The sequence below is a fragment of the Jiangella aurantiaca genome, from assembly GCF_004349105.1.
GTDB classification, from domain to species: Bacteria; Actinomycetota; Actinomycetes; order Jiangellales; family Jiangellaceae; genus Jiangella; species Jiangella aurantiaca.
The window spans coordinates 1-56,959 of record NZ_SMLB01000035.1; the positions used below are offsets into that span (position 1 = coordinate 1).

Here is a 56,959-nt window from a genome sequence, read left to right on the forward strand (position 1 = left end):
GAACCCACCCTCGGCCTGCGCCGGCGAATCCGCCTGCACGTTGTCGGTGATGACGTTCCCGACGACGAGGTTGTCGCGCTGCGGGACGAACGCCTCCTGGTAGTCCGACGTCAGCGTGAGCCCGACCCGGTTCCCGGCGAACCGGTTGCCGGTGATCAGCACCCCGCCGGAGGCGTTGGCGTTCTCGAACCCGACGGCGTTCCGCTCGGCCACGTTGCCCGTGACGACGGCGTCGCAGTCCTCGCACTGGCCCAGGTAGAGGCCCGAGTCCGCGCCACCGGACGCGTAGCTGTCCACGATCGCGCCATGCTGGGAATGGAACGCGTAGATGCCGTACAGGCCGTTGTTCGTCGCGGTGACGTTGCGGACCTCGTACCGCTGCAGCAGCTCCTCCTCCGGCGCCTCGCTCGAGTAGCCGTCGCCGGGGACGTTGCCGGACGCGTCGTGCACGCCCGAGATCAGGACGCCGGCCAGCGTGTGGCGGGTCGCGGTGAGGTTCTGCACGCGGACGCCGTCGGCGATGCCGAGGATCCCGATCGCCCGCTCCCCCTCGCCGTCGACGACGACGGCGTTGCGGTCGGCGCCGCGGATGGTGACGTCCGGCTTGTCGACGACGACGGCCTCCGGGTAGGTGCCCGCGTCGACCAGCACCATGCCGCCGTCGGCCACGGCCTCGACGGCCGCGGAGATCGTCGCCGCGTCCGCCGGCACCCGCACCAGCTCCGCGCCGCCGCCGCTCGACGGGCTCGCGTCAGACGAGTCGCCGTCGTTGGAGTCGCCGGAACACCCCGCCACGACGAGGGCGAGGACGAGCAGGGCCGAGTACCGGAATCGTGGTCTCACGGCCGCACCGTAACCAGGCCGTCACGCCGCCCGCCGCGGGTTCGGCCGAAATGTGATCAGTACGCCAGCCGGCGGGTTGTCGTATCGGGCCACCCGCCGTTCGTCTCGTGGGTAGAACGGCCGACAGATCGCAGGAAGGATGACGACATGACCGCGCTACCGATTCCCGACACCTACCGCCGGATCACCCCCTGCCTCGTCGTGCGCGGAGCGGCGCAGGCACTGGAGTTCTACGCCGACGTGTTCGGCGCGACCGAGCGCATGCGCTTCCCCGGGCCGGACGGCACCGTCGCGCACGCCGAGATCGTGATCGGCGACTCGGTGCTCATCGTCGAGGACGCGTCGCCGATGCTGGGCACCGAGCCGCCGCCGGAGGGCGGGCTGCCCGGGTCGCCGGCGTTCCTGTTCCTCTACGTCGAGGACGTCGACGCCGTCGTGGCCCACGCCGTCGAGCGGGGCGCGACGCTGAAGCGGGCGCCGGAGGACCAGTTCTACGGCGACCGCGACGGCTACGTCATCGACCCGTTCGGGCACGGCTGGACCATCGCGACGCACGTCGAGGACGTCTCGCCGGACGAGCTGGGCCGCCGGCTGGCCGCGATGCAGGGATCCTGAGCAGATGAAGTACGTGCTGCTGTTCGTCGACACCGAGCAGTTCTCCGCCGACCTCGAGGCGATGACGCCTGACGACCGCGCTCGCGCGTTCGCCCGGGTGGACGAGTGGATGGCCGAGCACCGTCACCTCATCCGCGGCGGCAGCAAGCTGCAGGACGCCCACACCGCCACCACCGTACGCCTCGACGCCCCGGAACCGATCGTCACCGACGGCCCCTTCGTCGAGGGCAAGGAGGTGGTCAGCGGCTACCTGGAGGTCGACGTCGCCGATCTGGACGAGGCGCTGCGGATGGTGCGAACCTGGCCTGGCTGCCCGGTCGTGGAGATCCGGCCGCTGGAGTCATGACGACCGACCCGGCACACGACCAGCTGGCCCGCGTGGTGCGCGAGCACGCGGGCCGGCTCGCGGCCGCGCTCGTCCGGCTGATCGGCGACTTCTCGGCCGCCGAGGACCTCGTGCAGGACGCCGTCGTCGCGGCGCTGCGGTCCTGGCCGGTCGACGGCATCCCGGACCGGCCGGACGCGTGGCTGTTCACCGTCGCCCGGCGCCGCGGCCTGGACGTGCTACGCCGCGAGACCCGGTACCGCGAGAAGCTGGCCCAGGTGCAGTGGCCGGTTCCGCCGGAGCCGGACGAGCGGCTGCGGCTGATCTTCACCTGCTGCCACCCCGCGCTCCTCCGGTCCGCGCAGGTCGCGCTGACGCTGCGAGTGGTGTGCGGGCTGACGACGGCGCAGATCGGGCGGGCGTTCCTGGTGCCGGAGACAACGGTGGCGCAGCGGATCACCCGGGCGAAGCGGAAGATCGCCGACGCCGGCATCCCGTACCGGATACCGGCCGGCGAGGATCTGCACGGCCGCGTCGGCGAGGTGCTCACCGTCGTGTACCTCATGCTCAACGAGGGCTACCTGTCGACGGCGGACGCGGTGCACTCGCAGCGGCTGGTCGAGGATGCGGAGTGGCTGGCGGCGCTGCTGCACGAGCTGCTGCCCGACGAGCCGGAGGTGGCCGGGCTGCTGGCGCTGATCAGGCTGCACCGGGCCCGCTCGGGCGGCCGGTTCGACGCCGACGGCGGCCTGGTGCTGCTGGCCGATCAGGACCGGTCCCGCTGGGACCACGCGGCCATCGCCGACGCCGTCGCGCTGCTCACCCGCGCCGCGCGGCGGCATCAGCCAGGCCCGTACCAGCTGCAGGCCGCCATCGTCGCCTGTCACGCCGAGGCGGCGCGCTGGGAGGACACCGACTGGGAACAGATCGTGCTGCTCTACGACATGCTGCTGCACCTCGCGCCGTCGCCGGTCACCCGGCTGCACCGGGCCGTCGCGCTGCGCTACACCGCCGGTCCCGCGGCGGCCTTGCGCGAGCTGGACGACCTGGCCGATCGGCTCGACGGCTACCACCTCTTCCACGCGACGCGGGCCGGCCTGCTGCGCGACCTCGGCCGGCCCGATGAAGCCCGCTCCGCCGACCAGCGAGCGCTGCGGCTCACCCGCAACCCCGCCGAGCAGGCGATCCTCCACGAGCGGCTCCAGTGGACGTGAGACTCAGGCCCGGTAGAACTCCGCCAGTCGCGGCGCCAGCAGCGCGGGGTCGGCGACGTGCCCGGCGACCTCCATCACGAGCCGCTGGGCGTGCGGCAGGCTGGCCGCGGCGGCGTCAGCGGCGGCGCCGAAGAAGTCGACCGGCAGCCCGGCCGAGTGCGGGTCGACCGTCGAGCCGGTCGACAGCAGTACCGGCTGCGCGATCATCGCCAGCCGGTCCGCGGGCGGCGGGCCGTCGCCCAGGCAGGCGGCGTCGTAGCGCAGGGTCGGCGCGAGTTCGAGCAGCGCCGGCCAGACCGGCGCCGCCGCCGCACCGGCGATGTCCTCGTCCGACGAGCCGGCCAGCCGCATGAACAGCCGCAGCGCCTGGTCGCGGTCGCCGGCGTCCAGCGCGGCGGTGACGTCGGCGACGTACTGCTGCCACGACCGGACCATCGGGTCGCCGACGAGGTACGGCACCTCGTGGACGGCGATCCGGTCGATCGGCAGCCCGGCAGCGGCGGCCTCCAGCGCCAGCGCACCGCCGGACGACGCGCCGAACAGGTGCGCTCGTCCGCCGGCCGCCTCGATGACGGCGGCGAGGTCCTCGATCTCGCGCTCGACGGCGTACGGCGCGGTATCGCCGCTGTCACCCCGGCCGCGGCGCCGGTAGTTGACGACGGCGAACTCGGTGGCGGCGAGCTTCTCCCCCAGCGGCACACTCTCGCTGCCGTCGTCGAGCCCGCCCCCGACGAGCACCAGGGCCGGGCCGGCGTCGCTCAGGCGGCGCCGCCCGCCTTGTTGATCTTGGAGAAACCGGGGAATCAAACGGACAAATCACCCGGCAATTGCCCACTCTCTCCAAGATCAACTTGGGAGGGGCGGGCGGTCAGCGGGTCAGCAGCCGACGGGTGGTCGCGAGGCCCCAGTCGTCCAGGCCGAGGAGGCGGTCGCTGCTGACGACCGCGCCGCCGACCTGTTCGACGTGGGTGGCCCAGGCCTCGCGGTTCTCGACCTTGGCGCCGACGATGAGGCAGTCGGGGTCGTTGGCGAAGAACACGCCGTTCATGAACTGCCGGCCGTGGGCGCTGAGCATCGCCGCCGCCTGGCTGGGCGAGCACATGTCGCCGTCCTCGGGGGCGAAGCTGTGGCCGGTGTCGGCGCTGACTCGGATGGAGTCGACCAGGCCGACGGACGGGAGCACCGGGGCGCCGCAGCCGAGGATGTGCGCCGACGGCCCGACGGCGTCGCGGATGAGCCGCAGGCCGTCGCGGTAGGCCGTCACCGGATCGGCCCCGGACGCCCGCGAGCCCGGGATCGCCCCCGCCGCGATGAAGTCGATCTTGAAGTAGTCGATGCCCCACTCGGCGAAGGTCGAGAAGACGGTCCGGATCCACTCCGCGGCCGCGGGGTGCGACAGGTCGACGGAGTAGAGGTCCTGGTTCCAGTTGTGCCCGGCGTGCAGCGGCCCGCCGTGCGGGTGCCGGAGCAGCCAGTCGGGGTGCTCGGCGGCCAGCCGGGACCGCGCGCCGGCGAAGAACGGGGCCAGCCAGATGCCGGCCCGGCGGCCCTCGCCGCGGATCGTCTCGACCAGGCCGCGCAGGTCGGCGAAGCCGTCCGACGGGATCAGCCAGTCGCCGATCTCGGCGGAGTAGCCGTCGTCGATCTGGACGACGTCGACCGGCAGGTCCAGCGTCCGCATCGCCTCGAGGTTCTCGACGATGTCCTCGCGGCGCACGTCGCCCCAGTACTCGTACCAGGAGCACCACGCCGTCGGCGCCGGCTTCGGGGCCGCCAGCCCGGCCCCCGAGGCGGCGGACACCGCCCACGACCGCAGCGCTGCCTGCACGTCGTCACCGGGAACGACGGTGACCCGCACCGGCCCGTCCGCGCCGATCACCACCGACGACCCGGACACCGCCGCCTGCACCCGGACCCCCGTCGTGAACGGGTCCGCCGCCGCCACGACATGCACCGAGCCCGCGCCGTCGGCCACGGAGAGGACCCCCTCGCTGAAGTACCCGTCGGGGCCGGGCTGCGAGGACTGCCGGTAGTTGAGCATCCGGTTCCGCTCCGACGTCGGCCGGTGCGGCCGCGTCCCCAGCGGGTAGACGGACGTCGGGCTGAACGACTGCCAGCCGTGCTCGAAGACCTGAGCTCCGTCGGAGGAGACGGTCAGCTCGTGCACGACGTCGAATCCGGGCGAGAGTGTCATGGATCGGAGAGTCTTTCGTCGTAGGGCGGCCGTCAGGCCTTGAGTCCGGACATCGCGATGCCGCGGATGAACTGTTTCTGCAGCAGGACGAAGACCAGCACCATCGGCAGGATCGTCAGCAGCGAGCCCGCCATCAGGACGGGGTAGTCGGTGCCCTGGGCGCCCTGCAGCGTCGCGAGGCCGACGGGCAGCGTCATCCGGTCCGGGATGGTGTTGACGATCAGCGGCCACAGCAGGTCGTTCCAGGAGAACAGGGACGTGAGGATGGTCAGCGCGGCCAGCGCCGGCCGGCACAGCGGCAGGACGATCCGCAGGTAGATCTGCCACGGGTTGGCGCCGTCCATGCGCGCGGCCTCGTCCAGCTCCGGCGGCAGCGTCCGCATGAACTGGTACAGGACGAAGACGCCGAACGCGCTGAACGCGCCGGGCAGCGCCAGGGCCTGGATCGAGTTCAGCCAGCCCATCGTCCGGATCACCTCGTACTGCGGGATCACGAACAGCTGCGGCGGCACCATCAGCACGACGAGGAAGCCGGCCAGCAGCGGCCCGCGGAACCGGAACCGCAGCCGGGCGAACACGTACGCCGCCAGCGACGCCACCAGCAGCTGCCCGACGACCCGCAGCACCAGCGCGAGGACGCTGTTCACCGCCATCGAGCCGACCGGGACGACGTCGAAGAAGGCCGAGTAGTTCGACCACTGCGCCGACTCCGGGAGCACCGTCGGCGGCACCCGGGTCGACTCCCCCAGCGTCTTCAGCGACGTGAGGAACTGCCAGATGAACGGCGACACCATGAGCAGCGCGCCGGCCATGAGCACGACGTGCGTCACCAGGTGCCGCGACGCACGCACCCGCGTCTTACGCATAGGTCACCCACCGTCGCTGCAGGCGGAACTGCACGGCCGTCACCGCGAGCGTCACCACCAGGGTGACCAGCGCGATCACCGCACCGAGCGGCCGGTCGTTGCGCACGAACGCCTCCTCGTAGAACAGGTAGACGATCGTCTTGGAGTCGGCCAGCGCCGGGTTCGTCCGGCCGAGCATGATGAACAGCAGGTCGAACATCTGCAGCGACCCGATCACCGACAGCACCGACACCAGGAAGATCGACGGGGTCAGCAGCGGCACCGTGACGGAGAAGAAGCGGCGCACCGGCCCGGCGCCGTCGAGCATCGCCGCCTCCTCCAGGGTCTGCGGCACCGCCTCGAGCCCGGCGGCCAGGATGATGAGGTTGGTGCCCAGCGCCATCCAGATCCCGACGACGGCGACGGCGTACAGCGCGGTGTCCGGGTCGGCCACCCACGCCCGGGTCGGCCCGCCGACGGCGTCGAGCACCTCGTTGAGCAGCCCGAAGTCGCCGTTGTAGATGTAGCGCCAGACCATCGCGACGGCCACCGGCATGGTCACGACGGGGATGAAGTACAGCGTGCGGTAGAACGACCGGCCGCGCAGCCCACGCTGGTGCAGGAGGGCCGCGACCACCATCGCGATCGGCACGCCGAGCAGCACGATCGCCGCGTACACCAGCGTGTTGACCAGCGCCCGCCAGATGTCGTCGCCGTCGAAGAGCCGCTGCCAGTTCCCGAACCCGGTGATCGTGTACCCGGTGAACGCGGTGCCCTCGGAGAAGCTGAGCAGGACGGTGCGCAGCAGCGGCCACAGGTAGAAGATCACCAGGCCGGCGAACGGCACCGCGAGCAGGACCGCCGCCCACGCGTTGTCCGGGTACCGGTTCGGCCTCATTCCTGCGCCAGCGCCTCGTTCATGGCGTTGGCCAGGTTCCCGGCCGCCTCCTCGACGGTCTGCTCACCGGTCCACGCCGGCGTGAGGAACTCGCCCTCACGGCTGGCCCACGCGTCGGTGTTGCGCGACACCGGCAGCACGACGCCGTTCTCCGCCTGGTCGAGGAAGGCCTGCAGGTTGAACTGCGGGAACGCGTCGACGAACGCCTCCTGCGTGCCCTCGTAGGACCCGATGACGGTGCCGGTCTCGCTGGAGATCCGCGACGCCTCCTCACCGCTGAGGAAGACGGCCAGCCGGGCGGCCTCCTCCGGGTGCTCGGTCGAGGCGAGCGCGACGTTGCCGATGCCGTTGATGATGGTCGCCTCCTGGGCGCCGCCCGGCAGCTCGGTGACGTCGAAGTTCTGCGACGAGTACTCGTCGTTGGCGAACCGGATCGCGTAGAAGGAGCCGGTGGTCAGCATGGCCAGCCGGCCGGACATGAACTGGGCGACGGACTCGGTGTCGGCGAACGACTCCAGCGTCGGCGACACGTGGTGGACGTTGATCATGTCGGTCCAGAACGTGATGCCCTCGATCGCCTCCGGGCTGTCATAGCCCGACGTCGTGCCGTCCTCGGAGATCACCTCACCGCCGGCCTGGTAGATCGTGTTGTAGTACGTGGCCTGCGGGTCCATCGGCGCCCCGATGCCGTACACGCTGCCGTCGGGCTTGGTCAGCGCCTTCGCGGCGGTGATGACGTCGTCCCAGGTCCAGTCCGGGGTCGGGTAGGCCACGCCGGCCTCGTCGAACAGCGCCTTGTTGTACCAGAGCCCGATGGTGTCGAAGTCCTTCGGCAGCGCGTACGTGGTGCCGTCGTCGACGAACAGGTCGACCAGCTGCTCCGGGTACTTCTCGATGTCCAGGCCGGACTCTTCGAACGCGTCGTCCAGCGGCAGCAGCACGCCGCCGTCGATGTACTGGCCGATCTTCGCGCCGAGCATCCAGGCGACGTCCGGGCCGGTGCCGCCGGCGGTCGACGTCTGCAGCGTGCTCCAGTAGTCGGTCCACGGGATGATCTGGATGTCCACCGTGACGCCGGGATTCTCCTCCTCGAACACGTCGAGGATCTGCCGGATGGCCGGCTCCTGGTCGGGGGAGAACGTCGCGAAGGTCAGGTTCACCTCCTCGCCGTCACCGCCGCCGTCCGAGCCGCCGGCCGAGGCGCCGTTGTCGCCGCACGCGGCCAGCGTCAGGACCGCCGCCGCGGCCGCCAGGCCGATCAGGGTCTTCGTCGACTTCATCGTGTACCTCTCTCTACGTTCATCGGGGAGAGCGTGATCCAGGGGTCGATCCAGTCCACGTGCGCGGGCTCGGCACCGGCGGCCGCATCCTGGACGACCAGTCGCAGCCGGGTGACGCCGGTGAGATCCACGTCGAGCTCGTGCGCGGGTTCTCCGGCGGCGACCTCGACGGTGGTCAGGACGCGCCCGTCGCCGACGACGGCGCAGGTCGCCGTCGTGCCGGCCGGGCTCTCGTCGTCGACGCCGACGGACGCGGTGAGCCGCGCCTCGGCGCCGTCGAGCACCCAGGTGACCTCCGACGGGGCACAGACCCCGAGTCCCTTGGGGTGGTGCACACCGGCCACGGACATCGGCCGGCCGTCGGCGGGGTTGCCCTCGCCGTTGGACATGTCCCGCTCGACCGGGCCGCTGCCGTTGGCGGCGGCGACGGGGGTGAGCGCGACGAGCGACGCGGGCTGGGCGCCGAGGGGGCTGACGACGCGCACATGCGCGAGGGTGGAGCGCCGGGCGCCGAGCGGGTCCCCGGCGTGGACGGCCAGGACGGCGACGTGGCCGGGCTCGGTGTCCGCCGGGACGGTGACCGACCAGGCCACGGACCCGTCGGCGGCCCGCGGCCGGGCGAGCCGGGGCGCGTCCCAGCCGGGCGGCACGACGAGGTGCGGCTCGGCGCCGGTCACGACGGCGGCGATCTCGACCGGCTCGCCCGGCCCGCCGCGCAGGATCGCGTCGGCGACGGTGACCGCCGGCTGCGGCGGACGGGGCGGGCGGGTGTATCCGGACGGCACGAGCAGGACGACCGCCCCGCCGTTCGGCCGCAGCGTGAGGTCGACGGTGTCGGCGGCGGTGACCGCTCGGGTCTCCTGAGTGAGCCGGTCGTTGTCGTCGTCGGTGATGACGGTCGCGGCGTACGCGGCGCCGGCGTCCAGGCCGAGCGTGCTGAGGTCGACGCTCACCGTCTTCGGCTCGCCGAGCGCGGAGAGAGCGCCCGCGAACCACTCCGCGCCGGAGCGACGGGCCAGCACGACGTACTCCCCCGGCCGCCCGGCGAGCAGGCGGGTCTCGTCCCAGGCCGCCTGGATCCGCTCGATCGCCGCCTCGGCGATCGGCCGCTTCGCGTACTCGTCGACGTCATCGGCGAAGTTCAGGAGCCCCGACTCCAGCACGACGGCCAGCGCCAGCTCGTGCGCCTCGGTCGTCAGCCGGGCGGCGGCCGAGAACGTCACCGGCGTGTAGTCGGCCGAGCCGACGACGTTGCGGGTGAACGGGACGATCGTGTTGTGCTCCGGCGTCAGCGGCTCGCTGTAGAAGACGTAGTACTCGGCGCCGCGGACCGCCTCGTAGCTCATGACGTGCGGATACGTGCGAGCCCAGCCACGCGGGATGACCGAGCCGTGGAAGTTGATCATCAGGCCGACCCGGGCGCACTCGGCGATGACCTCGTCGTACCAGCGGTACCGCTCCTGCGCCTCGGACTCCATGAAGTCGACCTTGACGCCGGCGATGCCCCACGACGCCCACTCGGCCAGCTTGCGCCGCTGCTCCGGCGTCGCGAGGTGATCCCAGACCACCCAGACGAACACGCCGACGCCGCGCTCGCTGGCCGCGGCGACCAGCTCCGGCATCCAGACGCCGTCCCAGCCGCAGTCGACCAGCACGTACTCCCAGCCGCGGGCGGCGGCGTAGTCGAGCATCCGCAGCTGCTTGGACAGCTGCGCGCCGCTGTAGAAGTCCGACCACCACGACCACGCCGCGCGGCCCGGCCGCGCCCACGCCGGGACGACGCCGCCCTCGACCGGCGGCGCGAGGTCGTCGACCAGATGCGACGCGACGACGGTCGCGAGGTCGCCGAGGATCACCACCCGCCACGGCGTCGCCACGCTCTCACCCGACAGGACGACGTCGCCGGCCAGTGTGACGGCGACGGCGCCGCCACCGGCGTACCGGGCGAACGACCCGCCGTACCGGCCGTCCAAGTCCGCCTCGGTGACCAGCGCGAACGTGTCGTCCGCCAGCTCGACGAGGAACGGGAAGCCGTAGTCGCCGGGCTCCAGCGCGTCCAGCGTGCTGGTGAACCGGGTGGTCTCGTACCAGGGCGTGTAGGTGAGCGGCCAGACCGCAGCCGTCGCCGGCAACCGCAGGTCCACGTCGCCGCCGGTGACGGTGGCGCCGTCGAGGCCGCTGAGCGCGAACCGCAAGGCGACGCCGTCGGGCGCGGCCCGCAGCACGACCGCGACCTCGCCGCCGCCCGCGCAGGCGAACCGGACGGTGCGTTCCCGGTGGTCGACGGTGTGCCGGCCGACGCGCTTGCCGACGACGAGGTCGTACACCTCGGCGACCTCGCGGGTGTCGTCGGACAGGTACGTCGCGCCGGACAGCAGGTCGCGGCCGTCGGCCGTGCGCAGGTGCAGCGGCGCCGGCGGCGTGACCTGCACGCCGCCGGACAGCACCGTCCAGGTGAGCCGGCCGCGGAACCAGGTCAGCGCGACGGTGTTCCGGCCGTGCCGCACGGACCAGGTGGTGGACTCAGACACGACGAACTCCTGGACGACGGCGCACGTCGGCGGCGACGCGCTGGCGGGACGGGAAGACCAACTCCTGGATGGCGACCGCGGCGGCACCGCGGGCCCACTCCTCGAACGGCAGGTCGCGCACGTGGATGGGCACCTGGTGGGCGGCGCCGAACGCCTGCTCCGCGAACGCCTCGCGGATCGCGGTCTCGAACAGGTCGTAACTGGACACGCCCTCGCCGGCGACGATGACCCGCTCCGGGCCGAGCAGGTTGGCCACCGACGCCAGCGCCAGCCCGATCAGCCGGCCGGCCCGGGCGAAGATCGCCCGGACCCGCTCGTCGCCGGACCGGGCCAGCTCGACCGCGGTCTCGATGGTGAGGTCGTCGCGGCCGGTGGCGGCCCTGCAGCTGTCCAGCAGGGCCTTCGTCGACGCCTCGGCCTCGACGCAGCCGTGCGCGCCGCAGTGGCACTGGACGGACGGGTCGCCGAGCGGCAGGTGCCCGATCTCGCCGGCGACGCTGTGCGCGCCGCGGACCAGGCCGCCGTCGACGACGATCGCGCAGCCGATGCCGGTGCCGATCGTGACGACGGCGAAGTTCGTGATGCCGCGGCCGAGCCCGAACCACTGCTCGGCGACGGTGAGCGCCTTGACGTCGTTCTCGACGACGACGGGAGCGCCGATGGCCCGCGACACGGCGGCGCCCAGGTCGACGTCGCGCCAGCCGAGGAACGGCGAGTAGCGCACGTAGCCGGTGTCGTGGTCGATGTCGCCGGAGAGGCTGAGCCCGAGGTCGTGCGGCGCGACGACGAAGCCGGCCTCGTCGGCGCGGGCGACCAGCTCGCGGTAGAACGCGGCGATGGCGGCGACCGCGGCGTCGACGGTGTTTTCGGCCAGCGGGCGCCGCTCGGACACCCGCGGCGCACCGGCGAGGTCGCACACCACGCCGATCAGCTCGTCGCGCCTGACGATGATGCCGAACGAGCCGGTCTGCCGCGCGTGCACCCGCAGCGGGCTGCTCGGCCGGCCCATCCGGGTCTCGTCACTCGTGGCCGGCTGGTCCGGCGCGTACTCGAGGTAGCCCTCGTCGATGAGCAGCTTCGCCACCCGGGTGACGGCCGCCGACGACAGCCCTGTCTCGCGGGCGATGTCGACGCGGGCGATCGGCCCGGCGGTGAGCGCGGTGAGGAAGACGGCGCCCTCGGCCGGAGTTCCCTCGACCGGGCCGCCTCGTTGGATCGGCACGGGAGTGACGCTACGAAGACTTAATAAACTTTGTCAAGTATGTAACTCGTGCCATACTCGGAGCCGTGCCAGCCCGCGACGGTCTTCGCCCACAGCGGCTGTATGCCGTCCCGCGGCGCCAGGTCACCGCGGCGCTGACGGCGCCGGTCACCCGGCGACTGGTGGTCACCGACGCCGGCTACTCCCCCGCACCCGCGCGGTTCGAGGTTTCGCGGCCGGCCGGGTCGCGGCAGACCGTCGTCATCTGCGCCGGCGGCAGCGGCTGGGCGGACGTCGGCGGGAACCGGCACCGCATCGGGGCGGGCGCGGCGCTGGTCATCCCGGCCGGGACGCCGCACGCGTACGGCGGGTCGCCGTCGTCGCCGTGGACGGTGTGGTGGTGCCATCTGCGCGGCAGCGACGTGCCGGAGCTGGTCGAGGCGCTGGGCGCCCCGGTGGTGCCGATCCGGAACCTGGACCGCGCGGTCGCGCTGGCCGACGAGATCGTAGCGCGGCTCGCCCGCGACGAGGACTCGCCCGGCCGGCTGGTAGGCGTCTCCGGCGCTGCCTGGAAGCTGCTGACCCAGCTGATCGCGGACCGGGCGTCGGCGCCGTCACCGGCCGAGGACCCGCTGGAGCGGGCGATGGACTACCTGGCCTCCCGGCTGGACGGGACGGTTCGGGTGCCGGAGCTGGCCGCGCTGGTCGGCGTGTCGCCGTCGCACCTGACGACGCTGTTCCGCCGGGCCACCGGCGGCGGGGTCCACGCGTACCAGACGACGCTGCGGATGGAGCGGGCCCGGCTGCTGCTGACGACGACCGAGGCGACGGTCAGCGAGATCGCCCGCGACGTCGGCTACGGCGACCCGTTCCACTTCTCGCGGCAGTTCCGCCAGCTGCACGCGATGAGCCCGACCGACTACCGCCGCACCACCCCACCAAAGTTGATCTTGGAGTAATCGGCGGGTTGCGAGGCGAATTGCCCGATCAATACCCCGGATACTCCAAGATCAACGTGGGTGGGGAGCCCTCGCCGCGTGGACCGGACGAGGACTCCCCGGGTAGATCAGTTCGTGACGGTGATCCGGTCGATGTCGGGCGCCGGGCCGGATCCGCCGGCGACGGTGAACGTGTTGCTCGCGCCGGCGTTGAGGCCGAGGCCGGCGGTGACCGTCGCGGTCGCCGCCGCGCCGCCCGTCGACGGGAACTCGACGGTGACCGGCGCGCCGCCGTTGACGCTGACCTGCGCCGTGCTGTCGGCGGTCGCGGCGTAGTCGATGCGGACCGTGTGGTTGCCGGCCACGGTCGCCGTGACGCCGTTGACCGTCACCGACCCGCCGCCGCCGAGCCCCGTCACCTTCGAGCCGCCGGAGCAGCCGCCGCACGCGGCCACTGTCGCGCCACCGGCCAGCGTGTTGCCGGCCGCCTCCGCCTCGGTGCGCCGCGAGACGATGAGCGCGTCGATGTCCGGCCCGTACGCCGACGGGTTCGAGAACCGGATCGTGTTCGCCCCGGCGTTGAGCGGCACGTCGATGGTCCACTTGTTGACGAACTCCCAGCCGCCGGAGTCCTTCAGCGCCTCGGTGCTGATGACCGAGCCGTTGACCTCGATCTGGATCGACCGCGGGTCGCCGGACGTGTAGGTGAACGTCAGCTCGTGGGTGCCGGTGGCGCCGGCCATGACGTTGTTGAACTGCACCGCGCCGCCGTTGCCGAGGAACCCGACCTTGGCGCCCTTCGAACAGCCCTTGCAGTTGTCGACCAGCGCGCCGCCGGAGATGGTGTTGCCGGCTGCCTCGGCCTCATACCGCACGTCGCCGCCGCCGATCTGCGCCAGCGGGGTCTTCGACAGGTGCACGGCCACGCCGCCAGTGGCGATCATCGGCAGCGACAGCGTCGACGCGCTGGTCACCGTCTGCGTCGTCACTCCGGACACCCGCCCGTTCGCGTCGTCGCCGAAGATCGTCGCGGTGTACGTCCCGGAGCCCAGGAACGACAGCGGCACGGTCGCCGTCCGGGCCGGGTCGGTCATCGCGCCGATGAACCAGTCGTCGCCACTGCGCCGGGCCATCGTCACGTGGTCGCCGGGGAAGCCCTCGACGACGCGCGTCTCGTCCCACACCGTCGGGATCGCCCGCATGAGGTGCCGGCCCGGCCACTGCTCGTACGCGGCGGCGGAGTCGGAGTAGTTGACCATCGCCGACGTGAACACGATCGACTGCGCCAGCGTGTGCGCCTGGGTGAGGATCGAGCCGTTCAGCGAGATCATCGTCGGCGTGTAGTCCATGCCGCCGATCGGGTTGCGCACGAACGGGAACGTCGCGTCCAGCCGGGCCGTCGTCGGCGGCGGGTAGAGGTAGTGCTCGGTGCCGGCGACCGCCTCCGACGTGATTACCCATGGCCAGGTGCGGTTCTCGCCGCCCGGCTTGGTGCTGCCGTGGAAGTTCAGCATCAACTCGTGCTCGCCGGCTGCGTCACCGATCGACTGGTACCAGCCCATGACCTCCTGCGAGTCGTTGAGGAAGAAGTCGACCTTGAGCCCGACGACGCCGTACGCCTTGTGCTCGGCGACCAGCGCGTCGGCCTGGGCGGGCGTGGCGAACGGCTCGGCGGTGACCCAGGCGAAGATGTCGACGTTCCGTTGCGCGGCGTACTGCGAGATCGCCGGCAGGTCGACGTCGGGGTCGTAGCAGCAGTCGACCGTCACGTACTCGAAGCCCATCGACGCGGCGAAGTCGACCATCTGCTTCTGCTTGTCCAGGTCGGCGGCGCTGTCGCCGTCGCTGAACCACGACCACGCGGCCCGGCCCGGCTTCACCCAGTCGGCGTTCGTGCCGGCCGGCGGGTTCAGGTGCTGCACGAGGTCCGAGTTGACCAGCACGTTCAGGTCCTCGGCGATGATCGCGGCCCGCCACGGCGTCTGGAACGGGTACGTGCTGCTGATCGGGAACGCCTGATCCGGCGTCCGCTCCACGTTCAGCAGGCCGTCGTTCGCCTGGCTGCCCTTCAGCAGCGACGGCGCGTAGCCGGCGTTCGCGTTGTAGACGTTCGCCTCGGAGATCACGGTGAAATAGGCGTTGTCGTCGATGGACGCCAGCAGCGGCATGGTCAGCTCGGTGCCGTCGTTGAGCCCGGAGGCCGAGCGGTAGACGTAGTCCTGCTCGTAGTTGCCGTTCCACACCGCGGCCCAGCCACCAGTCGGCGCCGGCAGCCGGAACCCGCTCATCTCGTCCGTGATCGAGACGGCACCGCCGCCGCCCGGCAGCACGTAGCGGTAGGCGACGCCGTCGTCGTAGGCGCGCACCACCAGCTGCATCGTCTGGCCGCCCTTGGTGTAGCTGAGCACCAGCTGGTTGGCGTGGTCGCGGTACGACGGCTTGGTGCCAGCCGGCAGCGTGTAGGTCTGGTCGATGGTCGTGCGGCTCTGCGACGCGTACGTCAGGCCGCTGGAGAAGTCGACGGCGCTGGTCGCGATGCCCAGCGGCGACTCCTCGAAGATCGTCGTGGTGCCGGCGGTGACCTCGTAGGTCAGCGCGCCGGAGGGCTGCTCGTGGACGGCGAAGGTGATCTGGCCGTCGGGGGACGCCACGGTGTGCGTGGCCAGCGCCTGGGCCGGGACCACTCCGATGTCCGTCACCGTCAGCGATGCGACGACGGACGCGGTGACGGCGACGGCGGCGGCCAGGCCGGTTGATCGGCGGCGTTTCTTGGAGCCTGCGAACACGGCACTCCTCCTCGAGGTGCTGCGGTCTGCGTACGGGGGCGGGGCGCGATCCCCCGCCGCGTGACGCTAGCCGTGACTCCAGGTCGGCCGGAATGACGAAAACGCGCCCGCACCTGGAGAAAGCGATGATCTTGATCGAAAGGCGGGTACGCGCGGAAACGAGGACGGAGCGGACGGTGAACTCTCCCCCGGCGACCGGTTGCGGACTGGCCTCCACCGCCGCGTCCACTGGCGCACGCCGCCGGCTTCGCCGACGGGGACGAGGTGCAGCTGCAGTGCCTCATCACCGGCCGGGCGGCGTGACTATTCGACGAGCTTGCCCTCGGTGGAGACGTCCTGGATGTGACCGGCGATCTCGGCGGGCACCGGCGGGATCTCCTCACGGACGACGCCCGCGGCGGGCGACCACACGAGGTTGACGCGCAGCGCGGGATCGAGCTCGGGATAGTCGCTGCGGTTGTGGCAGCCGCGCGTCTCGCGGCGCTCGAGCGCGGCCTCGAGCGTCGCCCGGGCGGCCAGCGCGGACGCCTTCAGGTCGAAGGCGTGGGCGAGGTCCTGGAACCCGGCGATGTCGGGGTGGATGCCGACGTCGCTCATCCGCGCCTCGATCCGGTCGAGCTCGGCGAGCCCCGCCTTGAGGCCGGCCTCGTCGCGGACGACGCCGGCGTGCTCGGTCATGGTGTCGCGGATCGCCCGCTGCAGCGCGCGCACGTTCTCGGGGCCGTCGGCCGCCAGGAGGTCATCGATCTCGGCGCGGGCCAGCGCCACCGCCTCGGCCGAGCGGCGCTGGGCGTCGAGGCCGGCGGAGTGCGCGACGGCGGCCCGGCCCACGAGGCGGCCGAAGACGAGCAGCTCGATGAGGGAGTTGCCGCCGAGCCGGTTGGCGCCGTGCAGCCCGCTGGAGGCCTCGCCGATCGCGTACAGGCCGTCGACGTCGGTGCCGTGGTCCTCGGGCCGGACCCACACGCCGCCCATCGAGTAGTGCGCGGTCGGCGCGACCTCGATCGGGTCGGTGGTGATGTCGAGCATCTGGACCTCGAGCATCGTCTGGTAGACGCGCGGCAGCCGGGTCATGATCGTCTCGCGCGGCAGGTGTGACACGTCGAGCCAGACGCCGCCCTTCTCGGTGCCGCGTCCCTCCTTGATCTCGGTGTACGCGGCGAGTGCGACGCGGTCGCGGGTCGACAGTTCCATGCGCTCGGGGTCGTACTTCTCCATGAACCGCTCGCCGAGGGCGTTGCGCAGGATGCCGCCCTCGCCGCGGGCGGCCTCGGAGATGAGCGTCCCGGCCGCGTTCTCGGGCTCGATGATGCCGGAGGGGTGGAACTGGACGAGCTCGGGATCGCGCAGCCGCGCGCCCGCCTCGACCGCGAGCCGGAACGAGTCGCCGGTGTTCTCGTCGCGGCGCGAGGAGGTGCGGCGCCAGATCCGGTTGTGGCCGCCGGCCGCGAGGATCACGGCATCGGCGTGGATGAGGTACCGGGTGCCGTCGCGCAGGTCGAAGCCGTAGGCGCCGAAGACGACGTGGTCGCGCACGAGGATGCGGGTGACGTACACGGTGTCGAGGATCGGGATGTCCAGCTGCTCGGTGCGGCGCACCAGCGTGCGCTGGATCTCCAGCCCCGTGTAGTCGCCGGCGAACGCGGTGCGCCGGTAGGTGTGCGCCCCGAAGAAGCGCTGCGAGATGCGCCCGTCGGTCTCGCGGGCGAACTCCATCCCGTACCGCTCGAGGTCGCGGATGCCGCGCTCGGCACCCCGCGTGACGATCTCGACCGTGTGCGGGTTGGCGAGGAAGTAGCTCTCCTTGATCGTGTCGGCGGCGTGCTGCTGCCAGCTGTCGTCGGCGTCGATGGTGCCGAGCGCGGCGTTGATGCCGCCGGCCGCGAGCGCGGTATGGGCGTCCTGGCGCGGCCGCTTGCCGACGGCGAGCACGTCGACGCCCTGCTCGGCGACCTCGATGGCCGCCCGCAGGCCCGACCCTCCCGTGCCGATGACGAGCACCGTGGTGGACAGCTGCCGTTCGCCTGTCGATCCGTTCATATCTCCACGCTAGGTGGGCTCGTGCAATGACGCCAATGCATTGTTCGAGTGATTTCGATGTGCTTAGGCTATGGTCATGAACCTCGAGCAACTGCGCGGCTTCGTCGAGGTCGCCCGGCTCGGCCACTTCACGCGGGCCGCGGAGCACCTGCACCTGGCGCAGCCATCGCTCAGCCGGCAGATCGCGTCGCTGGAGCACGAGCTCGGCGCCGAGCTGTTCCACCGCGCCCGCGGCCACATCTCGCTCACCGCGGCCGGCGAGGCGCTGCTGCCGCTGGCCCGGCGCATGCTGGCCGACGCCGACTCCGTCCGCCGCGAGATGGCCGAGCTCGCCGGGTTGCGGCGCGGACGGGTCCGGCTGGGCGCCACACCCACGCTGTGCATCAGCCTGGTCGCCGAGGCGCTCAGCGCCTTCCACGGCGCCCATCCGGGCATCGAGCTGCACCTCACGGAGGGCGGCTCGCGCAGCCTGATCGACGAGCTGGCCGAAGGTGCGCTCGACCTCGCGCTCATCACCGCGTCCGAGGGACGGCCGGGCGGCGGCGCGAGCCTCACCCGCACTCCCCTGCTCACCGAGGAGCTGGTGGTCATCTCGTCCGCCGCGCGGCCGCCCGTCACCGCGGAGAAGGCGATCGGCCTGGAGCAGCTGGCGCGGCTCCCCCAGATCGTCTTCCACGAGAGCTACGACCTGCGGGTCACGACCGAGGCGGCCTTCCGCGCCGCCGGGCTCACGCCGTCGGTGGTGCTCGAAGGGGCCGAGATGGACGCGGTGCTGCGGTTCGTCGAGCGCGGCCTGGGCGTCGCCGTCGTTCCCGCGATGGTGCTGCTCGACCGCCCGGGGCTCCGCTCCGTGCGCCTCACGAAACCGCGGCTGACCCGCACCGTCAGCCTGGCCCACCGATCCGACGTCACCCCGACCCGAGCGGCCGAGGCGATGCAGCACGTGATCGTCGCCACCGCCGACGCGCTGGCAGCCGGCAGCGCGCTGATCAGTCCGGCGCGGGCTCCGGGTCGGGGCCGCCGGTCCACACCCAGCGGGTGAACGTCGGCCCGGTCAGCGCCTCCCACCAGGCCAGCGCGCGCTCCGGACGCAGCTCCCAGAGCCGGTTCGGCGCGTCCATGTCCAGCCGGTAGGCGTGGCCGTCGGGCGTGACGTATTTGGCCGCCATGGCGGCGTCGATCCGCGACCGCACCGCGTCGTCGTCGACCCGCACCGTCGTCCCCTCGACCACCAGCACGTCGTGCCCGCCGTCGAGGTGGACGGAGGCCCGCGGCTCGGCGGTGAGGTTGCGGCCCTTCACCGAGGCCGGGTCGGTGCTGAAGTACAGGCGGCCGTCCTGCCAGACGCCCCACAGCGGCACCACGTGCGGGCGGCCGTCGGGACGGGTGGTACACAGCCAGTAGTCGGTGGCGCGTTCCAGGCGGCGGCGATGCAGCGGCCACGGGACGCGATGGGTGGCGGTCATGGACGCACCCTCTCATCCCGCGCCGACAGCGTGGCCGGCACGGGAGGAGGGCGCCGGCGTCAGTCGGTGCCGGACTCCATGGCCGCGCGGTCGAGCATGGCGTCGGCGTCGACCTCGCCGCGGGACGCGATGGCCTCGGCGCCGCCCTCCGGCAGCTCACCGACCAGGCGCGTCGCGCCGATCAGCTCCGCGTGCGCGCCGCCGACCAGGCCGAGGCCGGCGTACTGCTCCAGCTTGGCCCGCGAGTCGGCGATGTCGAGGTTGCGCATGGTCAGCTGGCCGATGCGGTCCACCGGGCCGAACGCGGAGTCCTCGGTGCGCTCCATCGAGAGCTTGTCCGGGTGGTAGCTCAGCGCCGGGCCGGTGGTGTCGAGGATGGAGTAGTCCTCGCCGCGCCGCAGCCGCAGCGTCACCTCGCCGGTGACGGCCGAGCCGACCCACCGCTGCAGCGACTCGCGCAGCATGAGCGCCTGCGGGTCGAGCCAGCGACCCTCGTACATGAGCCGGCCGAGCCGGCGGCCCTCGTTGTGGTAGTTGGCGACGGTGTCCTCGTTGTGGATCGCGTTGACCAGTCGCTCGTAGGCCGCGTGCAGCAGCGCCATGCCGGGCGCCTCGTAGATGCCGCGGCTCTTCGCCTCGATGATGCGGTTCTCGATCTGGTCGGACATGCCCAGCCCGTGCCGCCCGCCGATGGCGTTGACCTCCAGCACGAGCTCGACGGCGTTCGCGAACTCGCGCCCGTTGACGGTGACCGGCCGGCCGCGGTCGAAGCCGATGGTGACGTCCTCGGCGGCGATCTCGACCTCGGGGTCCCAGAACCGGACGCCCATGATCGGGTCGACGGTCTCGATGCCGTTGTCGAGGTGCTCCAGCGTCTTCGCCTCGTGCGTCGCACCCCAGATGTTCGCGTCGGTCGAGTACGCCTTCTCGGTGCTGTCGCGATAGGGGAGGTCGTGCTCGCGCAGCCACTCGCTCATCTCGCGCCGGCCGCCCAGCTCCCCCACGAACGCGGCGTCGAGCCACGGCTTGTAGATGCGCAGGTTCGGGTTGGCGAGCAGCCCATAGCGGTAGAACCGCTCGATGTCGTTCCCCTTGAACGTCGACCCGTCGCCCCAGATCTGCACGTCGTCCTCGAGCATGGCCCGGACGAGCAGCGTGCCGGTGACGGCGCGGCCCAGCGGCGTCGTGTTGAAGTAGCTGCGTCCGCCGGAGCGGATGTGGAACGCGCCGCACGTCAGCGCGGCCAGCCCCTCCTCCACCAGCGCGGCGCGGCAGTCGACCAGCCGGGAGATCTCGGCGCCGTACAGCTTCGCCCGCCCCGGGACGGAGTCGATGTCGTCCTCGTCGTACTGCCCGAGGTCGGCGGTGTACGTGCACGGCACCGCCCCCTTGTCGCGCATCCACGCCACCGCCACGGAGGTGTCGAGACCGCCGGAGAACGCAATGCCGACCCGCTCGCCGGCGGGCAGGGAGGTGAGCACCTTGGACACGAGCAAAAGTATGCAGGCTTACGCATGATTATGCAAGCGGGAGCCCCCGTGATCTGCCGCACCCCACTCCCGGCCGCCGCTCGCGCCCGGGCTCACGGTGGGCCGGCGGCTCGGTTGGCCGGGCGGCGTGCGTATGGCGTTCGTCGGCGGACGCGTCGGGGTCGTACCGTTCGCCGTCGCCTCGGCTTGCCGTTGCCCAGCGGTGAACGCCTTGATCATGTTCCCTCGCGGTCGCCGACACGCCGCCAGGGAACATGATCAAGGAAACGGCAGCCAACAGCCGACGTCGCAGACCTCGGCGAGTGCGCCTACTCCTCCGGGTCGGGCAGCGCCGGGTGCTCCGTCGGGTACAACCCCGCCACGAAGCCGAAGACGGTCTCGCCCGAACGCGGGATGATGCTGAACTCGCGCACCAACTCCAGCACCTTCTCCCAGAACTCCATCGCCCGATCCCGCGGAATGCGGGCGTGCCGATGGATGCTCATCAGCACGTCCGCCTCGTACGCCGCCCGCGCCTCGGCCGCTGCGACGGAGAGGTCGTTCTCCCAGATCACCGGGTGGTCGATTTTTCCGATGCGGAACAGCCGCGCCGTGCGACCGTAGTAACGCTCGTCGATCGCCCGCACGCGCCGGGTCCGTACTACCCGCAGCAGACCGGCGTCGACCAGCACGCCGACATGGTGGGCGACGGTGCTCTTGGGACGGCCGATCGCCGTGGCCAGCTCGGACACCGTCGCGGCCCGCTCGAGGACCAGATCGAGGATGGTCGATCGCAGCGGATCGGACATCGCGCGCAGCTGGGCGGGCGCCGTCACGACGGCCTGGTCGTCCAGCTCGTAGTCGGGCATCGCGCGATCGATCGACATTTCCGGTCCGTTCCACTAGTTTGGATTGATCCGCACTTCTGGATCATACAGGCCACACCCGAGAGGCGACCGACCATGCACATCGTTCTGATCCCCGGGCTCTGGCTCGACGGCTCGTCGTGGGACCAGGTGGTCCCCATCCTCGAGCAGGCCGGGCACACGACGCACCCGCTCACTCTCCCCGGCATGGAGTCCAAGGACGCCGACCGCTCGGCCGTCACGCTGCAGGACCACGTCGACGCGGTCGTGGCGGCGATCGACGCGGTACCGGAGGACGAGGGCAAGGTGCTGGTGGTCGGGCACTCGCTCGGCTCGGCGCTGGCCTACGCCGCCGCCGACGCGCGGCCGGACCGCGTCGCCCGCACCGTCTACATCGGCGGGTTCCCGGCGAAGGACGGCGAGCCGCTCGGCGCGTTCGCCGCCGAGAACGGCGAGATCCCGCTGCCCAGCTGGGAGGACATCGGCGAGGACGACCTGAAGGACCTCGACGACGCCGCCCGCGCCGACTTCCGCTCCCGGGCGATCCCGTCGCCCGAGCAGGTCACCACCGACCCGGTCCGGCTCACCGACGACCGCCGTTACGACGTCCCGGCCACCGTCATCTGCCCGGAGTTCTCCGCCGGCCAGCTGCGCGCCTGGATCGACGCCGGCGAGCCGCCCGTGCAGGAGTTCACCAGGCTCCGCGACGTCGAGTACGTCGACCTGCCGACCGGGCACTGGCCGCAGTTCAGCCGGCCCGAGAACCTCGGCCGGGCCATCAACGACGCCGCGGCGCGATGACGGTCACCGACGAGCACGGCCGGCCGGAGCCGCCGGTCGACGGCGACGAGCTCGCGACGCTGACCGGCTTCCTCGACTACCAGCGCGCGACGCTGGCGTGGAAGTGCCGCGGCCTCGACAGCGCGGGGCTGAACGCCACCGTCGGCGCGTCCACGATGACGCTCGGCGGGCTGCTCAAGCACCTCGCCTTCGTCGAGGACGACTGGTTCACCCGCAGTCTGTTCGACCGCGAGCGCAGCGCCCCATGGAACGACGTCGACTGGGCCGCCGACAACGACTGGGACTGGCACTCCGCCACCGACGACACGCCGGAGCACCTGTTCGCGCTCTGGGAGGAGGCGGTCGCGCGGTCCCGGACGAACCTCGCCGAAGCGCTCACGTACGGCGGCCTCGACCAGCCGGCGAAGCGCACCTGGCCCGACGGCCGTGCCCCCAGCGTGCGCTGGATCCTCACCCACATGATCGAGGAGTACGCGCGGCACAACGGCCACGCCGACCTCCTCCGCGAATCCGTCGACGGCAGTACCGGAGAGTGACATGGCCACACCCATCACCGCACGCGCGTTCCACGAGGACGAGACCACCCAGGACTGGCGGGTCGTCGGCGACGGCGCCTGCGCGGTCTTCCGCACCGGCTCCTTCGCCGACGGCGCCCGGCTCGCCCAGGCCCTCGCCGCGGCCGTCCCCGACGCCGGGCCGCACCATCCCGACGTCGACCTGCAGCGTGACACCGTCACCGTCCGGCTGATCACCGTCACCGACCATTACACGGGCCTCACCGACCGCGACCTCGATCTGGCGCGGCGGATCTCCGCGGTCGCCCGCGAGCAGGGGCTCGCCGCCGAGCCGGCCCTGGTCCAGACGGTCCAGCTGACCATCGACGCGCTGGTCAGCGCGGACGTGATGCCGTTCTGGGCGGCTGTGCTCGGCTACGAGCGGCGCGCCGACAACCCCGACGAGGACCTCGTCGACCCGCGCTGGCGCGGCGCGTCGATCTGGTTCCAGGACATGGACGCGCCCCGCCCGCAGCGCAACCGCATCCACGTCGACGTCTGGGTGCCGCCGGAGCTCGCCGAGGAGCGCGTCGCGGCGGCGCTGGCCGCCGGCGGCACGCTGATCCGCGACAAGTCACCCACCTGGTGGACGCTCGCCGACGCCGAGGGCAACGAGGTCGACGTCGCCACGGTCGCCGGGCGCGACTGACGGGGGTCCGGCGCCGCGCATCCGCCCGGAGTGCGCGGCGCCGGACCCGGCCTTGGAGCGGGGTCAGCGCTGCAGGTCCGCCGTCTCGTCGACGTCGTCGACCTCGTAGACGGGACCGGCGTCGCGCTCGGCCTGCGCCCGCAGCTGCGCCGTCCGCGGCTCCTGGAACTCGACGGTGACGCCGGGCCGGCCGGCCTCGACCAGGAACTCCGCCGCCGTCCGCACCGTCGCGCCGTCCGGCTGCCAGACGGTGTCGACCAGCCGCAAGGAGCTGAGCATCCGCTCCGGCGTCACGTCGCAGACGACGTAGCCGCGCTGGTTGTCGAAGTACTTCCAGTGCGGGCTCTCCTCGGCGATCGGCCGGTAGGTGTTCTGGAACGCGACCGGGTCGGAGTTGCCGCCGGACGAGATCGAGGTGCCGGTGATCTCCGCGCCCACGACCGGCGACGACGGGTCGTCGAAGTCGGGGTGGAGGTCGGCGACCCAGGTGCAGTGCCGGTCCCCCGTCAGCACGACCGGGTTGTTCACCGCGTCGCTGCCGAACACCTCCAGCAACCGGCGGCGCTGCACGCGGTAGCCGTCCCAGTTGTCGAGGTCGAACGTGTCGACCTCGCCGGCGGTGCGGTCGTTCTGCGCCCACATCACCTGGTTGGCCAGCAGGTTCCAGCGCGTCCCGCGGTCGGTGAGGCCGTCGACCAGCCAGCGCTCCTGCTCCTCGCCGGTCATCGTCAGCGGTGCGGTCTCGGCCTGCTCCAGCGTCGACGGCTGGTCCGAGCGAAACTGCCGGGTGTCGAGGACGTGCAGGTCGACGAGGTCGCCGAACCGCAGCCGGCGGTACAGCTGCAGGTCGAGACCGCGCGGCCGGGAGCCGCTGCGCAGCGGCATGTGCTCGTAGTAGGCCTGGAACGCGGCCTGCCGCCGGGCCCGGAACGCCTCGGGCGTCTGCAGGTCGGGATCCTGCGGGATCTCGTCGGCCCAGTTGTTGTCGACCTCGTGGTCGTCCCAGGTGACGATCCACGGGAAGCTCGCGTGCGCCGCCTGCAGGTTCGGGTCGGACCGGTACTGGGCGTGCCGGTTGCGGTACTCCACCAGCGTCATCGGCTCGCCGGTGCCCTCATGGGTGCGGACAGTGGTCGTGCGCGGCACCGACTCGTAGATGTAGTCGCCGAGGAACGCGACGAAGTCCAGGTTCTCACCGGCCAAGTGGTGATAGGCGGTGAAGTAGCCGTCCTGCCAGTTCTGGCAGCTGGCGAACGCGAACCGGACGGCGACGACGGAGCCCGCGGGCGCCGTCTTGGTGCGGCCGATCGGCGAGAGCTGGCCGCCGGCGCGGAAGCGGTAGACGTACTCCGCGCCCGGCCGCAGGCCGTCGACCTCTGCGTGGACGCTGTGGCCGTGCTGCGGGAGCGCGACGGTCCGGCCGCGGCGGACGACCCGGGCAAAGGTGTCGTCCTCGGCGACCTCCCATTCGACGGGGTACGGGCGGTCCGGCATGCCGCCGCCGTCGAGCGGGTCCGGCGCGAGCCGGGTCCACAGGACGACGCCGCTGGGCAGCGGGTCGCCTGAGGCGACGCCGAGTGAGAAGACACCGTCCGGCAGCGTGCCGCCGGTACCGGGCGCCGCGGCGTATGCGCCGTCGACGCGGATGAGGGACGGGACGGTAGCGGCCGCGGCGGCGGCCGCGCCGAGGCCGGTGACGAAGAGACGCCGGGACAGGGGACGCTGGGGGGAGACATCCATGCGCACACGCTTCCCGTGCGGGTTGACGAGCAGTACGACGGAAGGTGACCGTCCGCTGAACGTCCCGCCGGATCACTCGTGCGGCGCGTCGAGGGCGGCCAGCAGCGGGCCGGCCAGATCGTCGGTCTGCTCCACCAGCTGCCGGCTGCTCGCCTGGATGTCCTGCACACCGCCTGCCTCCCCCGCGGTGTCACTGCGCCGCAGCGTACCGCCGGGACCTCGGGGTCCGGGATCTCGTCCTCGGGGACAGCGATCCGGCACCTCAGGTGGAGGCCCGCCACCCGCCCCGATTCCTAGCGTGCTGGACATGACGATCCTCCTGTCCGACCCGCGAGTCGCAGCGATCCCCGTCGAGGACGAGGGCGAGCCGCTGGTCGAGCTCACCGCCCCCTTCGGCCCGGCCCGCGCACGGGTGCGGGTCTCGCTCGCCCAGCGGCTGCTGCTGGCCCGCGACCGCCTTCCCGCCGGTATCGAGCTGCGGGTGGTCGAGGGACACCGCAGCGTCGCCGACCAGCGCGCCATCATCGCCAGCTACGCCGCCGAGCTGTCCGCCGTCCACCCCGGCGTCGACCGCGACCCCGCCGAGCTGGACCGCCTCACGAGCCGGTTCGTCGCACCGGTCGCGGTCGCGCCGCACGTGGCCGGCGCCGCGGTCGACCTCACGCTGGTCGACGGCGACGGGCGGGAGCTGGACCTCGGCACGCCGATCGACGCCACGCCGGAGCAGAGCGACGGCGCCTGCTACTTCGCCGCGCGCAACATCTCGGCCACCGCCCGCGTCCACCGGGCGCTACTGGCCGACGTGCTGACGTCCGTCGGGCTGGTCAACTACCCGACCGAGTGGTGGCACTGGAGCTACGGCGACCGCTACTGGGCCCTGACGGTCGGCGCGCCGGCCGCCCTGTACGGCCCGATCGGCGCCCACCTGGTGGCGGCATGAGCCGCCCGACCAATGTCATGAACGCAGCCGTCGCCACGCGCTCGCAAGCAGCCGCCGTCGTGACCAGCCGGCCCACACTCACCGCCGACCTCACCGCCGTCGCCGCCAACACCCGCACGATCGCCACCCGCGCTCCCGGCGCGGCGCTGATGGCGGTCGTCAAGGCGGACGGGTTCGGGCACGGCGCCGCCGACGTCGCCCGGACGGCGCTCGCCGCGGGCGCGACCCGGCTCGGCGTCACCAGCGTCGACGAGGCTCTGGAACTTCGAGCGGCCAGGATCGGCGCTCCGATCCTGAGCTGGCTGAACCCCGTCGACGCGGACTTCGGCGCGGCCGTCGCCGCCGGCGTCGACCTCGCCGTCGCCAGCCGCCCGCACCTGGACGCCGTCGTCGCGGCGGCGCCGGGCACCGGGCCGGCCCGCGTGCACCTGCACCTCGACACCGGCATGGCCCGCGACGGCGCGCCGCCGGCCGAGTGGGCGCAGCTGTGCCGCGCCGCCCGGCTGGCCGAGCAGCGCGGGCAGCTCCGGGTCGACGGCGTCATGGGCCATCTTGCCTGCGCGGACGTCCCCGCCGACCGGTCCAACGCGATCGGCCGGACTCGGTTCGCCTGGGGCCTCGAGGTCGCCCGCTCGCTGGGGCTGCGGCCGGCGCACCGGCACCTCGCGGCGACCGCCGCGACCCTCACCGACCCGCGCACGCACCATACGCTGGTCCGGATCGGCGCCGGGCTGTTCGGCATCGACCCGTCGCGGACGGTGCGGCTGCGGCCCGCGCTGACGCTGACGGCGCCGGTGGTCTCGGTCCGCCGGGTCCGGGCCGGCACGCCGGTCGCCTACGGGCACACCTGGACCGCGCCCGCCGCGACGCACCTGGGGCTGCTGCCGCTCGGCTACGCCGACGGCCTGCCGCGGGCCGCGTCCGGACGGGCGGAGGTGCAGGTCCGCGGCCGGCGCCGCCCGATCGTCGGGCTGCTGTCGATGGACCAGGCGGTCGTCGACCTCGGCGACGACGACCCGGTCGAGCCCGGCGAGGTCGCGACGGTGTTCGGTCCCGGCGACGACGGCGAACCGACGGCCGCCGAGTGGGCGACCTGGGCCGGGACGATCGAGCACGAGATCGTCACCGGCATCGGCGCGCGGGTGGCGCGCCGATGCCGGACCGCCGCGACGGAACTCTGGAGCGTCCGATGACCGGCCGCGCGGCGACGTCCGCCGCCTGGGTCGCGGTCATCGGCGGCGGCCAGAACTGCGAGCACGACGTGTCGCTGGCCTCGGCGGCCGCGGTCGCCGGCGCGCTGGAGGACGCCGGGTACGCCGTCGTCCGCCTGACCATCGATCGCGACGGCAGCTGGCGGCACGGCGTCGACGGCTGTCCCGTCGACCTCGCCGACGCGATCCACGTCCTGCGGACCTGCGACGTCGCCGTCCCAGTGCTGCACGGGCCGCGCGGTGAGGACGGCACGCTCGCCGCGCTGTGCGAGCTGGCCGGCGTCGCGTACGTGGGGTCCGGCGTGCTGGCCGGCGCCTTGGCGATGGACAAGTGGGCGACGAAGCTGGTCGCGGCCGACCTCGCGATCGCCACGGCGCCCGGCGTGCTGCTGACCCCGTCGACAGCGCCCGGCTACCGCTGGACCCGTCCGGTCGTCGTCAAGCCGGTTGCCGCGGGGTCGAGCCAGGGCGTGTCGCTGGTCGCGTCCGCGCCCGGGCTCGCCCCCGCCCTGGACGCCGCGTTCGCGCTGGACCGCCGCGTGCTCGTCGAGGACGTCGTCACCGGCCGCGAGATCGACGTCGCCGTCCTGGGCCGCCCGGACGGGTCGCGCACGGTCGCGCCAGCGCTGGAGATCGTCGTCGACGGGCTGTTCGACTTCGCGACGAAGTACGGCGGCGGCGCCGACTTCCGCGTCCCGGCCGAGCTCGCCGACGCCGAGCGCAAGGAGCTGGAGGAGGCCGCCGTCGCGATGTTCGACGCGCTCGGCTGCGCGGGCGTCGCCCGCGTCGACTTCTTCCTGACGGCGGACGGGCCGGTGCTCAACGAGGTCAACACGATGCCGGGGTTCACCGAGCAGTCGCAGGTGCCGAAGATGTTCGCCTCGGCGGGCGTCTCGTACGCGGAGCTGCTCGACGTGCTCGTCCGCGACGTCCTCGGATGAGCCGGCCGCCTCGCGCCGCCGTCGTCGCCGCACTGACCGGCCTCGAGGTGCTCGGCGTGGTTCCATTACAGGGACACGCGCTCGTGTATCTCGCCGGAGGCCCGACCACATGACGACGGACTGGCGGGCGTGGGTCCCCGACATCGCCGCGGCGACGATCGTGGCCTTCCTCGGGCTGTACGAGGCGGCGACGGCGTGGGTTCTGCCGACGTCGCGGATCGAGCTGGTGTTCGTCGCGATCGGGACCGCCGTCGCGGTCGGGCTCAGCCGCCGGTTGCCGGCCGCCGCACTCGGCCTGGTGTGGGCGGTGTGCGGGCTGCAAGTGCTCCTCGGCATCGACCTCATGCTCGTGCAGCTGACCATCGCCGCGGTGGCGTTCGGCACGGCTCGCTGGGGCAGCGCCGCGACGGTGTGGCTGAGCGCGCTGTCCATCCCGGTCGCCGCGATGATCGTCACCGTCTTCGTGAACTCCCGCGGCCTGGGTGGGCTGGCCGACCTCGCCGGCAACGAGAGCCTCGTCGACACCGTCCGCGAGCTCAGCACGACATGGCAGCTCACCGGGGCCATCATCGGGATGGCGGCGCTCGGCGCGCCGTGGCTGGCCGGGTTGGCGCTGCGGTTCGGCGACCGCGCCCGGGTCTCGAAGGCGTCGCAGGAGGCGGCCGAGGAGGACGCCGCGCGCGCCGTCCGCGAGACCGAGCAGGCCCGCGAGATCGCCCGGTTACGCGAGGAGCAGGCCCGGCTGGCCAACGACGTGCATGATGTGGTCGGGCACTCGCTGGCGGTGATCCTGGCCCAGGCCGAGTCCGCCCAGTACCTCGACGACACCGACCCGAAGGCGCTGAAGGAGACGATGGCGAAGATCGCGACGTCGGCGCGGACCTCGCTGCGCGATGTCCGGCAGGTGCTGGCCGACACCCGGCAGCCGGCGGCGCAGCCGGGCGGACTCGGCACCCTGATCGACGGCATCCGCGCGAGCGGGCACGAGGTGGTGTCGACCGAGATCGGGACGCCACGGCCGCTGCCGCCGGAGCTCGACGTGGTCGCGTTCCGGGTGCTGCAGGAGATGCTGACCAACGCGATCAAGCACGGCCGCCGCGACTCGCCGGTGTACGTCGAACAGCACTGGGAGGGCGAGCTGCGCATCGAGGTCCGCAACGTCGTCGCGCCGTCGCCGTTCGCGCCGGCGTCAGGGGGCGGCGGCGCCGGGCTGGACGGCATGCGACGCCGCCTGGAGTCCGTCGGCGGCCGCCTCGACGTCCGCCGCCGCGACGAGGAGGGCGGCACGACCTTCACGGCGACGGCGTGGGTGCCCGTCCGGGCGAGCGGCGCATGACCGGTGACATCCGGGTGCTCCTGGTCGACGACCAGGAGCTGTTCCGCGAGGGCGTCCGGGTCATCGTCGACGCCCAGGACGGCATGACGGTGGTCGGCTCGGCCGGCGACGGGCTCGAGGCGATCCGCCTGGTCGACCAGCTCGCACCTGACGTCGTCCTCATGGACATCCGGATGCCCGACATGGACGGCGTCGAGGCGACCCGGCAGATCTTCCTGCCCGACCGGGTCGCGCGGCGGGAGCGGCCGGTGCGCGTCGTCGTCCTGACGACGTTCAACCTCGGCGACCGCGCGGCGACGGCGATCCGGTACGGCGCCAGCGGGTTCCTGCTCAAGGACACCACGCCACTGCAGCTGCGCGACGCGATCCGGACGGTGTACGCGGGCAACGCGGTGCTGGCGCCGCAGGACCTCGCGACGCTCCTGGACGGGCAGTTCCGGTCCCGCTCCCCCGCGCCGGCGGCGTACTTGTCGCTGACGGACAAGGAGCGCGAGGTGTTCACCGCCGTGGCGCGCGGCCTGTCCAACACCGAGATCGCCGGCCTGGTGTTCGCCAGCGAGTCGACCGTGAAGACGCACGTGGGCGCTATCCTCCGCAAGCTGGCGCTGCGCGACCGCGTCCAGATCGTCGTCTTCGCCCACGAGCACGGCCTGCTCGACCAATCGTGAGGGCCGCAGGACGCGCCGCGCCTCGCGCCGGCGCCCGCCTCGGCAAGGCTCACCGCCGCCCAGAATCGGACATTCCGCCCGCTGAGCGACGACCAGCCCAGCCCAGGGGATGGTCAACCCCAGCCAACGAGACGCCCGCGCGGGCCGGGTGGATTGCGGCTAGAGTCCGCTCGTGACCGCGGATCGCTCGGCCGAGTCCGGCCTCGCCGCGTGCGGCACTGCGGACGAGACATGCGCACCGTCGGCGTCGACCTGAGCGCAGAACCGGCCGGAACCGCCGTCGCGACGGTGGAGTGGGCCGGCGGCGGCGTCGTCGTGACCGGGCTGGCTGAGCGGGCCGGCGACGACGTCGTCATCGAGGCGGTCGCGGGAGCGGCGAAGAGCGGCATCGACTGCCCGTTCGGCTGGCCGCTGCCGTTCGTCGAGTTCGTGTCCGGGCACCGCGACGGGCACGTGTCGGGCCACCCGACCCTCGTGGGGCGCGACTGGCGGCGCGAGCTGGCCAACCGCACGACCGACGAGGTCGTCCGGAGCGACACCGGGCTCATCCCGCTCAGCGTCGCCGCCGACCGGATCGGGCACGCGGCCCTCCGCTGCGCCTGGCTGCTCGCCCAGCTCAGCCGGCGCGGACTCGACGTCCACCGCGCGGGTACCGGCGCCGTCGTAGAGGTGTATCCCGCCGCGTCGCTGAAGGTCTGGGGCCTGCGCCACCGCGGCTACAAGGGCGGCCCGAACCGGACGGCGCGCGACGACCTGGTGACGGCCCTGCGCGACGCCGCGCCCTGGCTGGACCTCGGCCCGTACGACGACGTCTGCCGTCGCTCCGACCACGCGCTCGACGCCGTCGTCGCCGCCCTGAGCGCCCGCGCGGCCGCACTCGGCCTGGTGACCGTGCCGGCCGGCGACCAGATCGAGAAGGCCCGCGTCGAGGGCTGGATCGCCGTCCCGACGTGCGGCCTCGCGGACCTGCCCGGCGGGCGGCCGGCTGACGGTGTTCATCGCGGCGGGGCCGGCGGCTAGCCTGAGCCCGTGACGACGCAGCCGCCGATCCCGGACCCGGCACTGGTGGTGCTGGTCGGCGCCTCCGGCGCGGGCAAGTCGGTGTGGGCGCAGGCCCGCTACCGGGCGCAGGAGATCGTGTCCTCCGACGACCTGCGCGGCGTGGTCGGCAGCGGCCGGCACGACCTCGACGCGACCGACGACGCGTTCGCGCTGCTCGACCGCATCGTCGCCGCGCGCGCCGGCCGCGGGCTCACCGTCGTCGTCGACACGCTGGGCCTGGACGCCGACCGCCGCCGCGGCTACCTGGCCGTCGCCCGCGACGCCGGGCTGCCCGCCGTCGCCGTCCTGTTCGACACGCCCGCCGAGCTGTGCCGGGCCCGCAACGCCGCCCGCGACCGGCCGGTGCCGGCGCCGGCGCTGGCCGGCCAGCTGCGCCGCGCCGGCCAGGTCGGGGCCGAGCTGGACGGCGAGGGCTGGGACCTCGTCGTCACGGTCGACGCCGACGCCTCGCCCGCCGACACCGCCGTGACGCCCGTGTCCGCCGTCACCCCGGCTGCGACCGACCGGCAGGTGATCCTGCAGGTCTCCCGGTTCCCATGGGGCGACGACCCGGCCGGCTGGCTGAAGGAGGTCGCGCTGGCCGCGGACGAGGCGGGATTCGCGGGCCTGGCGCTGATGGACCACCTGATCCAGATCCCGCAGGTCGGGCGCGCGTGGGACCCGATCCCGGATTCGTTCACGACGCTCGGCATGCTGGCCGGTCTCGGCACCGGGCTGCGGCTCGGCCCGCTGTGCACGCCGGTGACGTTCCGGCCGGGCGGGGTGATCGCGAAGGCGGTCGCCACGCTCGACGTGCTGAGCGGCGGGCGGGCGTTCGTCGGCATCGGCGCCGGCTGGTTCGGCCGCGAGCACGACGTGCACGGGCTGGCCTTCCCCGGACCGAAGGAGCGGCTGGACGAGCTGGAGCGCGCCATCGAGATCATGCGCGCGCTGTGGGCGTCGGGCACCAAGGCGTACTCCGGCACCAGGGTGCAACTGCCGGAGACGACGTCCTACCCGCGGCCGGTCGGCCGGCCGGAGATCGTCGTCGGCGGGTCCGGCAACCGGTCGCTGCGCATCGCCGCCGAGCTCGGCGACGCCTGCAACCTGCGCACCGACGACGGTCTCGACGAGCGGCTGGCGGTGTTCGAGAAGCACCGCGACCGCACGGGCCGCGACGTCGCCGTCACCGTTCTCGACCTGCCGATCGTCGGCCGCGACCGAGACGACGTCTGGCGGCGGGTCGAGCGGGCGCGCGGCAACGCCACCGCGGCCGCCTACGCCCGCAAACACCACGCCACGACGGTGGAACAGACGGCCGAGCGGTACCGGTCGCTGTTCTCGCGCGGCGTCCGCACCATCTTCGTCGCCGTCCAGGATCTCGCCTCGCCCGACGACGTCCGCGCGCTGGCACCGATCGCCGCGCCCTGACGCCGTCACCGGAAGTCGCGCTCCAGCCAGGACGTCGGCGGCTCGTCCCGTACCAGCAGCACGAAGATCGCCAGCAGCACCAGCAGCGCCGCGAGCGCGATCCAGTCGTCCCGGCTCCAGCGCATCACGGCACCAGCCCCAGCGTGCGTTCGAGCAGGTCGCACCAGGCCGTGATCCCCGCGGGCGACGGATGCACCCCGTCGGACAGCCAGTCCTCGGCGAGCGTCCCCGCCCAGTCGACGACGACGAGGTTCGGGTGCTCGGCGGCGAGCGCCCGCAGCTGGTCGTTGATCCAGTCTGAGTTGTGCCGGTCCGCCGAGCGCTGCTCGGCGTCCCCGCTCCAGCGGTCGACGTGGACGGTGAGCCAGTACACCGGCCGGCCGTCGGCGGCGGCCAGCACCCGCTCGACCTGCCGCCACCAGCCCAGCGGCGCGAAGATGTCGTTCGCGCCGCTCACCACGACGATGCCGCGGTCCGGGATCAGCCCGGCGTGGTCGACGATCCAGTCCGCCGCCGGCGCTGTCGGCCGGCCCGGGTGCGCGTTGACGGCGACCGGCACGCCGTACGCCGCACCGAGCCGGGTGGCCAGCGCGTCCGCCGTCGCCCGCGCGATGGAGTCGCCGACGACGAGGACGCCGTCGGCGTCGACGACCGCCCGGAACTGGTCCGGGTCGCTGATCCGCGGCGTGTTGCCGCGCCACTCGCCGAGCGAGCCGGAGCCCGGCACCGTCCGGTTCTCGGTGAGTGCCGGCGGCAGGGCGCGGGCCGACGGGCTCGGCGGTAGCTCCCGCGCGGGTTCCGCGGCCGGCGGCGCGGGCTCGGCCGCCAGCGGCGACGGTGCCGCGAGCAGGGCGACGTCGCGCGGTCCCGCGCACGCGGCCAGAGCCAGGACGAGGGCGCACGCGGGCAGGGTGAACCGGGGCATGGTGGTGCCCTTCCGGGAGCCGGTGCCGCCGCAGCGCGCACCGTGACGGGAGTTCTGGCGGCGTCATGCCGCGCGGCCGCTCGGGCGGCCGTGGTTCGGGCCGTGCGCTCAGCCGGGCCCGTCGCGCCCCTTCGCCATCGCCGACCCCCCGATCCGGGCGGGTGCTGCCGCCTCACTCAGGAGACGTAGCGAAGCGGCGCGAACGTTGCATTGGTGGTATTCAAGCGGCCATGCAGTGCATCGCCGCGGCCATGCGTCCTCGGTTGTGAGAGCGTGATCGCGGCAAGGGAGGGCAGCGTGGACTCGCAGGACGAAGAGCACTTCCGGCGCTTCGTGGAGGGCCGGTCGCTCGCGCTGCTCCGGACGGCGTACGCGCTGTGCGGCGATCGGTACGCGCCGGAGGACCTGGTCCAGGGAGCGCTGGCCAAGCATCGCGATCCGGGCGACCCACGCGCTGCGGTGGGAGTCGCCCACCACCGTCGTGATCGACGCCTACGACGAGTCCGATTCCGCCCTGGTCCGGTGCTCCGTCGGCGGCGACTGCGAACTGGCCACCGCGCCCCGTCAGATCGACGACGACCCGGGCACGTTCGACAGCCCGTACGTCCTCGGCTGACCACGCGGCTCAACGGTTCCGGCCGCCGGCGCGTGTTACCAGTGTGAGCACGATGGCCGAGGACTTCGCCGACTGGTACCTCGCGCTGCGGCCGCGGGTCCTGCGTGCCGTCACCGTGGCCGTCGGCGATCGCGACCTGGCCGAGGAGGCCACCGCCGAGGCGTTCGCCCGGGCGCTGGCCCGCTGGCCGGCCGGTGCGGCGCTGGACTCGCCGGTCACCTGGCTGCTCAAGGTTGCCCTCAACGAGGTCCGGTCGCGGTGGCGGCGCTCCCGGCTGGAGCGCCGGCACCTGCAGCGCCTCGCCGCGGAGCCGGAGCGGCACGCCCCGGCCGCCGAGCCGCGCGACGACGCGTTGTGGGCGGCGGTCGCCGCCCTGCCGGAGCGTGGCCGCCAGGTCGTCGCCATGCGGTACGTCCTCGACCTCACCGAGCCCGAGATCGCCGCCGCCTTGGGCATCACCCGCGGCACGGTGGCGTCCACGCTGAGCCGGGCGCGGCAGCAGCTCGCGACCGCACTCACCCGGGAGGAGACCCCATGACCGCGTTCGACGACGAGCTGGCCCGTGCGCTGCGCGACGTCCCGGTCGGCGGGTACGCGCCCATCGAGGAGCTGCAGGACCGTGCCCGGCAGCTGCACACCCGCCGCCGGCTGGCCGGCGCAGGCCTCGCGGTGGCCGCGGCCGTCCTGGTCGCGGTTTCCTCGGCCCTCGCCCTCACCGGCGGCGACGGCGACACGGTCACCCCCGCGCCCCCGGTGGGCACCGCCCCGAGCTCCACGCCGGAGCCCACGACCGCCCCACCCGCCGGCCCGGACTGCCCCGGCACCTGGTCCGAGCGGTTCGACGCGACCCAGCCGCGGAGCATGGCCACGCCGGTGGCGGGGCCCGGCGACCTGCCCGACGAGGTCCGGCTGCTCTGGGCCGCCGACGCCGCGCCCGACCCGGACCAGGCGTACGCCATGGACAACAGCTCCGTCCTGGGCCAGGTCGGCGCCGCGTTCGAGCGGTGCCCGCAGCCGCAGCCGGACCGGAGCGTCGTCGTCGTGCAGCTCGACGGCGACGTCGTCCAGCGCAGCGCCGTGATCTCCGAGGCCGGGAGCTGGCTCCGGGTGGATCCGGCCACCGCCCGCACCCTCGACGCCGACGGCGTCCCGGTCCTCGTCGAGAACCCGGACGCCAGCGCCGACGACGGCGTCCGGGCCGAGTGGGAGGCCGGAGGCCTGGCCTGGGAGGTCCAGTCGGAGGACCTGAGCGACGCGGAGCTGATCGAGCTCGTGCGCACCATGCGCCTCGACGGTGACAGCATCGACTTGAGCGCCTGGTCGGTCGCCACCGGGGCCGAGCGGTTCGTGACCGGCGCGGGCGTCGACGTCGAGCCCGGCCGCGCGGACCTCACCGTCGTGGCCGACGGCCTGCAGCTGACCGTCACCGACGAGGACCGCGACCCCTGGCGAACCGCCACACCCGGCAGCCGCGAAGTCGCGGTCGCCGGCGGCACCGGCGTCCTACGCGAGGTCGCCGACGGCGTCGCCATGCTCACCTGGCAGCCGACGCCGCGGACCACCGCCACGCTGACCGGCGATCTGGACGGCGAGGAGCTGCTCGCGATCGCCAGGACCGTCGCCCCCGTGCCGGCCGACGACCAGCGCCTCACCGAGGTGTGGTCGGCCGGTGCGGAGCAGTGAGGCCCGTCAGCGACGCAACGCCAGGTACTCGGCCCGGGCGGCGAAGATGCCGCGCATCTCGGCGGTCACCCCGACCATGAACTCGTCGCGGTAGGTGGAGTCGGTGAGGATGGAGATGGCGTAGTAGAGCCCGGTGAACGCCGCCATCCCGCCGGCCACCCGCAGCAGCGTCTCCGTCAGCCGGACGGGGTGGCCGAGCAGAGTGAACGGGTACTCCCAGGAGCCGGCGGTCCCGGCCCAGTCCACTCCGACGTCCGGGGTCAGCGCGAACAGCCCGAACGCGATGAAGAACGCGCCCACACCGGCGGCGACGACGCAGACCTGCAGCGCCTGGCTCACCACCAGCGTCAGGCCGACGTTGAGGCGCTGGCGGCGGGTCAGCGGCCGGGCGCCGTCGTTCAGGTCCGCCTCGAGCTGGTGCACCAGCCCCGGCGCCCGCACGGCCAGGAACACCAGGCCGAGGCCGAACAGCAGCCCCGTCACGACCAGCACGAACGGCCGCGGCATCGTGCCGAACATCTGCCACATCTCGGCGTTGACGAACAGCACCAGCGAGAAGATCAGCAGCAGCGGCAGTGTCCGGACCAGCCGGCCCAGCGACGCCGCCAGCTCGTCGGCCATCCGGCTGAGCGCCCAGAACACCGTGGCGATCAGCCCATACCCCACCACCAGGTACACCAGCAGCAGGAACAGCGAATTGCCCACGACGATGCCGAAGAACTGCCGCCACTGGCCGCCGAAGATCACCGGCAGCAGCGCCGGCACCAGCACGAACGCGGCCAGCTCGGGTCGGCCGACCTCGCGCGGCAGCTCCATGAACCCGCGGCCGCGGACCCGGTTGAGCATCCCGAACGCGACGATCAGGATGGCCAGCCCGCCGAGCGCCGCCGCCAGGTTGAGCAGGAACGGCCACTCCAGCTCCGTCGCGGCGAGCATCTCGCCCAGGAACACCAGCGCGAGCCACGGCGCCGCGCGCGTGAAGATGTCCTCGCTCGCGCTGTAGTCCTCGATGAACAGCGGCAGCCCGCTGCGCCGGAACCGGCGCTCGTAGTCGGCGAGGTCGTCCTGTTCAGCCACTAGCCGTTCCCCACGTGTCGGGCCTTGCACGACGTCCTCGCAATCCCTGCGTGCCTTCCGCTCCGGACCGACTCGTGGGGACCTTCGGCTCCCAGTCGCCGTCGGTGTGCAAGGCTCTCCACAGGCCGGACTCTACCGACCCGGGTACGACCGGAACCGACCGTTCCACCAGCGGATGGTTCCCGCGTCGTCCGGGTACCATCCGGGTCTGTCGCGGTTCGCCGTGACGTCGTCGGCCCATGAGGAGGAGCGGTGACCGAGCAGCGCTACCGGAGGGACGAGGACCAGGCCGACCGCTACGACCGGCACTGGAACGAGCTGCTCCAGGAACTGCGGATCGCCCAGACCGGCGTGCAGATCCTGTTCGCCTTCCTGCTGACCATCGCGTTCACTTCGCCGTTCCGCGACTCCGACGAGTTCACCCACGACGTGTTCGCGGTGACGATCGTCGTCGCGGCGATGTCCATGGCGCTGCTGATCGCGCCCGTGTCGTTCCACCGGATCGTGTTCCGGAAGCGGATCCGCGACAAAATGATCCCGATGGCTTCCAAGATGACCGCCGGTGGTCTGTTCCTGCTGATGCTCGCCGTGTGCGGCGGGCTGCTCCTCGCGCTCGACGTCGTGCTGGCCCGCTGGCTGGCGATCGTCGTCAGCGGAACCGCGCTGCTGTGGTTCGTCACGTTCTGGTACGTCATCCCGGGCCGGGTGCGGGCGCGGAGCACGTCTTGACCCTCGTCCACCACCGGCACGACGGCGACGGCTGGGTCGACTGCGCCTGCGGGCAGCGGCACTGGGGCCGGTTCGGCGCGGCCGGGTTGCTGGTGGTCGACGACGAGCGCGGCGTGCTGCTGCAGCACCGGGCGCACTGGAGCCACCACGGCGGCACCTGGGGCATGCCTGGCGGCGCGCGATCGTCGGCGGAGACGGCCGTCGATGCGGCGCTGCGCGAGGCCGCCGAGGAGGCCGCCGTCCCGCCCGACGCCGTCCGGCCCAGCCACGCCTGGGTCGAGGACCACGGCACGTGGTCCTACACCACGATCGTCGCGCGCCCCGTCCGGCCGGTGGTCGCCCGGGCCGCCGACCCGGAGAGCCTGGACATCACCTGGATCGCCCTCGACGAGGTCGCGTCGCTGCCGCTGCTGCCGGCATTCGGCGCGCTGTGGCCGCGCATCCACGCGGCGGCGCCGTCCGACCTGGTGCTGGTGGTCGACGCCGCCAACGTGGTGGGCTCGCGCCCGGACGGCTGGTGGCGCGACCGCGCCGGCGCGACCGTCCGGCTCCGCGACGAACTGGGCCTGCTGGCGCCGGTTCCCGCGACGTCGCTCGGGCTGCCGGCGACGCAGTGGTGGCCGCGGATCGTGCTGGTCACGGAGGGCCGGGCACGCGGCATCACCTCGCTGGACGGCGTCACGGTGATCGACGCTCCCGGCAGCGGCGACGACGCCGTCGCGGCGGCCGTCGCGGCCGCGGTGACCGATCGGCCGCAGGACTACGTCGTCGCGGTGACGGCGGACCGGGAGCTGCGGTCCCGCGTCGACGCCGCCGGCGGCCGGAACCTGGGCCCGTCAGCGCTGTTCGAGATCACCCACCGCGGCGACTGACGGCGCCGGCCGGGCCGTGGCTCAGGCGGACTTGCGCTTCGCGGCGGTCTTCTTCGCCGTCTTCTTCGCGGGAGCCGGCTTCTCCTCGGCCTTGCCCGCCGCTCGGTTCTGCTTGGCCTCCTCGACGCTGCGGCGCAGGGCGTCCATGAGGTCGACGACCTTGCCCTCGGCCGGCTCGGCCTCCGGCGGCGTGACCACCTCGGCGCCTTCGGCCTTCGCGTTGACGACCTCGAGCAGTGCCTCGCGGTACTCGTCGTGGTACTCGTCGGGGTCGAAGTCGCCGGACAGGGTGTCGATGTAGGACTCGGCCATCGCCATCTCCTGCTTGCGGACCTCGATGTCCTCGCCCAGGAAGTCGAACTCGGGCTTGCGGATCTCGTCGGGCCACAGCATGGTCTGCACGATCAGCACGCCCTCGAACGAGCGCAGCACCGCCAGCCGCTCCTTGTTGCGCAGCGCCACCTTGACGACGCCGACCCGGCCGGACCGCTCCAGCGAGTCGCGCAGCAGCGCGTACGGCTTGGTGTCGCCGGTGGGCTCGGCGTAGTAGGCGCGGTTCAGCGACGTGGGATCGATCTGCGAGAACGGCACGAACCCGAGCACCTCGACCGCCCGCGACGAGGTGATGGGGAGGTCCTCGAAGTCCTCGTCGGTGAGCACGACCATCTGGCCGCCGGGCAGCTCATAGCCCTTGGCGATGTCGGCGTAGGCCACCTCGTGCCCGCCGGCCTCGCACACGCGCTTGTACCGGATGCGCCCGCCGTCGGCGGCGTGCACCTGCCGGAAGCTGACGTCCTTCTCCTGGGTGGCCGACACCAGCCGGACCGGGATCGACACCAGCCCGAACGAGATCGAGCCCTTCCAGACCGTCTGCACAGGCATGTTCCACTCCGTCCGCCGGCACCTCGTCGTCGTGCCCGTTCCAAGCCTAGTGTGGCTCGTCACCGCCCCGGCGCGCCTCCTGGGCCCCGCCCTGCTCGCGTGTCACCCTCGAAACATGAGGGCAAGACGAGATCTCAACGTCGCGGCGCCCGAGCTGCTCATCGGCTCCCTCACGGCCTGGTGCGGCGAGTGCGACGCGGAGACCGAGTTCGACAAGGTCCCCGGCGGGATGGGCGTGGAGTACGCGTGCCGGGACTGCTCGGCGGCCGTGTTCAACGGCGACCTGCCGCTGATCGAGTCGATCTTCCAGCCGGTCGCCGTCTAGCGCGCGTCCCGGCTACGCGCCGGCGACGGTGAAGCTGAACATCATGCCACTGTGCATGTGTTCGGGGATGTGGCAGTGCGCCATCCACAGCCCCGGATTCGTCACGTCGAACAGGATGTCGACGACCTGACCCGTGCGGACCAGCACGGTGTCCTTCCAGACGAGGTTGGGCTCGGCCACCTCGTCGCGGGCCAGGACGAGGAACCGGCCGGCGCCGTGCAGGTGGAACGGGTGGTGCATGGGGTGGTCGGAGTCCATCTCGTTGACCAGCCGGATCTTCACCCGGTCGCCGACGCGGAACCGCCAGTCGACGGTGTCGGCGTCGGTCCCCGCGGTTCGGTCGACGAACATCCAGTGCATGGTCTCGGCGGTGCTGCTCCGGTTCATCTCCGCCATCTCGTCTTCCCACTCGATGCCGTCGGAGACGGCGTGCCCGCCGGCACCGCCGTGGTCGCCGTGGCCGCCGTCATCGCCCTGCCCGTGATGGCCGTGGTGATCGTGATGGCCGGCCGTGTGGTCCATCCGGGCGACCAGGGCGAGCACCTTGTCCGGCGGCGCGGTGAGCCACGGTCCCAGCGTCTCGCGCTCGGCGGTCAGCTCGGGGTCGCGGCGCAGCACCTCGAACGCCTCCCCCGCCACGGACGCCACCGGCTCACCCACCACCGCCACCGTGGCCAGCGGGTACGTGTGGTCGGGGGTGCGGTGCTCCAGGGTCAGCTCGCCGGGCTCGTCGGCCAGCACGTCCACGACCGCCCGCTCCGACGGCGCCAGTAGCACCTGTGTCACGAACTCGTCGTGCTCGACCCGGCCGCTGTCGCCGCCGACGAGCTTCATCCGGGCGCCGGGGAGGCGCAGGTCGAACACCCGGGCGCCGGCGGTGTTCGTCAGCCACAGCCGGACCACCTCCCCGGGCCGGGCTGCCAGCCGTGGGTGCGGCTCGCCACTGGTCAGGAAGACGTTGCCGAACCGGCCCATGGCCGCGTGGTTGGTCTCGCCCCGGCTGAACGGCACGACCCGGCCGTCGTCGCCGAGCAGCAGGTCGTCCACGGTGAGGACGAGGTCGCGATCGGCCGGCGGCCAGTAGTCCGCCTCCGCCGGGACGACCACGATGTTGCCGTACAGGCCCAGCTCCTGGGCGTAGTCCTCGCGGACGTGCGGGTGGTACCAGTACAGGCCGGGGTCGGGGAACTGGATGCGGTACGTGAAGCTGCCGCCGACGGGCACCGGCTCCTGCGTCTCGTGCGGCACGCCGTCGTAGCGGTTCTCCAGCCGCAGGCCGTGCCAGTGCACCGTGGTCTCGAGGTCGCCGTGGTTCGTGACGTTCACGACCAGCTCGCTGCCCTGCACGACCCGCAGCGTGGGGCCCGGAATCGAGCCGTTGTAGCCCAGCATCCGGACCGTTGCCTCGCCGAGACGCTTGGCCACCGGGGCGATCGTGAGGTCCAGCGTGTCGCCATCGGCGAGCTCCAGGAGCGCCGGCCGTCCCGCCTCCGGCAGCCCCGAAGGATCGGCCGGGAACTCACCGGACTGGTCGTGATGGTGGTGGTGATGCGTGTTCATGGTGCGCCGCCCGTCAGCCGGTGATGGCCACGACGATCATAGCCGCGGCGAGGAGGGTGTCGAGGACCACGCAGAACTCGGCCAGCGAGCGCACGACGACCCGGTTCGTGCGGTGGTGCCACACGTCCCACGCCGCGTGCCCGAGCAGCCCCACGGCCACGAGGTAGGCGCCGGCATCGCCGCCGACGAGCACGGTGACGGCAGCGGCCGCGCCGAACCCGGCCATGGCGAGCGACTGGAGGGGCAGCCCGTGGGCCGGCGTCGCGCGGCGGCGAAGCAGCCCGTACGCGGCGAGCGGGACGGCGGCGCCGAGCAGCACCCAGGTCCCGTCCACGCCGCCGGCGCCGGTGACGCCGGCCAGGATCTCGGCCGCGGTGATGACCGCGAAGGTGCCGAGGAACAACGGCCACGCCGACGCCGCCCGTCCGAGGGCGGCGGCGCCCAGGTAGACGATGCCGGAGGCGGCCAGGATCGGCGCGAGGTCGGCGCCGAAGGACAGGTCCGACGCCACGAACGCGGCCAGGGCGAGACCGGCGGCGGCCGGCCAGCGGCGCACGACGCCGCGGAGCGAGCGAGCGACGGGTCGCGGGCGGGCGACCGGAACGGTGGTGGTCATGAGAAGCCTCCTCGGGTGGCGGGTGCTGACCAGCGTTCAGTGGTGGGTGTGCGTCAGGTACTCGTCGCGGCGGCGGAGCATGACCGCCAGCATCAGCGGGAACATCGCGACGTGCTCCACGATCATCGCCGTGCCGGCGCTGATGACGTTCAGCAGGACCAGCGCGGTCGCGATGAGCGCGGGGACGAGCATCGCGGCGCTCATCTCCACCGTGGCCGCCCAGCCGTGACGGCGGACGCGCATCCACGCGGCCATGGAGACCGTCATGGTCAGCCCCATCTCGACGAGGACGACCTCGGGGTAGCGGTCGATGGAGTAGGCGACGCCGCCGGCGGCGAGGGCCGCGCGCAGCGCGCCGCCGAGGACGAACATGCCGGCCAGCATCGCGACGACCATCTCCACGTAGTGGCCGGCGAAGCGGGTCCAGCGACGGGTGGCCGGGCGACGCAGCCCGGCGGTCTCGGTCATGACAGGCGACATCTCGTCCTCCCGGTGGTGTGTGCTGACGTCGACGAGTCTGCTTTGACCTGCGACGACGCAACCAGTGCGCGCGGTCACGACCTGAGGGTGGGAGCTGCACCCGGTGGACGTGCATACTGCACATCTCGAACCGGGACCCCGGAGGGTTATGCAAAACCGACGGGCGATGGGGGCCGAAGGTCCCCCTGAGCCCTCGGTCCAGGGCGGATGTCGACTGGAGAGTTCGTGATCTTTGCATCACCCGACTCTGATTAGGCTCTGCATGGAGGCCGCCGATGGACGCTGGTGGGCGCATCGCGCTGACACCTGGGCTGGCCGCCGCGTTCCCGGTGGCGTTCCTCCTCCTGACCCTGCTCACGCGGCTCGGCAACGCGGTGTACTGGAGCGGGCCCGGCGGCGGCGTGGTGCTGACCGGGCTGTTCGTCCTGCCGCTGCTGTACACCATGCCGTGGGGCCGGGCGCTGTGGGCACGCCACCGCGGCCCGCTGCTGGCGGTGCAGGCGGCCCTGACGTACGCGCCGCTGCTGGTCTTCGGCCAGGACTGGATCACCATCGCACCCGCTCTGCTCGCCGGGCTGCTGCTCCTGACGGTGGCGGCGCCGGCCTCGTGGCTGCTGTTCGGCGGCGTGATCGCGCTCGAGGCGGTGCGCGTGGCCGTCCTGGGCGTCCCGTGGCCCGGGAACGACGCCGCGATCGTCATCTGGATGCTGGTCGCACCTGCCAACAGCGGGGTGGCGTTCTTCGGCCTGGTCCGGCTGGCCGACCTGGTCACGGCGTTGCACGCGGCGCGGACGGAGCTGGCCGTGCTGGCGGTCGGCGAGGAGCGGCGCCGCTCCACCGAGCTGCTGCGCGCGGCGGTCGGCGACCATCTCGAGAGGGTCGCCGGCCGGGCTCGCGACGCCCTGGGCGCGCTCGCCCGCAGCCCCGACGTGGCGCGCGAGCAGCTCGCCGCCGCCGGACGCAGCGCGCGCCGCGCGCTGGAGCAGGTGCGGACGGCGGTGGCCGCCGACCGGCGCGGTCCACCGGCCGACGACGCCGGCGGGGAGGTCGACCAGCACCGGCACGGCGTCGACGTCGCACCGCGCCTGGCCCGGCTGACGCTGGCGGTGGTGCTCGCCGCCTACGCCGCGATTCTGATGACGAACGTCCTGGTCAGCGGCGGCCGGACGGTGGCGATCGGCGCGGCGGCGGCCTCCATCGCCCTGGTGGCGGCGCTGCAGCTGCACCACTCGTTCCGGTGGCGGGCGGGACAGCCGCCGCGCGGCTGGCGCTGGACGCTCGCCGTCCAGACGCTGCTGCCGTTCGCGTGGTTCCCGGCCTACGACTGGAACGTCCTCACGCTGGCCGGGCCGGCCGCCGGCTCGGCGCTGCTGCTGCTCCCCCGCCGGTGGGCGTGGACGGCGGCCGCGGCGATCCTGGCCGGCGTCGCCGTCGCGTGGAGCCTGCCGGTGCTCGACCTGTACTACGGCGCCGGCAACCGCGCCGTCTACGTCGTGGCCACGGACAACGCCACCGTCCTCTACCAGCTGGGCGCGGCGGCGACGGGCGCCATTGTCGTCTACGGGCTCTCCCGCCTCCCCGACCTCGCCGAGCAGGTCGCCGCCGCCCGGCGCGAGCTGGCCCGGGCCGCCGTCGAGCGCGAACGGCAGCGGGTCGCCCAGGACACCCACGACCTGCTCGGGCTGGGTCTGTCCGCGGTCGCGCTCAAGAGCGACCTGGCCGGGCGGCTCGTCGGCCGCGACGAGGACCGGGCCCGCGCCGAGCTGGACGCGCTGCTGCGGCTCACGGCCCGCGCCCGCGCCGACATCCGGGCCGTCACCACCGGTGAGGGTGACCTGTCCGTGTCCGCCGAGCTGGCGGCCGCCCGCGACGTGCTCGCCTCCGCCGGCGTCGCCACCGAGCTGCGCGGGACGGCGGCCGGTGCCGCCCTGCCGCCGCCGGTCGACGGCGTGCTGGCCACCGTGCTGCGGGAAGGCGTCACGAACGTGCTGCGCCACAGCGCAGCGACGCGGTGCGTCATCGAGCTGACCACCGACGGTGGCAGCGTCGGGCTGAGGGTGCGCAACGACGGCGTCCGCGCCAACCCGCCCGAGCCCACGGGAAGGCAGCGGCCCGGCGGGAACGGCCTGCCCAACCTGTCCGCCCGGGTCGCCGCGCTCGGCGGCCGGTTGACCACGCACGCGGACGGCGGACACTTCGAGCTGGCCGCCACGGTGCCGCTGGCGGACGCCTCAGACGTGCGGCGTGGCGAAGACCCGCCCGCCGCGGGCGACCGTGCGCACAGCCTCGACGAGGTCGTCGGCGGGACCGTCCTTGACCAGGAACCCTGACACGCCCGCGGCCCGCGCCCGGTCGAGGCCGTCCGGCCGGACCAGGCCGGTGAGGATCAGCACTCGGCACGCGGGCAGCCGCTCGTGCAGCTCGGCGGCCGCGGTGAGACCGTCGACGCCGGGCAGGTCGACGTCGAGCAGCGCCACGTCGGGCCGGCAGTCCAGCGCGGCGGGCACGATCCGGTCGCCGGCGGCCACCGCGGCGGCGACGGCCAGATCGTCCTCCAGCTGCAGGAGGGCGACCAGCGTGTCGCGGAGGATGTCGACGTCCTCGGCGACCAGGACCCGGATGAGCATGGTCACATTCCCATTCATTGGTCGGGTCATGCAAAGATCACGAACGCTCTCCAGTCGACATTCGCCCTGGACCGAAGACTCAGGGGGACCTTCGGCCCCCCATCGTCCGTCGGTTTTGCATGACCCTCCCAGGCTCGGCCGGGCGCCGTCACCCCGGCCAGTGCCGCCGGCACGACCTCACCGTGCAGAATGCACGTCGATCCAGGCCGGTCAGAGCCAGCCGGCCTCGCGGGCGATGCGGGCGGCGTCCACCCGGTTGCGCGCCCCCAGCTTGGTGACCGCCGACGCCAGGTAGTTCCGGACCGTGCCGTAGGACAGGTACATCTCCGCGGCGATCTCGGCCGCCGAGGCGCCGGCCGCGTGCCGCTCCAGCACCTCGGCCTCGCGGGGCGAGAGCGGGTTCTCCGTCGCCTCCAACGCCGCCAGCGCCACCGCGGGGTCGACCACCCGCTCCCCCACGGCCACCCGCCGGACCGCGTCGACCAGCTCCGGCGCCGGCGCGTCCTTGACCATGAACCCGGACGCGTGGGCGGCGAGCGCGCGGCGCAGGACGCCCGGACGGCCCAGGCCGGTCAGGATCAGCGTCTGGCACTCCGGCAGCCGCTCGTGCAGCTCGGCGGCCGCGGTGATCCCGTCGACGCCGGGTAGATCGATGTCCAGCACCGCGACGTCCGGGCGGTGCTCGAGGGCGGCCGGCACGATCTCGTCACCGGCACCTACCTGGGCGACGACCTCGAGGTCGTCCTCCAGGTCCAGCAGCGCCACCAGGGTGTCGCGCAGGATCCGCATGTCCTCGGCCACCAGAATCCGGACCATCGGTGCCTCCAGCCGGCGGCGTTAGGCGGCTTCGGCGGCGCTGACGACGCGGCCGTCGCGCAGCTCGAGCGTCCGGTCGGCCTGCTCCATCAACGCGGGGTCGTGGGTCGCGACGACCGCCGTCATGCCGCGCCGGCGCACGAGGTCGTGGATCAGCTCCATCACCGAGGCTCCGGTGCGGGTGTCCAGCTGCGCCGTCGGCTCGTCGGCGATCAGCACGTCCGGGTCGCCGGCGAGGGCGCGGGCGATGCCGACCCGCTGCTGCTGGCCGCCGGACAGCTCGTACGGCCGCTGCCCGGTGTGGCCCTCCAGCCCGACCAGCGCCAGCAGCTCCACGACCCGCGCCGCCCGGGCGACCGGGTCGAGCTCCTGCAGCCTCAGCGGTATCTCGACGTTCTCGGCGGCGGTGAGGATCGGGATCAGCCCGAACGACTGGAACACGTAGCCGATCTGGTGCCGGCGGACGGGGACGAGCTCCTTCTCGCTCATCGCGGACACCTCGAGGTCGCCCACGAACACCTGGCCGCCGGTCGGCCGGTCCAGCGCGCCGAGCAGGTTCAGCAGAGTCGTCTTGCCCGACCCAGACGGCCCCTTCACCACCAGCAGCTCGCCGGGGTGCGCCTCGAGGTCGACGGAGCGGCAGGCGTGCACCTCGCGCGCGCCGCTGCCGAACACCCGGCTGACGGCGACCGCGCGGACGGCGTGGTTGTCACTCACCGGCGACCCTTTCTCCACGACGCTCCCGTTCGTCCGGCCACACGCCGATGTGGTCCGGTTCCAGCGCCAGCCGGACGCGATCCTGCAGCCGCAGCGCGCCGACGAAGTCGTCGGGGAGCTGCAGCCGGCCGGCGCGGTCCAGGACGGCGAACTCCTCGGCGATGTGCTGCTCCCGGCCGTGCTCGTCCAGCTCGGTGCGCCGCAGGATCTCCGTCGCCGTGCGGCCGTCGCGGATCTGCACCGTCCGCCCCACGTGCCCGGCGACGGCCTGGTCGTGCGTCACCACCAGCACCGTCACGCCGAACTCGGTGTTCGCGTGCCGGATCGCCTCGAACACGTCCGCCGACGTCGCCTCGTCGAGCTCGCCGGTGGGCTCGTCGGCCAGCAGCACGCGCGGCTCGTTGACCATCGCGACCGCGATGGCGACCCGCTGTTGCTCGCCGCCGGACATCTCCGCGGGCCGGCGGTCGCGGCAGTGCGCCACGCCCATCGTCTCCAGCAGCATGTCGACCCGCTCGGCCCGCGCCCGGCCGCGCCGCCGCGCGATGGCGGCCGGTACGGCGACGTTCTCGGCGGCTGTCAGGTAGGGCAGCAGGTTGCGCGACGTCTGCTGCCATACGAACCCGACGGTGTGCCGCTGGTAGCGGACCCGCTCGCGGCCCTTCATCGTCAGCATGTCGTGCCCGGCCACCTTCGCCACGCCCGCCGTCGGGGTGTCCAGCCCGGACAGGATGTTCAGTAGCGTCGACTTGCCCGACCCGGAGGCGCCGACGACGGCGACCACCTCGCCCGCGTCGACCCGCAGGTTGAGGCCCTGCAGCGCCTGCACCTCGACGCCCTCGGCGGTGTAGATGCGCACGAGGTCCTCGCACACGATGTCGCGGCGCTCGGCCGCCAGCAGCTCCGTCACGTCTCGTCACCCATTCGTAGCATCCCCGCCGGCGTCAGCCGCCGTCCCGTCAGCACCGACACCACCACCGCCACGCCGACCACCAGCACGAACCCCAGCGTCACCGCACCCAGCAGGCCGAGCGGCAGGTGCACCGCCGGCTGCTCGCCGCCGCCGGTCAGCGACCGCAGGTCGACGCCGGACAGCACCGCCCACGGCAGCACCGCGCCCAGCAGCAGCCCGGTGACCAGCGACACCGCCGCCACCGGCGCGGCCTCCCAGACGACCAGGCCCTCGCCCTGCCGGCCGGACAGCCCCAGCGTGCGCAGCTGCGAGAGCAGCCGGCCCCGTGACGGCGCGCCCACCACCATGGTGAGCACGACGGCGGCAGCGCACAACAACCCGGTGAGCGCGATAGCGCCGACGATGGCCCGCGCGGTGCCGTCGTTCACCGGCCCGCGAAGGTCCGCGATCGCCGACGCGGGCGTCGTCACCGTCCGCTCACCCAGCTCGGCGGCGACGGCGGACGCGCTGCCGCCGGAGCCGAGGTCGACCAGGGTGAGCCGCGGCGGGATGATGGTGACGCCGGCGTCTTCGAGCACACCGCGGTCGGCCAGCATCCACTGGCTGCCCGACGTGAGCCCCGGGATCGAGTCGGCCGTCCCGGCCACCACGGCGTCCAGCCGCTCACTCAGCGACAGCGTGCCGGTGGCGCCCTCGTCGACGACCCCGTCCGCGACCAGCAGCGGGATCGCGCCGTCCGGCCCCGGCGTGGTCAGGCCGGACGGCAGCGGGTCCAGCGCGGACCCGCCGGCGCGCACCTGGTCGAGCGCGGCGACGTCGACGACGTAGAGGGGGACGCGGTTGTCGATGGGGCCGACCTTGAACAGCGTCGGCCCGGGCGTGACGACGGCCGCGACGGCGTCGACGCCCGGTACGTCCCGGACGGCGGCCAGCTCGGCCTCGGTGAGTGGCGCGCCGGACACCCGGACGTCAGCACCGACCTGCCGCCACGCGGTCTGCTCGATGCCCCGCTCGGTGGTGGACCACACGACGGTCGAGAACGCGGCGATCGACATGCCGACGACCAGCGCGAGCATCGGGACGAACCCGGCGACGGGATCGCGCACCGCCCGGGCGGTCCCGAGATAGGCGACGGTGCCGCGGCGGCCGCCGAGCACCCGGCCCAGCGTCGCCATCGGCCGCGGGTACAGCCGCATGACCAGCACACTCACGGCCAGCGCGAGCAGCAGCGGCGTCGCGGCGGTGAGCGGGTCGATCCCGGCGCCGCCGGCGTCCAGGCCGCGGGCGTTGAGCGCGAGGCCGGCCGCTGCGGCCGCGCCGACGGCCAGCCCCTCGACCAGCTTGCGGGCCCGCGACGGGCGGCCCAGCCCGAGGTCGCGGCGGACGGCGCGCAGCCCTTTCGGGCGCGCGGCCAGCGGCAGCAGCACCGCCGGCGCCAGCCCCACCACCAGCGGCAGCAGCAGGCCGGCGGCCCCGCCGGCGCCGTCGGCGAACCGGCCGACGACGACCGTGGCCAGCGCGGCGGCCGGCAGCCCGAGCAGCACACCCTCGGTGGCCGTCAGCAGCCGCAGCTGCAGCGGCGACGCGCCCCGGGCTCCGATGAGCGCCAGCGCGGACCGGCGCCGCTCGACCATCAGCCGGGCCGCCAGCGCCAGCACCGCCAGGGCGACGCCGAGCGGCCCGGCCGCGACGATCGCCATGACCGCCTGCGCGCTGTCGTGCCGCTCGGCCACCCGGTCCAGGACGTCGATGGAGCCGGTGGTGAGGATCGGGCTGAACGGCAGCTGCCCGGGGTCCGCGTCGATCACCGGGGCGGCCGCGACGAACCGGCTCAGCGCGTCGCGCAGCGGCACCGCGACGTCCGCCCGCGCCGCCGAGACGTCGACCGGGTACCAGAGCCGGGTCTCCATCGGCGACCCGAGCGCCGGCGCCAGCGCCGCCCAGGAGTCGGGATCCACGTACGCCGCGACCGTGAGCACCCGGCCGAGGTTCCAGTCGTCGAAGACCTCCGGCTGGAGCGCGGCCCGGTGGTGCGCCCAGACCGGCGCGGCGGCGTCCAGCGGCTCATACACGCCGGACAGCCGGTACACCAGGTCCGGCCCGGTGGCCGGCACGCCCGCCGGCGACTCCGGGGCGGTGACGTCGCCGACCGCCCAGCCGAGCTCCTCGGCCGACGTCCGCGCCAGCATCACGTCGACGACGAGCGGCTCCCCCGGCGCCGCGGGCTCGGTCGCCGGCGCCGGCGACTCACCCTCGACGACACGGACGGTCTCGGCCCAGTACGGGTCGGCGGTCGGCAGCAGGTCGGTCGCGCTCTCCGTCGCGCGCACGTCGACCCTGGCCGGCGGCGCGGTGACGACGAACCGGCCCGGCCCGGTCGCGTCCCGCACGGCCGCCGGCGCGTCGTCGCGGATCGACGCGAGCGCCTGGTCGAACGGCCCCCAGACGTCGCCGTCGGCGCCCATCGGCGGCGGCTGACCGGCCACCGACGTCACGTCCCGCAGCGTCGCCGGCATGCGTGCCATCTCCGCGTGCAGGTCGTCGGTGAACACCTGCTCGGCCAGCCGCGGCAGCGCTGCCGCCACCAGCGCCAGCACGAACACCACGCCGACGACGACCAGCGCCGCGGCGCGGTCGGCGAGGAACTGCCGGCGGAACAGCCGCCCGGTCCCCAACCCCCGGCTCACCGTCGCTCTGCCTTCCCGGTCGCGCTCCGAGGCTCGTTCGCTCCGCGGGAGCCTCCACCCGGCTCGGCGCAGCCGAACCGGGTGGAGGCGACCACTCCGCTCACTCGCCTCATCGCCGCTCCTCTCCGGGCACCGCTACTGCCGCGTCATGCCCGGCCCGCGACGCGTGCAGCAGCGCGACCGCGGCGACCACCCCGGCCAGCACCACCCCGAACACCGCCAGAGCGCCGCGGCTGGCGCCGCCGACCGGGTCCAGCGCCTGCGGCACCCCGGAGGTCGCGGCCCGGGCCAGCACCGTCACCGTCAGGGCAGCGACCACCAGCCCGCCCACCGCGCCCGCCACCATCGCCAGCAGCCCCATTCCGGCCTGCTCGATCCGCCGCGACCGGGCTTGCTCCGATGGCGCCACGCCGACGACCCGCAGGACGGCCAGCTCGCCGCGCCGCTGCCGCTGCAGCGTCGCCGCCGACGCGACCGCGCCGATCGCCGTCAGCACGACCGCCGCCGCGGCCACCGACCAGAACGCCGGCACCACGTGCCGCGCCAGCCCGTGGTCCAGTAATCCGGACCGGACCGTCTCGCGGTCGGTCACCTGGGCCGCGCCGGCCAGCCCGGCCTTCTCGACGGCCGCGGCCAGCCCGGCGGTGTCACCGCCGTCCGCGCTCAGCCACACCTCGGTGATGCGCTGCGGCCGGTCCGCGACGCGCAGCAGCGTCGCGGTGACGCTCGGCAGGTCGGCGACGAATGCGACCGGGTCGGCCACGCCCGGCAGCACCGGCACCGTGTCGACCACCCGGGCGTCCACCCGGGCGCCGACGACGTGCAGGCTGACCGGGTCGCCGACCTGCAGACCGAAGTGGTCCAGCGCGGCCTGTGAGGCGACGACGGGGACCGGCTCGTCCGCGGCGTCCGGCGGGGTCAGCCGTACGGTCGCGCCGGACGCGGCCGCGACGACCGCCGCCGACAGCGGCGACGCCGTGCCGGGTTCGGCGGCCTCGATCCGGTAGCCGGCCTCGGCCTGCGGCGTCCACGGCGCGACGTCGCCCAGCGGCAGGTCGGTCGTGGCGCCGGACCCGTCGATGGCATGCAGCGCCGTCACGGCCGCCTCGGACGGCCCGGCCACCGCGACGCTGAGGTCGGCGGCGACGACGGTGCCGAACCCGGCCGGCACGGAGGCGACGCCGTCGTCGACGACGGCCTGTGCCAGCACGCCGTCGGCGTCGGCGACCAGCAGCGTGACCGCGGAGACGCCGGTCGCGTCGACCTCGAGCCGCTCGGTGCCTTCGGGCAGCTCCAGGCCGGTCAACGCCGGCCGCTCCGGCGCCACGTCGTCGGCCACCCGGCCGGCGGGGAACACGTCGTCGCGGGCCTCGATCATGCCGCGCAGCCCATCGGCGGGCATGGCCAGCAGCGCGGTGCTCTCATCGCCGATGCGGGCGCCGGTGGACAGAACGCCGACGGCATCGCTCGCGCCCTCGATGTCGTTGTACGGCCCGGCGGACTCCGCCGGGCGGGCCGGGGTGAGCGGCCCGGCGCGATCGAACGTCACCCGCACGTCGGCGCCGGAGTGGACGTCCGCGAGGTCCTCCTGCAGGCCGGTCCAGGTCGCCGAGTACGACGCCGCGAGCACCCCAGCGCCCGCCGTCACCACCACCAATACGACCACCGACGCGTACACCGGCAGCCGGCGAGTCACCTGCCAGGCCGGCAGCAGCAGCCCGAGCCGGCGGCGGCCGGCCAGCGCCCGCTCGGCCAGCGCCAGTGGGAACGGGACGGCGAGCAACGCAAGTGCGGCGCAGGCCAGCAGCGCCAGCGCCGGCCCTGGTGTGGCAAGAAGGTCCGCACTGCTGTTTCCGGAGGCGCCGTCGCCTGCCCCGTAGCGGCGCAGCTGCCAGATCGCGACAGCGGCGGCGATCAGCGCGACGGCGGCGAAGGTCCAGCCGATCGCCCCGGTGGCGCGGCGGCTGGTGAACGCGACGGTGTCCTCGACCCGGCGGCGGGCGGTCGCGGCGGCGCCTACGACCAGCAGCGCGAGCGTGCCGGCGGCGACACCCGCGGCGCACCACGCGGCCACCCCGGCGTCGACGGCCGGGCCGCCGCCCGCGCGCAGCGCGAGCAGCGTCGCCGCGCCACCGAGCGCCGCAGCCGGCACGACCACGGCCACCGACTCCAGGACCGACCACCACACCAGCTGCCCGCCGGACAGCCCGCGCGAGCGCAGCAGCGTCGTCTCGACCTCGCGGACGACGCCGAGCAGCCGGGCCACCTGGGCGCCGGTGACGATCGCGACGGCCACCAGCACGACCAGCGGGACCGCGGAGACGCTGGTGCCGCGGGCGACGTCGGCGTCCAGCGAGGCGGCGGTGGCGGCGAGCTCGCCGCTGGTCGCGACGCCGCGGACGTCGATCCGCTCGTCGCCCTCCAGCGCGCCGGGCAGTCCCGGCAGCGCATCGGCCAGCGCGGCGACCTGCCCGGGGGTGATCTCACCGACCTGCGGCATGATCCGCCAGCGCACCCGCGGCGACGCCTCGACGGCGGTCAGCGCGTCCTCGGTGACCACGAACGGGCCGTACGCGGAGCCGTCGACGCCGGCCACCTCGATCGGCTCGCCGAACCAGAACGGGTCGGCCGGGTCGGCGGGCAGCCAAGTGCCGGTGACCAGCACCCGGGTCTCGCCGACGGTGATCTCGTCGCCGGCGGAGAGGCCCAGCGCCTCGGCAGCGGTGGCGTGCAGCGCCGCCTCGGCGACGGCATCCGTGCCGCCTGCGGCCGGCCAGGCGCCGCCGGTCAGCTCCGCGTGCTCCTCCAGGCGCTCATAGGCGGTGAGGACGCCGCGGGCCTCCTCGTCGCTGCCGGGCACGGTCAGGGCGTCCTCGCCGCCGGCCAGGCTGCGGTACACCTCCAGCGGCGCGCCGCCGGACCGCGCGGCGACCTCCTCGCGGACGGCGCGGTGCTGGGCCTCGGGGTCAGGGCCGAGCCGCGTGACGGCCTGCACGGCGGCCTCCGCCGGCGGCGCGTCGCGCAGCGCCTCACGGACGCCGTCCTGGCTGGCTACGACCAGGTAGCCGACCAGCCCGGTGGCGACGGCGGCCACCACGAACACCCACGCGGCCACCGTCGCGACGACGGCGGCATGGGCACGCGCGCGCTTGACCCGCATCAGCCGCGTCCGCCGGCTCGGTAACCGTTTCCCCCACGCATGATCGGCACAGATTACCTTTAGCCTCAGATGTCGGGCCATACAAAGATCACGAACGCTCTCCGGTCGACTTACGCACTGGACCGGGGACTCAGGGGACCTCCGGCCCCCCATCGCCCGCCGGTTCTGCATGGCCCTCCGGGGGACGACGCAGGGCGTAACAGGCCACGGCGGTCGCCGCGGCCACGTTGAGCGAGTCGACCCCGCCCTGCATGGGGATGCGCACCCGCCGGTCCGCAGCCGCCATCCAGCGCGCGGACAGTCCGTGCCCCTCGCCGCCGACCAGCAGCGCCGTCCGCTCCGCGGGCTCCACCTCGGCGAGGTCGACGGCGTCGTCGGCCGGGGTGAGCGCCAGCGTCTCGAAGCCGGCGGCGGCCAGCGCCGCGGGCGCGTCGTACCACACGTCGACCCGGGTGTACGGGACGGTGAACACGGTGCCCATCGAGACCTTGACGGCGCGCCGGTAGAGCGGGTCGGCACAGCGCGGCCCGAGCAGGACGGCGTCCCAGCCCAGCGCCGCCGCGCAGCGGAAGATCGCGCCGACGTTGGTGTGGTCGACGAGGTCCTCCAGCACGACCACCCGCCGGGCCGTCGCCAGTAGCGCGTCCATCGGCGGCAGCGGCCGGCGCTGCAGCGAGGCCAGCGCGCCGCGGTGGACGTGGAAGCCGGTGACGCCCTCGATCACCGGCTCCGGCGCGACGTAGACGGGGACGTCCCCGGCCGCGGCGAGCACGTCGGACAGCGCCTCGACCCAGCGCGGCGCCATGAGGAACGAGCGCGGCCGGTAGCCCGCGGCGATCGCCCGGCGGACCACCTTCTCGCCCTCGGCCAGGAACAGCCCGTGCTCGGCCTCCAGCGACGTGCGCAGCTGCACGTCGCGCAGCGCGACGTAGTCGGCCAGCCGGGGGTCGTCGACGCCCTCGACCTCGAGCAGGCGCGGCCCCGCGTCGCCCGTCATCACAGCACCAACAGGACGACGGCGACCACGCCGACCACGACGACGACCACGCGCAGCACCAGCGGCGGCAGCCGCCGGCCCACGCGGGCACCGACCAGCCCGCCGGCCGCGGAGCCGAGCGCGATCAGCCCGGCCGCCGCCCAGTCGACGTCGCCGACGACCATGAAGACCAGCCCCGCGACCAGGTTCACCAGCCCGGCCTGCACGTTCTTGACGGCGTTCAGCCGCTGCAGCGTGTCGGACAGCGCCAGGCCCATGACAGCGAGCAGCAGCACGCCCTGCGCGGCGCCGAAGTAGCCGCCGTAGACCGCCGTCAGCAGCACCAGCAGCCAGACCCCCGGGCCACCGTGCTCCCGGTGGGCCGGCCGCTCCTTCAGCCGCCGCGCGATCCACGGCTGCGCGGCCACCAGCACGCAGGCCAGGATGATCAGCACCGGCACGATCGCCTCGAACGCACCGGGCGGCAGCGCCAGCAGCAGCACCGCGCCGGCGGCGCCGCCGACGAGCGCGGCCAGCCCGAACCGGAGCACCCGGTTGCGCTGGCCGCGCAGTTCCTCGCGATAGCCCCAGGCACCGACGAGCGAGCCCGGCACCAGTCCGACGGTGTTCGACACGTTGGCCACCACGGGTGGGTAGCCCAGCGCCAGCAGTGTCGGGAACGTGATCATCGTTCCGGAGCCGACGACGACGTTGATCGCGCCCGCCGCGAACCCGGCCGCGACGATCGCGACGACGTCGAGCAGGCTCACCCCGCCGGGGGCGCGGGCGGAGCGGGCGGCGACGGCGGCCGGTCGGAGTCGGTGCCGGGCTCGTCACCGGGGTCGGCGGCCAGGTCGCGGCCCAAGGCCGGACCGGCCTCGTCCTCGTCGCGGGATGCGTCGGACGCACCCTCGCCAGCCTCGCCGGCGGAGGCGCCGTCGTCCGCGCCCGCAGACGACAGCGGCGCCGACGGGTCGGATGCGGCCTGGGCGGCCTGCAGCGCGCGCCGGACCTCGTCCTGTGCGGCGGCGACGGCGGTCTCGCCCTCGGCGGCGGCCTGCTGGGCGGCGGCCTCGACCTCCTCGGCGGCGCCGTCGTCGGCCGGGATGGCGCCCGGCGCGAAGCCCGAGCCGAACCGGCCGACGGCGTCGCCCAGGCCCTCCAGCGCCTTGCCGAACTCGCTCGGCACGATCCAGACCTTGTTGGAGTCGCCCTTCGCGATCTCGGGCATCATCTGCAGATACTGGTAGGCCAGCAGCTTCTGGTCCGGATTGCCGCGGTGGATGGCGTCGAAGACGGCTCCGATGGCCTTCGCCTCACCGTCGGCGCGCAGGATCTGGGCCTGCTTCTCCGCCTCGGCCCGCAGGATCTGCGACTGCTTGTCGCCTTCGGCCGTGAGGATGGCCGACTGCTTCTGGCCCTCGGCGGTGAGGATCTGAGACTGCCGCACACCCTCGGCGTTGAGGATCGCCGCGCGCTTGTCGCGGTCGGCGCGCATCTGCTTCTCCATGGAGTCCTGGATGGAGGGCGGCGGGTCGATGGCCTTCAGCTCGACGCGGTTGACCCGGATACCCCACTTGCCGGTGGCGTCGTCGAGGACGCCGCGCAGCGCGTTGTTGATCTCTTCTCGGCTGGTCAGCGTGCGCTCGAGGTCCATGCCACCGATGACGTTACGCAGCGTGGTGACGGTCAGCTGCTCGATGCCCTGGATGTAGTTGGCGATCTCGTAGGTGGCCGCCTTGGGGTCGTTCACCTGGTAGTAGATGACGGTGTCGATGGACACGACCAGGTTGTCCTGCGTGATCACCGGCTGCGGCGGGAACGACACAACCTGCTCGCGCAGGTCCAGCAGCGGCAGCACGCGGTCGATGAACGGCACGACCACCGTCAGTCCGGGGTCGAGCGTGCGCTGGTACCGGCCCAGCCGCTCGACGATGCCGGCCCGCGCCTGCGGCACGATGCGCACCGACTTGGCCAGCGTCACCAGCACGAAGATGGCCAGGAGGATGACGACGAGGAGGACGAATATCTGACCGGCTTCCATGGAGACCTTCCGCTGCGTTCGTGAGGGCCAGGCGAGTCTGCGACAACCTATCAGTCAGGCGTCTAGCGGGGGTCGGCGTCGAACACGAGCGCCGTCGCGCCCTGGATCTCGATGACGTCGACGTCGCGGCCGGCCTCGATGACGGAGGTGCCGTCGTAGCTGCGGGCGGTCCAGATCTCGCCGGCCAGCTTGATCAGACCGCCCTCGGAGTCGACCGTCTCGACGACGACGCCCTTGCGGCCGACCAGCGCCGCGGCGCCGGTGCGGGTGCTGCCGCTGGTGCGCAGGTGCCGCTTGGCCACCGGCCGGACGAACCCGAGCAACCCGACGCTGACGACGGCGGCGACGAGGAGCTGCAGCCACAGCGCGTCGACGCCGACGGCCGCGGCCAGCGCGCCGGCCAGCGCGCCGCCCGCCAGCATGAGGAAGAT

Annotated in this window: 51 protein-coding genes and 1 pseudogene (1 of these 52 cut by a window edge); 22 read left to right on the plus strand and 30 right to left on the minus strand. The window is 73.5% G+C overall.

Features of this window, described 5'->3' with window-relative positions:
• Positions 1–843: right-handed parallel beta-helix repeat-containing protein (locus E1262_RS20900; RefSeq protein WP_203454121.1), on the minus strand; the 843-nt coding region annotated here is incomplete at its 3' end.
• Positions 844–990: 147 nt separating this feature from the next.
• Here E1262_RS20900 and E1262_RS20905 point away from each other — a divergent pair.
• From E1262_RS20905 to E1262_RS20915, 3 genes are read left to right on the plus strand one after another with little or no spacing between them, the layout of a single operon-like run.
• Positions 991–1,458, plus strand: coding sequence for a VOC family protein (locus E1262_RS20905; RefSeq protein WP_132105166.1), 468 nt, complete (start codon positions 991–993; stop codon positions 1,456–1,458).
• A 4-nt stretch (positions 1,459–1,462) separates the two neighbouring features.
• Complete coding sequence (locus E1262_RS20910; protein WP_132105168.1) at positions 1,463–1,804, plus strand: YciI family protein; 342 nt, start codon at positions 1,463–1,465, stop codon at positions 1,802–1,804.
• Positions 1,801–2,997, plus strand: coding sequence for an RNA polymerase sigma factor (locus E1262_RS20915; RefSeq protein WP_132105170.1), 1,197 nt, complete (start codon positions 1,801–1,803; stop codon positions 2,995–2,997). The genes E1262_RS20910 and E1262_RS20915 overlap by 4 nt, the downstream gene beginning before the upstream one ends.
• A 3-nt stretch (positions 2,998–3,000) precedes the next feature.
• On the opposite strand, the gene E1262_RS20920 is transcribed toward E1262_RS20915, so the two are convergent.
• From E1262_RS20920 to E1262_RS20950, 7 genes are all read right to left on the minus strand, one after another.
• Positions 3,001–3,735 carry an alpha/beta fold hydrolase gene (locus E1262_RS20920; protein WP_203454122.1) on the minus strand — a complete coding sequence of 245 codons (735 nt, stop codon included), beginning with the start codon at positions 3,733–3,735 and terminating at the stop codon, positions 3,001–3,003.
• Positions 3,736–3,865: 130 nt separating this feature from the next.
• Positions 3,866–5,191 (minus strand): glycoside hydrolase family 36 protein, encoded by a 1,326-nt coding sequence (locus E1262_RS20925; RefSeq protein WP_132105174.1) that lies wholly within the window; start codon positions 5,189–5,191, stop codon positions 3,866–3,868.
• Between the two features lie 32 nt (positions 5,192–5,223).
• Positions 5,224–6,057 carry a carbohydrate ABC transporter permease gene (locus E1262_RS20930; RefSeq protein ID WP_132105176.1) on the minus strand — a complete coding sequence of 278 codons (834 nt, stop codon included), beginning with the start codon at positions 6,055–6,057 and terminating at the stop codon, positions 5,224–5,226.
• Positions 6,050–6,934 (minus strand): carbohydrate ABC transporter permease, encoded by an 885-nt coding sequence (locus E1262_RS20935; RefSeq protein WP_132105178.1) that lies wholly within the window; start codon positions 6,932–6,934, stop codon positions 6,050–6,052. The genes E1262_RS20930 and E1262_RS20935 overlap by 8 nt, the downstream gene beginning before the upstream one ends.
• Entirely contained in the window at positions 6,931–8,214 is a 1,284-nt protein-coding gene (locus E1262_RS20940; protein ID WP_132105180.1) for an ABC transporter substrate-binding protein, read from the minus strand. Before E1262_RS20940 ends, E1262_RS20935 begins: the two co-directional genes overlap by 4 nt.
• Positions 8,211–10,745, minus strand: a complete 2,535-nt coding sequence (locus tag E1262_RS20945) for an NPCBM/NEW2 domain-containing protein (protein ID WP_162606015.1) — start codon at positions 10,743–10,745, stop codon at positions 8,211–8,213. The genes E1262_RS20940 and E1262_RS20945 overlap by 4 nt, the downstream gene beginning before the upstream one ends.
• Positions 10,738–11,967: an ROK family transcriptional regulator gene (locus E1262_RS20950; RefSeq protein WP_203454123.1), complete on the minus strand. Its 1,230-nt coding sequence runs from the start codon at positions 11,965–11,967 to the stop codon at positions 10,738–10,740. Before E1262_RS20950 ends, E1262_RS20945 begins: the two co-directional genes overlap by 8 nt.
• A 65-nt stretch (positions 11,968–12,032) precedes the next feature.
• Here E1262_RS20950 and E1262_RS31780 point away from each other — a divergent pair, with 65 nt between their 5' ends.
• Positions 12,033–12,905, plus strand: a complete 873-nt coding sequence (locus E1262_RS31780) for an AraC family transcriptional regulator (RefSeq protein WP_132105184.1) — start codon at positions 12,033–12,035, stop codon at positions 12,903–12,905.
• Positions 12,906–13,012: 107 nt separating this feature from the next.
• Here the strand turns inward: E1262_RS31780 and E1262_RS20960 are convergent, their stop codons facing one another.
• Together E1262_RS20960 and E1262_RS20965 are read right to left on the minus strand one after the other, a co-directional pair.
• Complete coding sequence (locus E1262_RS20960) at positions 13,013–15,670, minus strand: glycoside hydrolase family 97 N-terminal domain-containing protein (protein ID WP_132105186.1); 2,658 nt, start codon at positions 15,668–15,670, stop codon at positions 13,013–13,015.
• Between the two features lie 303 nt (positions 15,671–15,973).
• A complete protein-coding gene (locus E1262_RS20965) occupies positions 15,974–17,710 on the minus strand; it encodes an FAD-binding protein (RefSeq protein ID WP_132105188.1) in 1,737 nt (578 codons plus the stop codon).
• A 76-nt stretch (positions 17,711–17,786) separates the two neighbouring features.
• On the opposite strand from E1262_RS20965, the gene E1262_RS20970 reads away from it, so the two are divergent.
• Complete coding sequence (locus E1262_RS20970) at positions 17,787–18,752, plus strand: LysR family transcriptional regulator (RefSeq protein ID WP_132105190.1); 966 nt, start codon at positions 17,787–17,789, stop codon at positions 18,750–18,752.
• On the opposite strand, the gene E1262_RS20975 is transcribed toward E1262_RS20970, so the two are convergent.
• From E1262_RS20975 to E1262_RS20985, 3 genes are all read right to left on the minus strand, one after another.
• Positions 18,700–19,176 (minus strand): pyridoxamine 5'-phosphate oxidase family protein, encoded by a 477-nt coding sequence (locus E1262_RS20975; protein ID WP_132105192.1) that lies wholly within the window; start codon positions 19,174–19,176, stop codon positions 18,700–18,702. The genes E1262_RS20970 and E1262_RS20975 overlap by 53 nt on opposite strands.
• Before the next feature lie 59 nt (positions 19,177–19,235).
• On the minus strand, positions 19,236–20,666 hold the full coding sequence (argG, locus tag E1262_RS20980) for an argininosuccinate synthase (protein ID WP_132105194.1): 1,431 nt from the start codon (positions 20,664–20,666) through the stop codon (positions 19,236–19,238).
• 308 nt (positions 20,667–20,974) lie between these two features.
• Positions 20,975–21,532, minus strand: coding sequence for an ArsR/SmtB family transcription factor (locus E1262_RS20985; RefSeq protein WP_132105196.1), 558 nt, complete (start codon positions 21,530–21,532; stop codon positions 20,975–20,977).
• Between the two features lie 75 nt (positions 21,533–21,607).
• On the opposite strand from E1262_RS20985, the gene E1262_RS20990 reads away from it, so the two are divergent.
• The 3 genes from E1262_RS20990 to E1262_RS21000 are packed head-to-tail and all read left to right on the plus strand — an operon-like array spanning position 21,608 to position 23,515.
• Positions 21,608–22,312: an alpha/beta fold hydrolase gene (locus E1262_RS20990; RefSeq protein WP_132105198.1), complete on the plus strand. Its 705-nt coding sequence runs from the start codon at positions 21,608–21,610 to the stop codon at positions 22,310–22,312.
• Positions 22,309–22,848 carry a DinB family protein gene (locus tag E1262_RS20995; protein WP_132105200.1) on the plus strand — a complete coding sequence of 180 codons (540 nt, stop codon included), beginning with the start codon at positions 22,309–22,311 and terminating at the stop codon, positions 22,846–22,848. Before E1262_RS20990 ends, E1262_RS20995 begins: the two co-directional genes overlap by 4 nt.
• Before the next feature lies 1 nt (position 22,849).
• Positions 22,850–23,515, plus strand: coding sequence for a VOC family protein (locus E1262_RS21000; RefSeq protein ID WP_132105202.1), 666 nt, complete (start codon positions 22,850–22,852; stop codon positions 23,513–23,515).
• 63 nt (positions 23,516–23,578) lie between these two features.
• On the opposite strand, the gene E1262_RS21005 is transcribed toward E1262_RS21000, so the two are convergent.
• Positions 23,579–25,255 (minus strand): alkaline phosphatase D family protein, encoded by a 1,677-nt coding sequence (locus tag E1262_RS21005; protein ID WP_132105204.1) that lies wholly within the window; start codon positions 25,253–25,255, stop codon positions 23,579–23,581.
• Between the two features lie 307 nt (positions 25,256–25,562).
• Here E1262_RS21005 and E1262_RS21010 point away from each other — a divergent pair, with 307 nt between their 5' ends.
• From E1262_RS21010 to E1262_RS21040, 7 genes are all read left to right on the plus strand, one after another.
• Complete coding sequence (locus tag E1262_RS21010; RefSeq protein ID WP_132105206.1) at positions 25,563–26,195, plus strand: M15 family metallopeptidase; 633 nt, start codon at positions 25,563–25,565, stop codon at positions 26,193–26,195.
• Between the two features lie 17 nt (positions 26,196–26,212).
• Complete coding sequence (gene alr / locus E1262_RS21015; RefSeq protein WP_132105266.1) at positions 26,213–27,388, plus strand: alanine racemase; 1,176 nt, start codon at positions 26,213–26,215, stop codon at positions 27,386–27,388.
• A complete protein-coding gene (locus E1262_RS21020; protein ID WP_203454125.1) occupies positions 27,385–28,347 on the plus strand; it encodes a D-alanine--D-alanine ligase family protein in 963 nt (320 codons plus the stop codon). Before alr ends, E1262_RS21020 begins: the two co-directional genes overlap by 4 nt.
• A 109-nt stretch (positions 28,348–28,456) precedes the next feature.
• On the plus strand, positions 28,457–29,683 hold the full coding sequence (locus E1262_RS21025; protein WP_132105210.1) for a sensor histidine kinase: 1,227 nt from the start codon (positions 28,457–28,459) through the stop codon (positions 29,681–29,683).
• The gene (locus E1262_RS21030; protein WP_132105212.1) at positions 29,680–30,351 is read left to right on the plus strand and encodes a response regulator; all 672 of its coding nucleotides are present in this window, start codon (positions 29,680–29,682) and stop codon (positions 30,349–30,351) included. The genes E1262_RS21025 and E1262_RS21030 overlap by 4 nt, the downstream gene beginning before the upstream one ends.
• Before the next feature lie 231 nt (positions 30,352–30,582).
• The gene (locus tag E1262_RS21035; RefSeq protein ID WP_132105214.1) at positions 30,583–31,371 is read left to right on the plus strand and encodes a DUF429 domain-containing protein; all 789 of its coding nucleotides are present in this window, start codon (positions 30,583–30,585) and stop codon (positions 31,369–31,371) included.
• A 9-nt stretch (positions 31,372–31,380) separates the two neighbouring features.
• On the plus strand, positions 31,381–32,823 hold the full coding sequence (locus tag E1262_RS21040) for an LLM class flavin-dependent oxidoreductase (protein WP_132105216.1): 1,443 nt from the start codon (positions 31,381–31,383) through the stop codon (positions 32,821–32,823).
• A gap of 124 nt (positions 32,824–32,947) precedes the next feature.
• Here the strand turns inward: E1262_RS21040 and E1262_RS21045 are convergent, their stop codons facing one another.
• Positions 32,948–33,748 (minus strand): GDSL-type esterase/lipase family protein, encoded by an 801-nt coding sequence (locus E1262_RS21045; protein WP_132105218.1) that lies wholly within the window; start codon positions 33,746–33,748, stop codon positions 32,948–32,950.
• Positions 33,749–34,229: 481 nt separating this feature from the next.
• Here E1262_RS21045 and E1262_RS31785 point away from each other — a divergent pair, with 481 nt between their 5' ends.
• From E1262_RS31785 to E1262_RS21060, 3 genes are read left to right on the plus strand one after another with little or no spacing between them, the layout of a single operon-like run.
• A complete protein-coding gene (locus E1262_RS31785) occupies positions 34,230–34,364 on the plus strand; it encodes a hypothetical protein (RefSeq protein WP_275261795.1) in 135 nt (44 codons plus the stop codon).
• A 52-nt stretch (positions 34,365–34,416) separates the two neighbouring features.
• Positions 34,417–34,902, plus strand: a complete 486-nt coding sequence (locus E1262_RS21055) for an RNA polymerase sigma factor (protein ID WP_132105220.1) — start codon at positions 34,417–34,419, stop codon at positions 34,900–34,902.
• On the plus strand, positions 34,899–36,047 hold the full coding sequence (locus tag E1262_RS21060) for a hypothetical protein (RefSeq protein ID WP_132105222.1): 1,149 nt from the start codon (positions 34,899–34,901) through the stop codon (positions 36,045–36,047). Before E1262_RS21055 ends, E1262_RS21060 begins: the two co-directional genes overlap by 4 nt.
• A 6-nt stretch (positions 36,048–36,053) precedes the next feature.
• On the opposite strand, the gene E1262_RS21065 is transcribed toward E1262_RS21060, so the two are convergent.
• On the minus strand, positions 36,054–37,124 hold the full coding sequence (locus tag E1262_RS21065) for a hypothetical protein (RefSeq protein WP_132105224.1): 1,071 nt from the start codon (positions 37,122–37,124) through the stop codon (positions 36,054–36,056).
• Positions 37,125–37,376: 252 nt separating this feature from the next.
• Here E1262_RS21065 and E1262_RS21070 point away from each other — a divergent pair, with 252 nt between their 5' ends.
• Positions 37,377–37,853, plus strand: a complete 477-nt coding sequence (locus E1262_RS21070) for a DUF6328 family protein (protein ID WP_132105226.1) — start codon at positions 37,377–37,379, stop codon at positions 37,851–37,853.
• Positions 37,850–38,725, plus strand: a complete 876-nt coding sequence (locus E1262_RS21075) for an NUDIX domain-containing protein (protein ID WP_132105228.1) — start codon at positions 37,850–37,852, stop codon at positions 38,723–38,725. The genes E1262_RS21070 and E1262_RS21075 overlap by 4 nt, the downstream gene beginning before the upstream one ends.
• A 21-nt stretch (positions 38,726–38,746) precedes the next feature.
• Here E1262_RS21075 and ku read toward each other — a convergent pair whose 3' ends face one another.
• Positions 38,747–39,601, minus strand: a complete 855-nt coding sequence (ku, locus tag E1262_RS21080) for a non-homologous end joining protein Ku (RefSeq protein ID WP_132105268.1) — start codon at positions 39,599–39,601, stop codon at positions 38,747–38,749.
• A 121-nt stretch (positions 39,602–39,722) separates the two neighbouring features.
• Here ku and E1262_RS21085 point away from each other — a divergent pair, with 121 nt between their 5' ends.
• A complete protein-coding gene (locus E1262_RS21085; protein ID WP_132105230.1) occupies positions 39,723–39,932 on the plus strand; it encodes a hypothetical protein in 210 nt (69 codons plus the stop codon).
• 12 nt (positions 39,933–39,944) lie between these two features.
• Here E1262_RS21085 and E1262_RS21090 read toward each other — a convergent pair whose 3' ends face one another.
• From E1262_RS21090 to E1262_RS21100, 3 genes are read right to left on the minus strand one after another with little or no spacing between them, the layout of a single operon-like run.
• Positions 39,945–41,492, minus strand: a complete 1,548-nt coding sequence (locus E1262_RS21090; protein ID WP_132105232.1) for a multicopper oxidase family protein — start codon at positions 41,490–41,492, stop codon at positions 39,945–39,947.
• A 13-nt stretch (positions 41,493–41,505) separates the two neighbouring features.
• Positions 41,506–42,108, minus strand: a complete 603-nt coding sequence (locus tag E1262_RS21095; protein WP_132105234.1) for a hypothetical protein — start codon at positions 42,106–42,108, stop codon at positions 41,506–41,508.
• Positions 42,109–42,144: 36 nt separating this feature from the next.
• Entirely contained in the window at positions 42,145–42,576 is a 432-nt protein-coding gene (locus E1262_RS21100; RefSeq protein WP_132105236.1) for a hypothetical protein, read from the minus strand.
• A gap of 1,148 nt (positions 42,577–43,724) precedes the next feature.
• On the opposite strand from E1262_RS21100, the gene E1262_RS32165 reads away from it, so the two are divergent.
• A complete protein-coding gene (locus E1262_RS32165; protein ID WP_420810551.1) occupies positions 43,725–44,918 on the plus strand; it encodes a sensor histidine kinase in 1,194 nt (397 codons plus the stop codon).
• Here E1262_RS32165 and E1262_RS21110 read toward each other — a convergent pair.
• From E1262_RS21110 to E1262_RS21155, 10 genes and pseudogenes are all read right to left on the minus strand, one after another.
• Positions 44,841–45,215: pseudogene (locus tag E1262_RS21110) on the minus strand (response regulator); the annotation flags it as partial. The gene E1262_RS32165 and the pseudogene E1262_RS21110 overlap by 78 nt on opposite strands.
• A 210-nt stretch (positions 45,216–45,425) precedes the next feature.
• Positions 45,426–46,031 carry a response regulator transcription factor gene (locus E1262_RS21115; protein ID WP_132105240.1) on the minus strand — a complete coding sequence of 202 codons (606 nt, stop codon included), beginning with the start codon at positions 46,029–46,031 and terminating at the stop codon, positions 45,426–45,428.
• Positions 46,032–46,052: 21 nt separating this feature from the next.
• Positions 46,053–46,748: an ABC transporter ATP-binding protein gene (locus E1262_RS21120; RefSeq protein ID WP_203454130.1), complete on the minus strand. Its 696-nt coding sequence runs from the start codon at positions 46,746–46,748 to the stop codon at positions 46,053–46,055.
• On the minus strand, positions 46,741–47,658 hold the full coding sequence (locus E1262_RS21125) for an ABC transporter ATP-binding protein (protein ID WP_132105244.1): 918 nt from the start codon (positions 47,656–47,658) through the stop codon (positions 46,741–46,743). Before E1262_RS21125 ends, E1262_RS21120 begins: the two co-directional genes overlap by 8 nt.
• A complete protein-coding gene (locus tag E1262_RS21130; protein ID WP_132105246.1) occupies positions 47,655–50,348 on the minus strand; it encodes an ABC transporter permease in 2,694 nt (897 codons plus the stop codon). Before E1262_RS21130 ends, E1262_RS21125 begins: the two co-directional genes overlap by 4 nt.
• A 109-nt stretch (positions 50,349–50,457) precedes the next feature.
• Entirely contained in the window at positions 50,458–53,508 is a 3,051-nt protein-coding gene (locus tag E1262_RS21135; RefSeq protein WP_132105248.1) for a hypothetical protein, read from the minus strand.
• Between the two features lie 130 nt (positions 53,509–53,638).
• Complete coding sequence (locus E1262_RS21140; protein ID WP_132105250.1) at positions 53,639–54,505, minus strand: TrmH family RNA methyltransferase; 867 nt, start codon at positions 54,503–54,505, stop codon at positions 53,639–53,641.
• Complete coding sequence (locus E1262_RS21145; RefSeq protein ID WP_132105252.1) at positions 54,505–55,254, minus strand: sulfite exporter TauE/SafE family protein; 750 nt, start codon at positions 55,252–55,254, stop codon at positions 54,505–54,507. The genes E1262_RS21140 and E1262_RS21145 overlap by 1 nt, the downstream gene beginning before the upstream one ends.
• A complete protein-coding gene (locus E1262_RS21150; protein ID WP_132105254.1) occupies positions 55,251–56,528 on the minus strand; it encodes an SPFH domain-containing protein in 1,278 nt (425 codons plus the stop codon). Before E1262_RS21150 ends, E1262_RS21145 begins: the two co-directional genes overlap by 4 nt.
• Before the next feature lie 62 nt (positions 56,529–56,590).
• Positions 56,591–56,959, minus strand: partial view of an NfeD family protein gene (locus E1262_RS21155; RefSeq protein WP_132105256.1) — the 3' portion only. It continues 99 nt past the right edge of the window; 369 of the gene's 468 nt are visible here — the last part of the coding sequence; the start codon falls outside the window, past its right edge; its stop codon occupies positions 56,591–56,593.

Excerpts from the sequence above, each read along its gene's own strand:
- E1262_RS21100 (WP_132105236.1), bottom strand. The coding sequence starts at position 42,576 with ATGACCGAGACCGCCGGGCTGCGTCGCCCGGCCACCCGTCGCTGGACC.
- E1262_RS20925 (WP_132105174.1), bottom strand. The coding sequence starts at position 5,191 with ATGACACTCTCGCCCGGATTCGACGTCGTGCACGAGCTGACCGTCTCC.
- E1262_RS21025 (WP_132105210.1), top strand. The coding sequence starts at position 28,457 with ATGACGACGGACTGGCGGGCGTGGGTCCCCGACATCGCCGCGGCGACG.
- E1262_RS21010 (WP_132105206.1), top strand. The coding sequence starts at position 25,563 with ATGACGATCCTCCTGTCCGACCCGCGAGTCGCAGCGATCCCCGTCGAG.
- E1262_RS21000 (WP_132105202.1), top strand. The coding sequence starts at position 22,850 with ATGGCCACACCCATCACCGCACGCGCGTTCCACGAGGACGAGACCACC.
- E1262_RS21150 (WP_132105254.1), bottom strand. The coding sequence starts at position 56,528 with ATGGAAGCCGGTCAGATATTCGTCCTCCTCGTCGTCATCCTCCTGGCC.
- E1262_RS21135 (WP_132105248.1), bottom strand. The coding sequence starts at position 53,508 with ATGCGGGTCAAGCGCGCGCGTGCCCATGCCGCCGTCGTCGCGACGGTG.
- E1262_RS21060 (WP_132105222.1), top strand. The coding sequence starts at position 34,899 with ATGACCGCGTTCGACGACGAGCTGGCCCGTGCGCTGCGCGACGTCCCG.
- E1262_RS20930 (WP_132105176.1), bottom strand. The coding sequence starts at position 6,057 with ATGCGTAAGACGCGGGTGCGTGCGTCGCGGCACCTGGTGACGCACGTC.
- E1262_RS20940 (WP_132105180.1), bottom strand. The coding sequence starts at position 8,214 with ATGAAGTCGACGAAGACCCTGATCGGCCTGGCGGCCGCGGCGGCGGTC.
- E1262_RS21030 (WP_132105212.1), top strand. The coding sequence starts at position 29,680 with ATGACCGGTGACATCCGGGTGCTCCTGGTCGACGACCAGGAGCTGTTC.
- E1262_RS20975 (WP_132105192.1), bottom strand. The coding sequence starts at position 19,176 with ATGACCGCCACCCATCGCGTCCCGTGGCCGCTGCATCGCCGCCGCCTG.
- E1262_RS20985 (WP_132105196.1), bottom strand. The coding sequence starts at position 21,532 with ATGTCGATCGATCGCGCGATGCCCGACTACGAGCTGGACGACCAGGCC.
- E1262_RS20965 (WP_132105188.1), bottom strand. The coding sequence starts at position 17,710 with ATGAACGGATCGACAGGCGAACGGCAGCTGTCCACCACGGTGCTCGTC.
- E1262_RS20970 (WP_132105190.1), top strand. The coding sequence starts at position 17,787 with ATGAACCTCGAGCAACTGCGCGGCTTCGTCGAGGTCGCCCGGCTCGGC.
- E1262_RS21090 (WP_132105232.1), bottom strand. The coding sequence starts at position 41,492 with ATGAACACGCATCACCACCACCATCACGACCAGTCCGGTGAGTTCCCG.
- E1262_RS21045 (WP_132105218.1), bottom strand. The coding sequence starts at position 33,748 with ATGCCCCGGTTCACCCTGCCCGCGTGCGCCCTCGTCCTGGCTCTGGCC.
- E1262_RS21095 (WP_132105234.1), bottom strand. The coding sequence starts at position 42,108 with ATGACCACCACCGTTCCGGTCGCCCGCCCGCGACCCGTCGCTCGCTCG.
- E1262_RS20935 (WP_132105178.1), bottom strand. The coding sequence starts at position 6,934 with ATGAGGCCGAACCGGTACCCGGACAACGCGTGGGCGGCGGTCCTGCTC.
- E1262_RS21140 (WP_132105250.1), bottom strand. The coding sequence starts at position 54,505 with ATGACGGGCGACGCGGGGCCGCGCCTGCTCGAGGTCGAGGGCGTCGAC.
- E1262_RS21115 (WP_132105240.1), bottom strand. The coding sequence starts at position 46,031 with ATGGTCCGGATTCTGGTGGCCGAGGACATGCGGATCCTGCGCGACACC.
- E1262_RS21035 (WP_132105214.1), top strand. The coding sequence starts at position 30,583 with ATGCGCACCGTCGGCGTCGACCTGAGCGCAGAACCGGCCGGAACCGCC.
- E1262_RS20995 (WP_132105200.1), top strand. The coding sequence starts at position 22,309 with ATGACGGTCACCGACGAGCACGGCCGGCCGGAGCCGCCGGTCGACGGC.
- E1262_RS21005 (WP_132105204.1), bottom strand. The coding sequence starts at position 25,255 with ATGGATGTCTCCCCCCAGCGTCCCCTGTCCCGGCGTCTCTTCGTCACC.
- E1262_RS20910 (WP_132105168.1), top strand. The coding sequence starts at position 1,463 with ATGAAGTACGTGCTGCTGTTCGTCGACACCGAGCAGTTCTCCGCCGAC.
- E1262_RS21085 (WP_132105230.1), top strand. The coding sequence starts at position 39,723 with ATGAGGGCAAGACGAGATCTCAACGTCGCGGCGCCCGAGCTGCTCATC.
- alr (WP_132105266.1), top strand. The coding sequence starts at position 26,213 with ATGAACGCAGCCGTCGCCACGCGCTCGCAAGCAGCCGCCGTCGTGACC.
- E1262_RS20915 (WP_132105170.1), top strand. The coding sequence starts at position 1,801 with ATGACGACCGACCCGGCACACGACCAGCTGGCCCGCGTGGTGCGCGAG.
- E1262_RS21020 (WP_203454125.1), top strand. The coding sequence starts at position 27,385 with ATGACCGGCCGCGCGGCGACGTCCGCCGCCTGGGTCGCGGTCATCGGC.
- E1262_RS21055 (WP_132105220.1), top strand. The coding sequence starts at position 34,417 with ATGGCCGAGGACTTCGCCGACTGGTACCTCGCGCTGCGGCCGCGGGTC.
- E1262_RS20990 (WP_132105198.1), top strand. The coding sequence starts at position 21,608 with ATGCACATCGTTCTGATCCCCGGGCTCTGGCTCGACGGCTCGTCGTGG.
- E1262_RS32165 (WP_420810551.1), top strand. The coding sequence starts at position 43,725 with ATGACGAACGTCCTGGTCAGCGGCGGCCGGACGGTGGCGATCGGCGCG.
- E1262_RS20905 (WP_132105166.1), top strand. The coding sequence starts at position 991 with ATGACCGCGCTACCGATTCCCGACACCTACCGCCGGATCACCCCCTGC.